Here is a 57,671-nt window from a genome sequence, read left to right on the forward strand (position 1 = left end):
TCAAATCCAACCTATCTGACGCTCCGCTCGAAACCATCTCAATGCGTTTTCTCATTTATGATGCCTATCATGGGCAGCATAGAAGTAATCAGCAAATAATGGTGTTATGTTATTGATTAACTATGGGTGGCTTATTATCTTTTGTTATTATCTTTTGTATTAGTATCAAGTCTATTTCTTGCTTCGTGCGCAACTGTTGCACCAATTGTAAATTCAAATAGCCCTATCAACATTTATGGTGTTACGACACTCCCTCCACAAAATGGAGACTGGGTAGTTATAGCTGCCTCAGGCTATCAATCATCTCTTGGAAGTAAAGGAATTAATAAAAATGAATCGCATGTTGTAAACGTTTCCATATTTAAATTGCCAAGTTTAGATTCAGATAAAAAACTCTTAGAATATATTGTTAGTTCAAGAGCATCTACTCCTGATACTGGTCGATTTGAGAACAGAGAAAACACTGAAAATCTTTCACCACTTAATGGTGCTGTTTGTGTGAAATATCATTCAAGATCAACAGATACGAATGCTAAAATTCAAGGAGGCAATGCTTCAATGGTATATGAAAGTATTGGATATAATTGCCAACACCCTAAAAGTAACACCGTAGGTGTAAACATTGAGTACTCTAGTCGTTACTTTGAAGATACTGGATATTCAACATTACAATATGATAGCGATGTATTTTTTAATGGTATTGAGTTTACGGAGTTCTAGTCGCATAATAAGCTAATTAATAAGGACAAAAAACAGTTGGCTGTTTCCGTTCCTCAACATTTTAGCCAACAATATTTTGCCCATTAACAGGGCGCAGGGGGATCCCCTCATAATTCAGGTCTCCCGGCAGTGTGAAGCAACTTGATGCATTCATGCATTGCCCCGCGTAAATGCTGCGCTGTTATTCGATAGTTTTCCCTCCGTCGTACTTCTTTCCCTAGCCTGACAACCGACAACACTGACCGATGCCCTTAACGCCATCAAACAAAGTTGTTCTCTCACATCAACCCAATAGACAAGCACGATAGGCATAATTCCTAGTTTAAAAATCGTGCACCGCAAAGATGCATTGCATGCCAGCGATATACCGCCATTCGGTCGTTATTGATGTGGCGATTACCGAGCAAGCGGTCAATGCGTTTGATACAGTGCTTAGGCGCCACATTACCAGAGATATTACGGCCTAGTTGGGTCAAAGAGAGTTGATCACCATCTAGTAATGATTTATTAGCAACCATAAGAGAATTAAGACGTTTTTTGTGGATGGAAGAGCATTGATTGCTAAGAGAGTCATGTAGTATTGTAATGTCGCGCATGGTGCTGTTCTAGTTTGTTTTTGGCGAAATTGATTAGATTAAACAGCACCATGCGTGTCTACTAATTGATTATAAAAGGAATTATCTGGGGAGCCCTAGAAAGGAGCGTTATGTTTTACCCACACATGGAGAGTCGAATGAAAAAAATCAGTTCTATCTTGCTAATCCTAAGCCTAATGGGATGCCATACAACACCGACAAAAGTAGAGCATGTATTCGCTTCCGAAACGATTGAGATCAAGGCGGATGAGTTGGCGAATTATTGGGTTCCCAAGACCACAAAAGTTAAGATGCTAAAGAAACGACCCACTTGGTTGCCAGAAGGTAGAGGTGAGTGGACTGTTTTAACAGTTATAGATTCCAACGGGAGGGTAGTCGAAAAGACTTTAATAAGCTCTATTCCAAAAGGGTTTATGACACAAAGTCAAGTTGATGATATGCCTAAATCAGAATTCAAACCATCAGTTACAAATAAAAATAGAGTACCTGTAAAATTCTATGGAACTGGCAAAGTGGCGCCTAGGCACGAGCTTTAAAATATAAGGCATTAACTGTGGGACAGCTAACAGTTTGCTCGGTTCCGCTTCGCTGCACACTTTAGCCAAACTATTAATCAGCCCCTTATGCGGGCGTTAATATTCCCAAGGATGGAGTCATTGATGGTCTACTTTTTTATAGCTGTTTTATTATTAGCAATCTACTTTTCGGCTAGAACATCTTATATGGCCTATAAAAGTGATTTGCTCGAACAAAGCCAAGTCAATTGGATTATTGCGGTTTCCTGGCTAGTACCATTTTTAGGCGCTCTTCTAATTAGTACACTGCTGAAATCTGAACTCAGTAGCCGAGAGGAAGCAGTAAAATCCACATGGGATTGGATTTTTTGGTTTAATCCGCAAGACCAGCCCAATGTTTTTTCGTCTGAAGATGTTAGCCAAATTGGTTCGTCAGTTGGTGATGGCGACCATTAACAAGCGGCTAAATTCAGATTCAGCAAGGCTGTCATACCATTTGCTGGGCAAATCGTCCGCCAGCACTCGGCACACTTAGTCGCTGGACGTTATGTTTTTAAAAGATAAAAGGGTCGGGTGAATTGGGTTCTTTGATAAAATGGCCTGAGCGAATGAGTCTTCTTAGCGTAATCTACGTTACTTTTACCAATCTAACTTTGGCATGCTAGGGTCAAATCGATGCGAGTGATAACTCATGGAACATACGACAGAAACCTTTCATGCCGTGGATCTGTTTTGGCCATCATTAGTTCAGAAATCACGGTATAAGCAATAAAAAAGTCGCCAAGGGCGACTTTTTTGCGAGTACGGCCAGCTAATTGATTACAGGTTAGGCTCTTCGCTGTAATCGACGCGATGATACTCAAGACAGGCATCGACCTCATTGGCAGAGCCTAAGATAACCGCGACACGTTGATGAATGTCGGTTGGCGCGATATCCATGATGGCCTCATAGCCTGTAGATGCTTTACCGCCAGCTTGCTCAACCAAGAAAGACATTGGGTTGGCTTCATACATCAAACGGAGCTTGTAAGGCTTCTCTGGGTTCTTGTTGTCGGTTGGGTAGGTAAACAAACCACCACGAGACAGCACACGGTGCACATCGCCTACCATGGCTGCAATCCAGCGCATGTTGAATGATTTTTCTCTTGGACCAATTTTACCTAGCAGCAGATCGCTAATGTAGGTTTGCATTGGCGCTTCCCAGAAGCGCTGATTTGACATATTGATGGCAAATTCGCTCGTGTCTTTGCTAATAGACATAGCTTCACAGGTGAGTAAATACTCATTGGTATCAGGGTTTAGGGTGAACAGTTGCACTCCTTTACCAGTGGTTAATGCCAACATGGTTGAAGGGCCATAAAGCACATAGCCTGCTGCAACTTGGTTGCGACCCGCTTGCAGAAAACTTTTTTCGCTTAATTCACCGCTTGGTGCAGGTAGCACTGAGAAGATGGTGCCCACTAACGAGTTGATATCGATATTTGATGAGCCATCAAGTGGATCGAAGCAGACTAAGAAATCCCCGCTCTGGCCCACTTCAACAATATAGTCTTCCTCTTCTGACGCTAGGCCACGAACTGTCGAGTCGGCTTTAAGGGCATCTTTAAGCATGTCATTGGTGATCACATCAAGTTTCTTCTGTGTTTCACCTTGGACATTCTCTTGTTCGGTTGCACCGAGTACACCAGCTAATGCGCCATGACGAACGGCGTGGCTAATGGCTTTTGAGGTGTCAGCTAGGGTGTGAATAAGCTGAGATAAGGGGGCTTCAATCCCTTGTGAACTGAGGTTTTGCGCCAGAGTTTGCATGTTATTTCCTATGACATATGGAGCTAGGCTCACATTTGGAGGTCGGATCTTAAGTTTATTTTGTAATTATGGGGGCGATTCTACCGCAGATTAATCATTTTTTCAGCGGCTATTTGCAAAGCAGCTCATTGTGTTGGGGTATTGCCATAGTGTTTTTGTTTTGTTGTATTTTCAGGCACAATGCTTCGGCCTGATCTTTATGAGGTCAATCAAATTTGTTTTATATCCAGGACATAATAATGACTAAAAAATGGATAAGTTCAGCCCTTATGGCGGTGCCTATGCTTTTATCTCAATCTGCAATTGCTGCAAAATCAGATCTCCAACAACCCACTGGCGGCACAACGCCGTTAACCATTGAACGTCTCTATGCTTCGCCTGCATTGGCGGGTAGTAGCCCTCGCGGCTTAAAGCTGTCGCCTGATGGTCAGCGGGTGACCTATTTGGCTGGGCGTAGTGAAGATCAACATCTTTATGACCTATGGCAGATGAATGTTGCTACGGGTGAGCAAGCTATATTACTTAATGCCGATCAGCTGAAAAGCGATGAGCTGTCAGATGAGGAGAAGGCAAGGCGTGAGCGTCAACGTATCTATGGTCAGGGGATCATGGAATACTTTTGGTCTGACGATAGCCAGGCACTGCTTATTCCTGCATCTGGTGCACTCTATTACTACGCCGTGGCCACTCAAAAAGTGGAGCTTTTACCAACAGGAGAGGGTTTTACGACCGATGCTAAATTGTCACCCAAAGGCAATTTCGTCTCGTTTGTGCGTGAGCAAAACCTCTATGTATTAAATCTAAAAACGAAGACGTTAACGGCCTTAACTCATGACGGCGGCGGAGCCATTAAAAACGGCATGGCCGAGTTTGTGGCGCAAGAAGAGATGGACCGCATGACGGGGTATTGGTGGGCGCCTGATGAGTCGTCCATCGCATTTACTCGTATTGATGAGTCTGGTGTCGAGCAGGTTACTCGCAATGAAATTTACGCCGATGGGATTAAACTTACTGAGCAGCGTTATCCCTATGCAGGCAAAAACAATGTCACCATTGAGCTTGGAGTGGTTAACATTAGCGACCAAGCGGTTAAATGGGTCGATATTGGTCAAGAGAAAGATATCTATCTGCCGCGGGTTAAATGGTTGCCTGACAGTAAGCAGCTCTCATTTCAATGGCAAAGCCGCGACCAGCAAACTTTGGATTTACGCATTGCCGATTTACGAAGTAATGACTCACCACAAATCGTGATTAAAGAGCAAAGCCAAGCATGGGTGAATCTTAATAATGATCTCTATTTCTTAAAAAAGCAGCCGCAACTTATTTGGGCGTCCGAGCGGGACGGTTTCAATCATCTCTACCTATTTGATCTGCAAGGTCGCCTTATTAAGCAACTGACTAAAGGGGATTGGGCGGTCGACGAGGTGGCCTATATCGATGAAAAAGCGGGCTGGGTGTATTTCACTGGTCGCAAAGCTAGCATCATTGAAAAGCACCTTTTTAGAGTACCAATAAAAGGCGGGAAAATTGAGCAGATAAGCCAGCGCAGCGGAATGCATGCGCCTGTTTTTGCTGACAATCAAGCCATCTATCTGGACTATTTCAATAGCCTCGCACAGCCACCACAGATCAGTTTACATTGCAGCGAAGGCAAGCATTTGGCATGGGTAGAGCAAAATAAAGTTGATAAGACTCATCCACTGCATCCCTTTTTTGGTCTTTGGCAACTGCCTGAGTTTGGACAGATAAAAGCTGAAGATGGCCAAGCACTGCAATATCGTCTGTTTAAACCTACAGCATTTGATGCCACTAAAAAGTACCCCGTTGTGGTGCGAGTCTATGGGGGGCCTCACGCCCAACTTGTGGTTAATAGTTGGAGTGAGCATGACTATTTTACCCAGTACCTATTGCAGCAAGGTTTTGTTGTTTTTCAGCTGGATAACCGTGGTTCTGCTCACCGAGGCACAAAGTTTGAGCATGTGATCTATAAGCGTTTAGGCGAGGCGGAGGTCAACGATCAAAAAGCGGGTGTCGATTATCTGCGTAGCCTAGATTATGTCGATGGCGACAATATTGCTATCTACGGTCATAGCTATGGCGGTTACATGGCATTAATGAGTCTATTCAAAGCACCTACTCACTTTAAAGCGGCAATATCAGGGGCACCTGTAAGCGATTGGTCGCTTTATGATACTCATTACACTGAGCGTTATTTGTCACATCCTGAGACGAATGCTAAAGGCTATGAAGCCAGTAGCGTATTGCCTTATGTGAAAGGTTATCAATCGGGTCTGTTAATGTACCACGGTATGGCAGATGACAACGTGTTGTTTGAAAACAGTACTCGTGTGTATAAGGCGCTTCAAGATGAGGGCAAGCTGTTTCAGATGATTGACTATCCTGGCTCTAAGCACTCAATGCGCGGCGAGAAGGTGCGTACTCACTTATATCGTTCATTGGCCGACTTCTTGGAGAAACAGCTAAAACAGTAAGGTTAAGTGCTTAACCTTACCTGTATTAAGTCAGAGGTCCTGTTGCTTGAGATAAGCTGCAGGGCTTTTTTCTTGTTGGGATTGTGGTTAATGACTAAAGTGAAGCGAGAATGCCTTATGGCTCCAATATTGGCATAGAGAATAACCTTTTAAGCTAGGTTTCTAGCGATTTACAAATCAACGTCAAAGGCCCATCCATCATTTGGGGCTTAATTAACTTAGCATCATGGCAACAACTGGCTGATAATGCGAAGCCATGTAAGTAGTCAGCGAGTAAATCTAGACTATCTTTTTCTGTTTTCTCATCGAGTGCTAAAGGCGCAATTATGCATAGATAACGCTCAATAAATATTTGGGCTGGTCCCTGGGATGTCATCCTAAGCATGATTTGTAGTAATCCGTCGTATTCGCACAGTAATTCAATATAGCTGACGCATAAGCGTCTTAACTCGCTTTGCCAATCAGGGTCTTCTTGGGGTTGATAGACTTCGGCTACGAGCGAAGAGGTGAGGGCCTCTAGCAATGCATTCTTGTTTTTGAAATAGTGATAGATTGCCATTGGATCTACGTTTAATTCCGTTGCCAATGAACGGATACTTGGTGTTTTACTATCTCTTTTCATCAAATACTTAGCTGCTTCTAGTATGCTTTGCGCACTTAACTGCGACTGTTTTCTAATAGGTCGTCCACGTTTCTTTTCATTGACAGTCATTTGAGCTCCCGATAAACTCGCCATTAATTCTACGGTGTAGAATTAATTTAAACCATATTTTAGTTTGGATCAATCACCATCAACTTGACGAGGGACTTATGGCAAACATCGTATTTATTGCAACCAGCCTAGACGGATATATCGCTGATAAGCGAGGCCAACTCGACTGGCTACATTCTGTACCTAATCCAAACAATGTTGATACGGGATTCATCGCTTTGATGGAGAGAGTTGACGGCTTAATAATGGGGCGGAATACCTTAGATATGGTACTGAGTTTTGACTGTGACTGGCCTTACACTAAGCCAGTGTTCGTGTTAAGTAACACTATGACCAAAGTACCTAAAGATTATGAAGACAAAGTTTTTTTAGTCAAAGGTAAGCTGATTGATATTATCGCCGATTTGAATGCAAAAGGATTCAATGAGCTATACATTGACGGTGGAGTGACGATTCAAAACTTCCTTAAAGAAGATCTGATCGATGAAATGGTTATTACTCGTTTCCCTATATTACTGGGTGGTGGAGCCCCCTTATTTGGTGAACTTGCAAGCCCTTTGAGTTTTTATGTGATTAAGAATGAAGTGGTATTAGATACCTTGGTTCAAACGACTTATCATCGTCAGAGAGCATAGAGACTTTTTTTGATGGTAAGTGAATGGTTTAAAGGTCTACTCGGTTAATATGCCTCCCGCTGGTTAGGTTTAAGCTGGGCTTCAATCACAAAGCCAATACAACACCGTAATGCAGGTACAAAAACCTAAAACTGCCCATGTTTGGATTTTGTCATAAGTGTGCCATACACAATTAATCTCATACTCCCTTCGGTGGGTACTGGGGATAAGTCTCTATGAGCGTCAGTCTATATCCAAATCCCCTCTCTGGCCTTCCCTGGCCACCGAGGATAAGTATATCCCTATAAAAAAAGCCAGTCGTTAGACTGGCTTTTCAAATCGAATCACATTTGCGCTAGCTGGATGTGATTTATGCTTCTTCTAGGTTACCGCAAAAACGATAGCCTTCACCGTGGATTGTGGCGATGATTTCTGGCGTATCTGGTAAGCTTTCGAAGTGCTTACGGATACGACGAATGGTCACATCTACAGTACGGTCATGCGGCTTGAGCTCACGACCAGTCATCTTCATTAGCAAGTCTGCACGAGTCAGAATCTTACCTGGGTTTTCAACGAAGTGAAGCATTGCACGGAATTCACTGCGTGGTAACTTGTATGACTCACCTTGTGGGCTGACCAATGAACGGCTGTTAATCTCTAAGCTCCAGCCATTAAAGCGGTAGTATTCTACAGCGCTCTTCTCTTCAGCTTCTGTACCTGTGCTGTTAACACGAGTCAGTAGGTTACGAGCACGGATGGTCAATTCACGTGGGTTGAATGGTTTAGTGATGTAGTCATCTGCACCAATTTCAAGTCCAAGAATTTTGTCGACTTCGTTATCACGGCCAGTCAGGAAGATTAGGCCAATGTTATTGATTTCGCGAAGTTCACGGGCTAACAAAAGACCATTTTTGCCAGGAAGATTTATGTCCATAACAACGAGGTTTATCTTGTTTTCCTGCATGGCTTTATGCATTTCTGCGCCATCATTGGCTTCAGTTACCACATATCCTTCAGCCTCGAAAATACTTCTTAGCGTGTTCCGGGTAACGGCTTCATCTTCAACGATCAGAATGTGCGGGTTTTGCATATTTAATTACCTAATATTTGTTTAAATCTGTTCTAACCATGAGCGCGTATGTTGGCTGCGCCCTAACTTGTCGTGCTGACAATTACTGATTCACGTAGGTGCTTTCATAAATCTGGCCTGAAACAGCAACACACTTCATGATTAGTAAAGTATGCGTATCTCTATAAAAGAAAACGCGAACTGTATCCACTTCGATTAACAATAGTAGGAAATAGTTCCTTTAACTATCGATTATTTTCAAGTTTAAATGTCACAGCAGCCATAGCTCACATTATATACAGGAAATTGACTAACTTTTAATTACAGTGTCAGCGACAAGGTGTAACAAAAAGTATTTCATCGTTAGATGAGTGGAAGTGAATCAACAAGCTTATTGTACTCGTTTTAGGCATTTGTTAACAAATGAAATGTTAACAAAATTACTGGGAGATATGACGCAGGTCACGCGTTGCGAGTTAACCTGTTGATTTTTAAGGCATGAATTAAAGTTAATTAAGTGACGTGGCTCACACCTCTAGGAAGAGGGGCTGAGTTTGCTATAATCATTGGAATCTAATTTAGGGATATTTTAGTAATGAGTGATTCAAATCGTGATCTTTGGTACTGCTACCAACAAACCCAGTTTCTTCTTACTCAAGCTTTTTCTCCCACGTTATCCTTTGCGATCATTACAGCCCATAATCCATTGGGACAGATACTGACCTCCTGTCAAAACCGATTACTCGACAAACAACTTCAAATTGAAATTGGCAAGTTGCAGCAGCCCTATCGTGCTGTTGTGGGCACCTCTGTTGCCGGCGATCATATGGAAAAAAGCTGGGCTGTGCCTATTGATAAGGTTGCTGCCATAGAACTTGGCAAGTTGTTCAATCAAAATGCCATCTATTTTGTCGAGGCCGGTCACCTCCAATTAGTGTCCTGTTTACTGGACTATCCTGAACAGGCTTTAGGTGTATTTGAGGCTCGTGTTTGTCTAGTTAGCGAGCTGCCTGATATTTACTCTTGAGATACGCTTAATCGCGTGAAAAGTGTATTTTGAATGAAAGTTAGTCATAACGAGAAATTAGCGTTGACTTAATAGACAGATATTTGTTAATTTTCATCCATCTTGACCTATAGGGACAAGATACAGAAGAGGAGCGTTAACTAGGTAGTAAGCTTGAGGAGTCCAAACTCCAATGATGGCTTGCGAGGGAGATTAACGCCGAGATAGGCAGATGTTTGGTTCATCTTACTATCGGTCGCTTGGGCTGAATCCCAACGATTGTCACCTGTTTTTTGGTGGAGAGCTTCTGGTGGTGATCGCTGTTTCCCTTCTTTGGGGTGCGTAATCTTTGCACCAGGCTCTTCGAACGAAGTTAGTTCGGAGCGTAATCATGTTTATCATTTCTTTCGTTGTTTCTCACTCTTCTTATCAAAGAGAGGTGAGCTAATGTCTACTATTGTTGCTAAGTTTGGTGGAACCTCTGTTGCCGATTATCAGGCAATGAGTCGTTGTGCCGATATCATTTTGGCTAACCCTAATACGCGAGTGGTTGTTGTCAGTGCTTCTAGTGGTGTGACTAATTTGTTGGTCGAGCTTACGCAAGATGGCCTAGATGATGCTCGTCGTCAGCAGTTGCTTAAAGATATCGCCTCTATTCAATATAAGATCCTTGATGAGCTAGGTCGGCCCAATGATGTTGCCGCTCGACTCGATAACCTTCTTAGCCGTATTGCCGTGCTCAGTGAATCCTTGAGCCAAGAGCGCAGTAAAGCCACCATGGATGAGCTACTGGCTCAGGGCGAGCAGTGTTCATCGGCCTTATTTGCTGCAGTATTAAGAGAGAAGGGGGAAGTAGCATCGGCTTTTGATGTTCGCCAAGTGATGCGTACTGACAGCCACTTTGGCCGTGCAGAACCGAAAATTGAGCAGATTGCTACTTTGTGTCGCCTCCATTTAGCGCCGCTGCTTTCGACACAGCGAATTGTAACTCAAGGCTTTATCGGTGCCGATGAACAAGGTGCCACGACAACCTTAGGCCGTGGGGGGAGCGATTATTCAGCTGCACTGCTGGCAGAAGCACTTAAGGCGTCTGCTGTTGAGATCTGGACTGATGTTGCGGGTATCTATACCACTGATCCTCGCCTTGCGCCCAATGCGCAGCCTATTGCAGAAATCAGCTTCAACGAAGCAGCGGAGATGGCGACATTTGGTGCCAAAGTCTTGCACCCAGCCACCATTCTCCCCGCAGTAAGACAGAAGATTCAGGTCTTTGTGGGATCCAGTAAAGAACCTGAACGTGGCGGCACCTGGATTCGTCATCAGGTTAGTGATGAGCCAATCTATAGAGCCGTTGCGGTGCGCCGCGATCAAACTTTGTTAAATCTACATAGTTTGCAGATGCTGCATGCTCAGGGTTTTTTGGCTGAAACCTTTGCGACCCTAGCACGTCACAAGATTAGTGTGGATTTGATCACTACATCTGAGGTAAACGTATCACTCACCTTAGATAAAACCGGCTCAGACTCCGCAGGTAATAGTTTGTTAAGTGAATCCTTGCTGCAAGAGTTGTCTCAACATTGCCGCGTGCGGGTGGAAGATGAGCTGGCTTTGGTTGCCATTGTCGGTAATAAGATTGCGTCGACGCCAGGCGTGTGCCGCCGGGTATTTGAGGTACTCGAACCCCACAATGTTCGAATGATCTGCCAAGGTGCGAGTCCACACAACTTGTGTGTTTTAGTGGCTGAATCCGAAGCGGCACAGGTGGTACGGTCGCTGCATGAAAATCTATTTGAAGGTGCATGATGAAACCGAGTCGAACCTCTCTTAAGATTGGTGAGTTGGCGACAGGGCAAGATCTTGAACTGCCGATTTTTCAGTTCGAGCCCGCACATATAACGGCGCCAAGTGTCTACATTCAGGCGAATGTGCACGGCGCAGAGGTGCAGGGTAATGCCGTTATCTATCAGCTTATGCAACTGCTGGAAAAATGTGAACTGCGGGGCAAGGTGACCTTGGTACCCTTGGCTAATCCTCTTGGTATAAACCAAAAGAGCGGCGAGTTTACTCTTGGTCGGTTTGACCCTATCACTGGGGTCAACTGGAATCGTGAATATTTTGACCATAAAGTCGATGTCGCTGCTTGGTACGCCAAGCACAGTCATTTGGCGGATGGTGAGTTGATTCAAGCTTACCGAGCTATGTTGGTTGAGCGTTGCCAAATTCGTCTTCAGAGTGAGTGGGGAGTGACAACGGGACAACAGCAAGCAGTGATGTTGCAACGAATGGGGCACGAGGCTGATATCGTGCTGGACCTGCATACGGGTCCTAAAGCCTGCAAACATCTGTATTGCCCCGAGTATGATGCTGAAGCTGCAACACTGTTTTCAATCCCCTATACCCTGCTGATCCCCAATGATTTTGGTGGTGCCATGGACGAATCTGTGTTTTGTCCATGGTGGCAGCTGAGTGAATATGTTGGGGAGCAGGGGCGCGAACTGACTGTCCCAGTGTCTGCGTTCACGTTAGAGCTAGGCAGCCAAGAGTGTATTGATCTTGATGATGCGTTGGTCGATGCCAAAGGGATAATGGCTTATCTTAGCCATCGTGGCGTAGTCGCCGATACTGTCCCTGCTGCGCCGATGCAACGCTTTGCCTGTTATTTGAAAGACTACAAGAAGTTTCATTCTCCTATGGGGGGGATGGTGGAGTATTTGGCTAAAGTGGGGCAGCCGTTAGCGGCAGGAGAGCCGTTGGCAAATATCTTGCGACTGGATCAGTATGGGAGTAGCAAGGTTTTGACACCGCTGCATTTATCCCAAGACTGCGTGCCGATTCTGCATTTTGCTTCAGCATCTGTCTATCAAGGCACTGAACTTTATAAAGTGATGACAAATGTGTTTGTAATGACTAACAACGAGTGACATAGTTAACTTTTGCTATTGTTACAAGACATCGCGAAGCAAATAAAAAGGGAGCCAATTGGCTCCCTTTTTTACTTATTGATTAGGTTTACTTGCGGCGACGGAACGCTGCAAATGGAACCATTAGTAGTGCTAACCAACCAAGTGAACCACCACCTGAAGATTTCACTTCTTTAGCACTCACTGCGATGGTTGCAGTACCCGCTTCACTTTCTACGCGTCCATCAGATGCAACAACTGAGAAAGTCAGAGTGTTGTTACCTGTAGGAGCTGTGAACTTAATCTCAGCACCGCCGTTAGTGAATGATACTGGCGTACCACCTGTTTGAGTCCAAGTGTAAGTTAGCTCATCACCGTCAGCATCTTTACCGTTAGCTTTTGCTGTGACAACGAAGCCTTCAGTACTTGTCATGCCTGTAGGAGATACAGTTGGTACCGTGTTGTTGATTTCAACAGTAACCGTTGCAGACTCTGAGCGATTACCCATGGTATCAATGGCTACAACTTCAGCGACTAGTGATTCACTTTGTTGATTGATTACCGCAGTATCGCTTAGCTTAACAGTACCGTCTTTCTCGATAACCAACATGTTGCTGTTGCTGTTAAGAACGATGAACTCAGAGAATGGGCTAGTTAGCATATCTGGGTCGGTAGCCATCAGCTTACCAAGCTCAGTGCCTGCTTCAGCGCCTTTATCGACAGATAGCATAGTATCTTCGATAGTTGGTGCTGAGTTGCCTTCATCTGTGGTGTTTGCAGTGATTGACATAGAACCATTTTCAGATAGGAACATGTAACCCATTGCGTCGCGACCAACTGTGCTGGTTAGGAACGCGCTTTCACCAGGTGCAAGCTCAGTTACTTCTGCGCCATCTTCGTCAACAAGTTGTGCACTGGTACCAGAACCGTCTAGCATCAATGTTGCGACGACTTCATCACCAGTACCGGTTGAAACCGGTGCCCAATCAGCTTCTTCTACACGGTAGCGAACAGTAACATCGTTACCTAAATCAGCTGCGGTGAGATCCATATCTTCAAAACACGCTTTAATCGTTACAAAGTCATTACCAGTAACGTGGAAAGCTGGTTCTAAAGTACCGCTAGCTGTACCGTACGTCTTAACGAAGCCGTAGATAGCGCGTGGATATGCATCATTGAACCACTGCAGGTTTACAGTTGTTGCAGTGTAATCCCAAACACCATCGTTATCGGTGTCAAAATCAACGTTGTAGCTTGCTACAAGTGGGTGAATAATCGGATCGCGCATCTGGAAAGTGTTGTAGATAGCGATACCTTCATCACACGAACCACTTAGCAGTAGCTCACTTGACGCATTCACTAGGTCGTGACGTAGATCCATATCTACTGGGCTAGTTGCAGTCAATGGTGCTGCAAATGGCTCTGAGATGGCAATCGCGCCAGAGTTAGTAAAGGTACGAACGATACCCTCTTCGGTCACTTCAGTCGAAACTGATGCGCCAGCGGTTGCTTTTGGTAGAATGTGGTATACCACATGAAGCGCACTGTCTTCGCCATCCATAAATTTAATTGCACCGTCATACTCTGACAACGTAAGTGCAGTTGATGCGTCTGATGCAGAACCATCTAGCTCATAAGAAGAGGTTAATGTCCACTCAGGTAACTTAGTTGGGTCGATAGTTACCGTGACATCGAAATCAACCGTTTGACCGGCTTGAACCGTTACTGACTCAGGTAGTTCAAAACTAACTGCTTCAGACTTCATATCGTTTTCAAAACGTTGTTTAGCCGCTAGCGTGTAAGTTTTCTCCTCGTTAGAGAAGTTCTTAACGGTTACCGTTTTCGTCATAGAAACAACTTTATCTGTTGCTACTAGACCAAAAGCAAGGGCTGCTTGCTGAGTGTCTTTATTCCAAGCGATAACAGGAAGATTGACTGCTTTTTCTACATCAACAAGGCCCGCACCGATATAACTGATTGGTGCAAGTTCTGCGTCAGGGTTAAGACCTTTTGGATCTAGCGTAACGTCTAGGTTCGCTGAGTTCATCATGGTCGCTTTAATCTCTAGCGCATTACGTTCAGGTAGTGCTTCGCGAACGATGCTCATTGCGCCTGCTGTAATTGGGCTTGAGAAAGAAGTACCGCTAATTGGAGATAGTTGATCGCCACCACCTGGGTATGCAGTTAGAATCGCTGTTCCTGGCGCTGTGATCTCTGGTTTAAGAGTGCCTGCAATAGATGGACCGCGTGAAGTGAAGGTCGCGATAGCACCAGCTGTAGTTACTTCAACAGAGGTTACGCTGTATTCAACTGGACCGTCGACTAGACCCGCTTTAATAGCATCGCCATCTTCTTTAGAAATCATTACTGAAGGGATAGTGACCTTTGGATCTGCACCACCCATATTAAAGGCACCATCATCTGGCTTGTTGTTAGCCACGATAACAAATGAAGCACCCTTAGTTTGCGCATTCAGTACTTTCTGGGTGAATGCACAGCCACCACGGTCGATAATTACGGCTTTACCAGTGAAATCAACATCATCAGCAAATGCAGCACAACCATTTTGGTTTGCTGTTGGGTAGACTAATGGCGCCTTAGTGTGATCGAAAGCAAATTCGTTGCTAGTGTTAAAGCCTGCACCAAATGCTTCGACAGTTTCACCAGCAAATGCTGAGTCAACTTTACCGACTTTAGTCGTGGGATGCGTCATCGCACCGACAGATAGGGCGTTATTAGAGGTACTTGGACCACCAACAACAAATGGTGTTGGGCCATCGTTACCTGCAGAGATTGCAAGGTTAACGCCAAGCTCTACCATTTCATCGATCAGCTCTTGAACTGCTCCGCCCTCAGAATCACCGAAATCTCCACCTAGAGACATGTTGACGGTATCAACGCGATCGCTGATGTCGCCATCGTCGTTTGGATCCATTGCTGCTTCTAAAGCGAGTAGCTGAGCAAGACCTGGACAACCTGAATTACAGACAGAGTAAACAAATAGTTCAACATCAGGTGCGACACCGACTACTGAGTGGCTTACATGAGTACCATGATTAGTGTCTACGTCGATTGGGTTTGGATCGTTGTTGATGAAATCCCAACCGCCTACGATTTTACCTTGTGGCCAATCTGGCATGTCAGCTTTTGCGGCAACTGCTGCATCATAGTCAGCAACATCACCGCTACCGCCAAGTGCTTTATGAGTGTAATCAACACCCGTATCAAGTACTGCTACACGTTGACCTTTACCTGATGCAACGCCAGCTTCGATAACGGCTTTAGCTTTAATGTACTCAGCGCTGTCATCAACGTGCAGTTCATAATCATAAATTGGAAGAATATCGGCAACATCTGGGTTAGCCAGCAGTGCTGCTAATGCATATTTATCAGCTTCAACGACAACTGAGCTAACCAATTTAGAAGTGGTTGCTAAAACTTTAACGTTAGCATCCATTGCGCGCAAACTAGATTGAACACGAGCTTGAGCACTTTCAATGCTGCTTATTGCTGCAGCTTGGTTAAAACCTGCAACACGACTCTGTTGAGATACTGATTGAGTCTTTAGCTTAAGCATCCAAGCTACAGGAGTTTTAGCTTGAGATTCAGCACTCTTTGCAACTTGAAGACCTTGATATTCGTCGTTAGTCTGGTTGGTTGTGTTGTATTTTTCTACGGTACCGGCGTAAGAGGCCGATGAGATCAGCGCAGCTGATATGGCTAGTGATAATTTTGTTTTCACAACTTCTTCCTTGTCAATTAAATGTGCCTCGATGGGTCGAAGCACAATTGGTATCGCTGTAACTTTGGTTATAGAACTATTGTTATTTTGTTACCCCTTTGTTGGGGTGACGTTCTTTTTAACACAAAAGATTGCCAAAGTTAAAGTGGATAGATAAAAAAGTTGTAGATGTAATTCTGTTAGATGATTTATCTGATGGGTTATAGCATATAAAAAATATGACTAAGGTTTGACCGCCCGTACTATCGGGTTTTGCAAACTTATCAGTGTTTCGGTTGATTGTATTTCGTCAATAGATTGAATTCTATTAATCAATACGTGTTGCAATCCGTCGATAGATTGGCACATTACCTTTACAAAAATACTGTAGTTCCCGGTGGTGTAGTAGGCTTCAGTGACCTCTTCGAGCGCGTTCAACTTAGCGATGGCTGCTGGGTAGTCGCCTGCGCTTTTAAGGTTGATGCCGATAAAACAGCAAACGTCATATCCTAGCGCTTTGGGGTTAACGGTGATTTGTGCACCAGTAATAATGCCGGCTTGTTTCATCTTTTCGACACGCACATGAATTGTGCCTGCACTGACGCCAAACCGCTTGGCTAGTTCGGCAAAGGGAGTTCTTGCCTCTTCCATCAATGCAGAAAGAATTTGATTGTCTAGTTGGTCGCGCTGAAATGACGTATCCATTAAGAAATACCGATTTAGATTAATATTATTGAGTAATCTACGGTATTTTTTAGGAAATGGGTAACTTTTAGTGTCAATGATCATGGCGGGGGACACAGTTTCATCGCACATGTTTTAGCTAAAGTCTGGATTGCGTCAAAAGCTACCTATATTGCGTAACCCCACCCTTTGTTTATGTTAATGCCCATCATTGCTGCGGTGTAATATCTGTGAAAGGAATTTCTGTAGAAAAGGTCATCGACTCGCCACTGTAAGGGTGCTTTATTGTTAGCGATTGGGCGTGCAGTAATAGACGTGCTGCTAGGCGTTTAGCGAGCGGGTCCGCATAGAAGTTATCACCAAGGATAGGATGACCAAGTGCCATCATATGAACCCGCAGTTGATGAGAGCGACCTGTGATCGGGGTGAGTTTAACTAAACTGGAACGCTTGGCCCGGCTGATCACTTCAAAATGGGTCGTCGACGATTTACCGATTTTGTGGTCAACTTTTTGTTTCGGACGATTTGGCCAGTCGCAGATAAGAGGTAAGTCAACGGTGCCCATTGTTTGCTTTACGTAGCCAGCAACGCGGGCGTAGTAGGTTTTTTTCGTTTCGCGCTCACGAAACTGTCGTTTTAATTCACGTTCTGCACTGCGACGCAGCGCCACAACGATGATGCCAGAGGTGGCCATATCGAGTCGATGAACAATCTGTGCGTTTGGGTGCTCAGCTAAGACTCTTGCATAGACACTGTCGTGGTAAGCCGCCTTGCGACCTGGAACCGACAATAAGCCTGAGGGTTTATTCACCACCAATATATCTTTGTCTTGATAAACTATATCTAACCAAGGGGTTGTCGGTGGCGCGTATACAAAATCACTCATAATTTACTCAGCATCATAAAAGCGGCTGCAAAGATACTCTTTAGCGGTCTATGTTGGCAAGTATAGTTTGGTTGCGCTGCCTGGTTAGGCTGTCAGAATCCGTTGCCGTTAATATGCATGATGGCGAAGGTCCATACAACAAAGGCTAGCGCTACGTGAATGAAAGCGTAGACACCTTGGTCGAGTCGCTCCATTCCTCTTGCCTGCCAGATTAATTGGCCATGAAGTAGAATGATCAACGGGAACAGCATAAATAGCGGGTAAAAACCGATTGGACTGCCATCGCCAAACAGCGCTCTAGAGAGGAGTGACCACAGTACCATAAAGGCCGTGATCAGAGGCGGGGCCGCCAATCTATACTGTTCAGGGTAGGGGAACATCTCAATATCCTTATTTGCTATGAAGACTAACCTATCTGCGTGGTTTTCTAGCGATCATCTGTGCTTTAAAACAGGGTGCTAATTCACAGCCTACATTACCTTCAAAATAGTGCAATGGTTCAAATTGATTGAACCGATTGAGCAGTTCGTTAGCCGTTAATAGAAAATCGGGGTTTTTAGGGCGGCCAACTGTTGCTTGGGTTGTGGTAAAGGTTTCATAGATTAATAGCCCCCCGGGTTTTATCGCTTGGGCTATTTGGCCAAACAGCGGGCGATGCAAGTAATTAAACACTAAAACCATATCAAACTGCGCTGTGGGTAGATGCTGCTGCCCATCGTTTTCGAGGTTTTGTGATCTTGCGTGACAGTTTTGTGGGAGCGATGGCAGACGGCTAATATCCTGATCGATAAAAGTGACCTTAGCGCCTTGCTCTGCAAACCATAAACCGTTACGGCCACTGCCACAGGCCAGATCTAGAACATCTGCTGTAGGCGAAGTATGCAGTAGCCTTTCATGGTTCAGTAACAGTGCTGATACGTTAGCCTTTAATCTCTTTTTTTCCATCAATGCGCTTTCCGTGAATAACAGAGAAATGTCTTAATCCCGCAGGGCCGTGCGAGACAACCACGGACAAGAGAACAATAGTAATAAGCAGTTCAGGTTTATAGTTGGCTAAAGGAATAAAGAGCGCCAGCAGTCCAATTTTAACTATGGTTAAAACTCCCTTTAATTGAATTAACCAACGCCAATCTCTAACGACCTCCCAAGCCATGAGTAAAGAGCCCGTTGTCATAGCCATGTACCAGTATATACTCCAGTCTGCTTTCGCTACGCCCAGCAATATGCCACCACCCGCGCCTGTTATACCCAGTATATGAAGGGCTCTAAGACTGGTTTTGCTTAGTCGTTGTAGCCAAAATTTGGCTTCTGAAATCTCTTTATTACTCATACTGAAGGGAGGATGTGACGATATTTGTTGTCAGCTTATCAGGATATGTAAAGAAAGCACGTGTCTGTCTAACAAACTTAAGTTTTTCGTGACCTGGATTATGATCTCTACTTTTTAAACGCGTACCATTTCACTGTCTGACTTAACGTATTGATTCATTTATTCGTGTTCATCGCTTAGCTATAATGATGGAAAGCTTTATCAAGACATCATTAATCGAGTCAAGTCGCACATGTTGCGCACGTTCGTCGTGGCGATGAATATATGTGTCATCTTGTGATAATCCGCAGCAGTGGTCTTAAGTGTTGAGGCCAATGCTAAGTAATTAGGAAGAGAAAATGAAAATAGGTTTTTTTAGTGCCAAGCACTACGACATGGAACACTTTAATCGCACTAATCAAGCTTTTGGTGCGCACATTGAGTATTTTGATTATCGCTTATGTATGCAGTCGGTGAAACTGGCTTTTGGCTATAAAGTTATCTGTGCCTTTGTTAATGACTCATTATGCGAAGAGGTGTTGGTTGAGTTGGCGCAAAACGGCACCAAAATAATCGCAATGCGTTGTGCTGGTTTTAACAATGTGGATTTAGTTGCAGCGAAACGCCTTGGACTAAAAGTGGTCAATGTTCCTGCGTATTCGCCAGAGTCTGTGGCAGAGCATACCGTTGCCTTAATGCTAACCCTTAACCGCAAAGTACATAAAGCCTATCAACGTACTCGCGACGCTAACTTCTCTTTAGAAGGTTTGGTCGGTTTTAATATGTTTGGCCGCACCGTGGGGGTTATCGGTACAGGTAAAATCGGGGTCGCAACCATTAAAGTCCTGTTAGGATTTGGTTGTAAAGTGGTGGCCTATGATCCGTATCCTAATCAAGCGGTAATCGATCTTGGTGTCAACTATCTTACGCTCGATGAGCTCTATCCTATATGTGACATTATTAGCTTACACTGCCCGTTGACCCCTGAAAATCATCATCTGTTGAGTCAAGATAGCTTTGCTAAAATGAAGTCTGGTGTGATGGTGATTAACACCAGTCGTGGTGGTTTACTAAATGCTTTTGATGCCATGGAAGCATTGAAAACGGGTCAATTAGGATCGCTAGGCCTTGATGTTTACGAAAACGAAAAAGAACTCTTTTTTGAAGATAAATCTAATGAGATTATTCAAGACGATGTGTTTAGACGTTTATCCGCTTGTCACAATGTGATTTTTACCGGTCATCAAGCGTTTTTAACCGAAGAGGCGTTAGGGGCTATTGCTCACACTAGCTTGAGTAATGTGAAGCAACTGCTCGCGGGTGAAGCTTGCCCTAACGAACTGTTTTAACGCCAAGTAAACTGCCCGTCCTTTTTACCTGACAAATAGGCCCTAGGCTGATAAGTTATCGATAAACTTATTCGCCTGAGGGCCAGCTTATGATGATAAAACAGGACGTTTGTGACATTGATACCCCGACAGGGACGATGAGGTGTTACCTCTACCGCCCTGATGCCGAAGGGCAGTTTTCGACCATCATTTTTTATTCAGAAATTTTCCAGCAAACAGCACCCATTGCTCGCGCCGCAGCGATGCTTGCAGGCCATGGTTTTGTGGTATTGGTGCCTGAGGTGTTTCACGAACTCAATCCCATTGGCACTGTGCTGGCCTACGACGATGCTGGCAAGGATAAAGGTAATGAGGATAAGTTTACTAAGTATTTGGAACATCATGATAGTGATACGCAAGCTTTAGTTGAGTTTGCCCATCGTCAAGCCTTCTGCACCAGCCATGTTGGCGCCATGGGCGTGTGCATTGGCGGACACCTTGCCTATAGAGCAGCACTTAATAGCGATGTTGTCGGTGCATTTTGTCTTTACCCAACCGATATACATTCAAATACCTTGCCTTGTAACGATGGCAACGACTCCCTGAGCCGTACCGCAGATATTCAAGGTGAGTTAATGCTGATCTTTGGTAAGCAAGATCCGCATGTATCTGGTGAGGGACGTAAAGTTATTTACGATAAGCTGAGTGAAACTGGCCGCTTGTTTAGTTGGCAAGAAGTTAATGGGCAGCATGCGTTTATGCGTGATGAGGGTGATAGATATGACCCTGCTCTAGCGTTGCAGATGTACCAGCAGGCGGTGGCGTTTTTTCACCGCGTGTTACGCTAGCAACGATTAACGGCAGATACCAGAACGGCGAACTCAAGGTTCGCCGTTTTATTTGAATTAGCGTAATGATTTGATAGTTTTTTTTACATGTGATGCAGTGCTGACGAGCTTATGCCGAGAGCGAAAAAGCGCTTATCTTCGCCTCTGAAGCGCTCGCAGAGTAGCCTGATCTTTATACTATTAAGTGCTCGTTTTGTTAGAGCCATTTTCGTTTTCTAAACAGCAACAACAGGACGATGGTGATGGTGATCATCACGCCCCAGACGATAAAGTAACCATTATGGTGTTTAAGCTCAGGTATAAACTCAAAGTTCATACCATAGATGCCTGCAATAAATGTCAGTGGCACAAAAATCGCGGTGATAATAGTAAGCACTTTCATGATGTTATTGAGTCGGTGAGCGCTAATCGAGATATAACCGTCGATTAAATCACTGGAGACCTGATAGAAAAGATCAGCTAAGCTCGCGGCCCGGTGTTGATGTTCGCAAACATCGTTAATTTCATGAGCGAGCTGTTCATCGAAGGGAAGAGAGGGCTCGTCTCGCAGGCTATTAAAGAGTTCAACATGATAGTGGAAATTACGCCGTAACCGAGTAAGGTCGGTTTTGTAGAGCACGACTTCTGCTAAAATTTTATCATCTGCGGTGGTCAGCATGATGGATTCAAGTTCCTCCAAGCGACTCTCAAGATCAAATAAAATTTTATGGTAACGCTTCACGACAAAACGGCTTATTTTCAGGCTAAGGGCTCCTGTACCTAGCTTCATCGATAGGTTACCCGCCATGACTTCGTTCATTGTGCGTTCAATACTTAATGAACGCGCGCTGTGACGAGTAATAATAAAGCGTTTGCCAACAAACAGCGCCAATAGAATATTGTCACAATTAATCGATTCAGAACTCGCTGACAAACCACGTAACAATAAGAAGGTATGATCTTCAAAGGCTTCGATTTTTGGTGGATGTCTATCTCGTGAGGCATCTTGCAGTGCCAGCGGGTGTAAGCCAAAATCAGCCTGTAACATCTGCTGCAATGCGGGGGTTAATTCACCATCTATATTTAGCCATAAAATGGCATCATGGCTCTGTTTCCACGCCTTAATATTGGCCTCGTCGCCACTGAGAAGGCTGTCATCATGTGGTTGATAAAGCAGCGTTGTTAGCATGTTTGCCTCTTAGCTATCTATAAACGGTAACTTGGAATAAGCCATATTGCTCAATCCCATGTTTGTTGCGACTAATCTGTAGGCCATTTAGCCTTATTATCAATAGTTTTACTTAATTAACAGCTTAGTCGCTTTGTTGTTGGGTGTGATCTTTTTGATCGGGTAGGCTAAGGGCTTGCGCTGGCTTACCTTTTAACTTTAATACGCCTTTTTGTAGCATCAAATTGTTTGGGTAGGTAATGATGACTTTGTCATCACGCTCGATAAGAATGTGAAACAAACTGATTTCGGTGATCATTCCGCTAATATCTTCATCCTTATCGACCACTTTTATCTTATCGCCGATACGATAAGGGAATACAAAGAAGATAAGGATCCCCGCTGTAATATTACTCAGTATCGACCATTGTGCGACTAAGGCTACACCGAGAACGGCAAATATTGATGAGATAAATAAGGAAACTTGCTGATATTCAACACCTAAAGTCACAATCATTAAGCACGCGACAGAGACAAAAAGCAGATAGGTAATATATTGTGTGACCAGTTTAGAGCGTGTTTCTGACACTTGTTTCAGCCGCGAGAGGCGCTGTACCCAGTTTTTTACCAAGCGTTGCAATACGACAAAAAGCACGATGTAAAACAAGATGGTAAACAGAGTTTGTGTCATAGGAGCATGGTTCTATATTAGAGGTAACAGAGAAATACACCATAACCGTGTGGCATGCAATGGTTTTAACTCTGTTACCTAAGGCGAGTGCGGAGACTTGCCGATATGACTTATCTTAAGGCTAGCTTTCCATCGCTATTTGATACTGTTTAAGTTCATCAATCTTGACCTTTGTGATCAACTGTTGGTCTAAGTAAAACGAGACTTGATCTTGCTGCCTTTTACCCATTAACTGCTGCTGGCTCTTGTCTGCAAAGTTCAAGGTCATCACCATAGTGTCATCATCGATTGCTTCGATAGTTGCTCGAGTAAGTTTGATCTGCGGTAATGGCGCATCTTTTAGATTGTTATCTAGGTGAGGATTAACCTTGAAAATAGCCTCGACGGGCATATCGACGACGGCTGGTGATCTATTGGTTATCGGGTTGGTACCTGTCCAGAATTCAATGCTGTTAAAAATGAATAGGTCGGCGGTGGCGCTCAGGCCATAGACTGGGCTGAGTAGTACAAAAAGCCCAGCGCGGCCATAGCGGTTGTCTACAGCAGATAGATTGCCTTTGGTGACCATTGCGCTTACCCCCATCTGCCCCATACAGCCTGAGAGTTGGCTAGTGATTAGCGTGGTTAATGTCAGCGATATGAGTGATTTTTTCATGGTGAATTCAGTCAGTGATAAAGCGCGCTGATTTTAGTGCCTAATAAGAAAATGGACGGGAGTCAGCTCACAATTTGAGGTCAAAAAATGGTGTGAAGGGTAGCAATCATTCGGTGGTTTGTTGGTCTGTACCTGTTGTAGTTAAAAGAGATGAGAAAAACCCTTGGTGAAGGTTGAGATATTAGACCTGCGTTAGCATTTTAATGACAAGGTTATATAAAGGGCATGATTTTGAACCTGGCCGTTATTTTGCTGTGTTCCTTGGTCACTTGCTTCATAATGGTCGTCATTAAGCAGTGCAGTGAGCAGGGCTTCAGGCCTATTGCGGAGATTTAATGACAGAGTTATATACCTTACATCGAACTGACGATGAGATAGGGCCCCTTATCGTATTAGAGAATAAGGAGATCAGAATGCTCTCTTTTGGTGACAACGATGAGCAGAGCAAGCTATTAAAGGCAACGCCACATATTCCCCAGCATACCTATCTGCAAGCCATGCTATTAGTCTTGCTTTTTATTAAACCTAAACGGGTGATTATTTTGGGGTTAGGTGGCGGAGGTTTGATCCATGCGCTGCGCCAATTTGATACGGGGATTAAGGTCACAGCGGTGGAGCTTAGGGCGAGTGTGATTGAGATTGCAAAACGCTTTTTTCAACTACCGATAGGCAAAAAACTCTCGTTGGTGCACCAAGACGCGGCGCACTTCCTTGAAGAGAAAGATCATAAAAAAGCGGATGTTATCTTTGCTGACATCTATGGTGCCGACGGCGTTGATGAAAGCCAACTGTCTGATAGCTTTATCAGTAATGCATCAATGATGTTGAAATCGGATGGCTACTTGGTGCTCAACTGCTGGAAAGAACACAGTCAAAATCGTGAGTTACTATCGCTATTGCAAGCGCATTTTGCCGAAGTCAGAGCATGTTTGACTGGTGGGGGAAACTGGGTGGTGATAGCGGGTAAGGTGACGCGCGATATTTCTGCGAGCGCATTGAAAACCAATGCACAACAGTTATCGCAAAAACTTGACTTTCAATTGGGGCGCAGCCTAACGCGTTTCGATATCTGGCAATAGCCCATCCAGCCTTTCTCGTTTAATCGGTTTTTTAGTTGGCAGTAACGCTTAATCTTTAAAATCGATTAGCATGATAGTTTTTACCCGTTATATTTGTTTCTCTATCCTCGTTATTATCTCTCCATCGAAAACAAACGGGGTTAATGCAGCAGCGTTAACCCATAAGTTGAAAAGTGAATAACCCACATTGGAGCGACAAATGACACAATCAATTATCAACACTGAAATCAAACCATTCTCTGCAACGGCTTATCACAATGGTGATTTTGTTTCTGTCACTGAACAAGACCTACTCGGAAAGTGGTCTGTAGTTTTCTTTTACCCAGCTGACTTTACCTTTGTATGTCCAACAGAATTGGGTGATATGGCTGATCACTACCAGAAGCTACAAGAGATGGGTGTTGAAGTTTACTCTGTGTCTACCGACACGCACTTTACTCACAAAGCGTGGCACGACAGCTCAGATACCATTGGCAAAATTAACTACCCAATGATTGGCGACCCAACTGGAAAAATTACACGTAACTTTGGCGTGATGATTGAAGAAGATGGCCTAGCACTGCGCGGTACATTTGTAATCAACCCTGAAGGCCAGATTAAAGTGGCTGAGGTTCATGATTTAGGTATTGGCCGTAGCGCGTCTGAGTTAGTGCGTAAAATTCAAGCGGCACAGTATGTAGCCACTCACGATGGCGAAGTATGTCCAGCAGCATGGCAGCCAGGTGAAGAGACGCTAGCACCTTCATTAGATCTAGTTGGTAAAATCTAACGATAGCGACATGGCCTAAATGGGGATTCATCTCCCCCATTTAGCCGCTTAACTAAACATTAAGCACACATTCATCTCCAGCCAGTTCAACGCCCCCCTGCAATGGTTGAGCTGGCTTTTTATTCCCTATTTTTTAGCTATTAATTTCAGAATGTCATCTTAGGAGTGATTATGTTAGATACGAATTTAAAAAATCAGCTGACTACTTATTTGCAAAACCTCAAGCGCCCAGTTGAACTTGTCGTATCTGCAGATAACAGTCCGAAGGCACGTGAACTTACGAGCTTGGCGAGTGAGATAGCGGGTCTATCCACCTTGGTTTCACTACGTGAATCTCAAGGGGAGCGATCGCCGTCGATGACAATCACTAATCACGAGACTCACACGCTGATGACGTTTGCCGGTTTACCTATGGGACATGAGTTTACTTCATTAGTGTTGGCACTCCTGCACACGGGAGGACACCCAATTAAGCTAGATAAGGCGTTGATTGAGCAGATCCGCAATTTGCCGGGTGAATATCATTTTGAAACCTATGTTTCTCTCAGTTGTCAGACGTGTCCAGAGGTTGTCCAGGCACTCAATATGATGGCAGCAATTAATCCTGCGATCACCAATGTGATGATTGATGGCTCATTGTTCCAAGATGAAGTGAGTGAGCGCAATATCATGGCTGTTCCCTCTGTTTATCTCAATGGTGAGCCATTCTCTGTAGGCGGAATAAGTGTTGAGCAGATTTTAAATAAACTTGATGTCAATGCTGCTGGGCGTAAAGCTGAAGCCTTGAATCAGAAACAAGCCTTTGATGTATTAGTGGTTGGCGGTGGCCCTGCTGGCGCATCAGCGGCAATCTATGCGGCGCGTAAAGGGCTGCGAACAGGGATTGTGGCTGACAAATTTGGTGGACAAGTTGCTGAAACCGTAGGGATTGAAAACTTCATCTCTGTTAAAGCGACAGAAGGCCCCAAATTGGTGGCCAATTTAGAAGCTCATGTTCATGAATATGACGTCGACATTATGGATAATCAACGCGCATTGAGTTTAAAGTCGGGAGAGTTATTTGAGTTACAACTTGAAAGTGGTGCCTTGCTGCGCAGTAAAACCATTTTGCTGGCAACTGGGGCGCGCTGGCGCGAGATGAACGTACCCGGTGAGCAGGCTTATCGTGGCAAAGGGGTAGCATATTGCCCACATTGTGATGGCCCATTGTTTAAAGGTAAGCGTGTGGCTGTGATAGGTGGCGGGAACTCTGGTATTGAAGCCGCGATTGACCTGGCGAACATTGTTGAGCATGTTACCGTGCTTGAATTTGATAGCAAGCTAAGAGCGGATGAGGTGTTACAACGTAAAGCCTCATCAATGGGTAATATTGAGATCATCACGCAAGCTATGACCACCGAAGTCACCGGGGATGGCAGCCGAGTCAATGGTCTAAACTACACTGATAGAGCCACAGGCGATAGCCACCATGTTGAGTTAGCGGGTATCTTTGTACAAATTGGCTTAGTGCCCAATGCTGAATGGTTAAAAGGTACACTTGAGCTTACAGACCGAGGCGAAGTGATTGTTGACGGCAAAGGTGAGACATCAATACCGGGCGTATTTGCTGCGGGAGATGTCACTAATTCTGCTTACAAGCAGATCATTATTGCCATGGGCAGTGGTGCGACAGCGTCATTGGGCGCATTTGACTATCTGATCAGGCAAACTGATGCTGTTGTTGATAACGCAGCGTAGAAATATCAAGGAAAGTTCATGTTAAAACAGTCAGCTAAAGCTGGCTGTTTTACTTTCAGACCTTATAATCAATATAAGCTAAATAAGGTTAAACCAATTTGTCCTTGTTCAAAGAGACCATGACGAGAATATAAATTTGCCATGAATATAGAGCTGCCGATTTTTGAACAGCAATTGAAAGTTGAGACCCAAAAATACCTCTTTAACGGGGTACAGTGGGCGAGCTGGCTGTCAATTTTTTTGGCCTGTGTGATCATTGTAAATGATGTGGCAAAAACGGCTCATCTTATTGTGGCTAGCCAAACCATTCTGTTCGTTTTTCCGGTCTTTATCGTCACTATTTTGGGGTTATTAGCCGCTAAAATTATTGGCGAGAAAAAGAGTAATCAAACCATACTTATTACCTTTGCAGGGATATTAACCCTTAGCTGGGTGTATGCGGTTTTGTCGCTATTGCCCTATCTTGACGCGCTTGATTTAGAGACTGGCGGCGCGACGTTATCGGGTGTTGAATCCCTCATCGATATTTTAGTGCTTACTTTTGCTATTGCGCTCTTTCCTCATCGCGGCTTAATGCTAACAACTGTCTCGCTGTTTATTATGATCGGTATGGTCGTAAGAATAGTCGAGCTTCCAGGGCATCTTTTATTCCCTTTGACAAAATATCTGTGTTTGTTGGTGATTGTAATAAGTGCACAAAAGGTTTTATACAGCTGGTTCAAAAAAGCGATTTTACGCGATGTAGAGAAGCAGCAGTTGGTGAAACAGTTTCGGCGAATGGCCTTGATAGATGGTTTAACGGGTTTAAGTAATCGCCGCCATTTTGATGAGATTTTAGCGCAAGAGATCAGAGTGTCTGAGCGTAATAGGCATCCACTTAGCCTTATTTTGCTCGATGTCGATTTTTTTAAACGGCTCAATGATAAGCTCGGTCACCAAGTGGGCGATGACTGCCTCATGGCACTTGGGCGGATTTTATCAGAGATAGCCTCAAGACCTAGAGACTTAGCCGCTAGATATGGTGGCGAGGAGTTTGTACTCATACTGCCTAATACCGATACCGCAGGGGCAGAGACGGTTGCTGCGAAGTTAAAACAGGCGCTACGCGAAGCAAAAATACCGAATCCTGACTCTGACGTGAGTCAATATGTCACCGTGTCTCAAGGGATTTGTCAGTGGCAAGCGTTAGAAAGTTCTGACGATTATCTGGCCCGAGCCGATAGTTATTTATACAAAGCGAAGCATGGGGGAAGAGATACTTATTACTCTGACGCCATGCCGTCCTAAATTGTGGTTTTTATTATCTAAACAATTCTTCTAGTCGATTCAACGTTTGCTGGCCATCCTTTTTCTCTTGTAAACTTTCAAGGCAGTTTCCAACCATCTCAAACACCAATAAAAAGCCCTCCATGAGGAGGGCTTAAGGCTATTCTCGCTTTAAATGCTATGCTGTGGTGTTAATATTATGACCACTATTGCCTACAGGCGTAGCTTTTGGCGTTGCATCGACCGCTTCAATCAGCTGTAGTGCAATTTCTCCCTCTGCTTGCTGCTGCTCTTTGGCTAGCTGCGCCACTTTAACCCCAATGTTGCCATTGCTTAGGTTGGGCTGGAGATTACTGGTTCCAACTGTTACTGCCATGATTACCGCCTTACACTTAGTTCTGTACCATATTAATGCACACCATTAACTATAGTGTTATCGGCTATAAATTGAAAAGCTTTAGGCCAAACTGGGCGCGTTGCTCGGTTTGACCTAGGGCTTAAGCCTTCTTAGCGATTACTTTTCGGGTTAAGGTGATAATAAAGGTTAACCCAATTGAGGCTAAGATAAGCCCGATCGCTAAGACCACATTTTGCAGTGCCGTGGGGTCAATCGCGAGCATACCGCCTAAACCAACCATCATTATTCCCGACATCAGCTTAAGTGTTTGGCCCTCTTTTTCAGTGAGCTTACGCTTACCCAGAGATACACTAAAGGCGATGACGATGATGGCCAGTGGAATGACATAAACCACGTTATACATGATTAAATACATGTAACGTTCGATGGTGGGTAAGTCATGCATGGACAACACGCTCGTATAAATCATCGGAAAGCCTGCTGTGCACAATAGTTCGTAGGCATTGGCTAAAATAGACAATACCACTGTACCGGCAATCATTGCTGTCATACTGCTGGCGCTGGTTAGTTTCCCCATACGTTTAATTAAACCTGTACGGTTTTCTGCCGACATCGATAGGGTGACTTCGCCTTTGGTAAAAAAGTAGTCCTTAATGTTTATCGCGCCGGCAACCAAAGCTAACATGCCCGCTCCAAGGATGATCCACCCTCCATCGCTGCCCGCGCCGAGTAGTTGGAAAATGTTGAGCCAAGCACTCATAAAGATAAAGTAGATAAAGCCTGAGAAGAATACGAAAATCCCCCCCACGATAAGCATGCGGGTACGACTCTTAGCATTCACCATAATAGAGAGTAAAAATAGTAGTACAAAGAAGGCACATGGGTTAAACGCATCTACCCCAGCAAGCACTACCGTTAATAGTGGCAATGACATCTGTTCAGGATGGACGACACCAACAAGGGGTAATTCGACGGGTTGAACATCAGACGCTGTGATATTGCTGGTGGTCTCTTCACCTAAGTCGCACGTGCCTTCGCTAGCACTCTCGCTGCAGGTTTGAAATAAACCTCCTGAAGCTGGCAATTCACTCGTATATTGCCCTTCGGTTTCTGGCGCTAATTGACCGCCTAATGACACATAGTATGCTTTTAACTTTTGGACAAGAAACTCGCCCGTAACTGCATGGCTACTGTAGCCGACTATCGCTTTTTCACCGCTAGCAAAATAGGGGACTGAGCGGGCTTCTGTGCCTGTTTTCTCTGCGATTTTTTGCCACGCTTCCATGGTACCTGGTGCGGTGATCATAAAATCTTCCACTTCTAACCAAGGATATTGCTTGGGCAAACTATCAATAAAGGGGTGAGCTTCAGCACAGTGCGGACAGGTTTTTGACCAGAAAAAATAGAGTTTAACTTTTAGCTGACCTTGGCTGTCAACATAATGCCAAGTTTGACTATCTGTTGTTGACGCATTATCGATTGCGTAAGTTAAGGTTGGAAAAAAGCTAAAGAGTAATAAAAAACTAAAAATAAGGGGTCGTAACATAATCCCTCCTTCAGAGGTGTTTGCCGAGTGCAAAGTAGGCAAGGTGAAAATCCTTTATCAATAGTTTACTGATATAAAAGCAAGAGATTAATTTTATGTGTCAGATTTGCAATGTAAATCGTGAAATCGAATAGAATTGTTAACTGCGGCTCGTTTTGGAGCAAGCCAGTATGCAAATGATATCGGCTTGCTCGTTTGCAGTGTGACGTGGCTACTTAGGGGATGTTATTGAGTCGATGTTTGACTGTTTATCCGCGGTCGACGCCATAATGGTTTGAGGCACTGTTTGTGTACACCAGTGTAGGCTAACGCTACGGGTATCGTTATCACTAGCAGTTAATATGCGGGTCACAATAGGTTGTGAGAAGGCAGATTGGGTTAAATAGTGTTTCACCCTATCAATTCGGCGGTTGGCTAACCACATATTATATTCGCGCAATTTTTTGTCTGTTTGCCCTTTGTAAACTGGAAATTCAAGTAGCAAATAGCCGTCGCCTTGTTGTGTTTCTGTGACGAGTTTCTTCAGTTTTTGCGTATATTTACCCGAGAAATACGAACTGTTTTTCTCGAACGGAATATCACCATAGTTAATATTTTTAGGGCATTTTGCCATTAACGGGGTGGATAATAGAAATGACATCATCACTACTAACAGCTGCTTCATAGTGAACACCTCCAATGTGTTGGTATTGAAACGAGATTAAGAGGGTGGAATCTAGGTGATTATCGTTTGAAAATCAACCTAGATTTGGGCCTGGCGAGCTGATTTTTTCACCACATCAGAGTGATTACACTAGCGTCACAATTTAGTCACTTTGCATCTTGATGGTTTTATTTGAAAAAAGGCTAACTGTTTGGCCGGAAAGACAATAAATTGACAAGTTAAATGAAATTATTTTTCCAAGAGAAATTTTCACTTTCTTGGCAACTTGCAGTAAAATGATTATAAGTTGCGTGCAATTAAATTTATGGTGATGTGGATATGAGCCAAAACGAAGAGCTAAATCCTCTGGCTTTAGAAAATCAGGTATGTTTTTCCTTATACAGTGCGGCGAATGCAATGGTGAGGGCGTATCGCCCGCTACTCGATAAGCTTGACCTAACTTATCCCCAGTATTTAGCGATGCTGGTGCTGTGGCAGCACCAAGGGATTAGCGTGAAGACCCTGGGCGAGCAATTACACCTCGACTCAGGCACGTTAACACCACTCTTGAAGCGACTGGAAGGCAAGGGGTTGGTGACTCGCGGGCGCAGCGAAACCGATGAGCGTGTGCGAGTGTTGCATTTGACCGATGCTGGCAATGCATTGCATGAGTTGGCTAAAGAGATCCCAACCATGATGCGCTGTAAAGTTGGTGGTGAACCACAAGAGTTTATGCAACTTAAGCTATTGTGTGATAAAGCTTATCAATATTTAAATAAGGCATAATCAACTAAGGTGACACATTGGATACGGTAGATCTGGTCGTCATTGGTGGCGGTATTACGGGCGTGGGCATTGCACAGCGTGCTCAGGCCGCAGGTTATAGTGTCGCAGTCTTGGAAAAAGGTGAGATTGGTCAGGCAACATCATCCAACTCCAGTAAATTGATTCACGGTGGGTTACGTTATTTGGAAAGTGGCCAAATAAGCCTAGTGCGTGAATCATTGGCACAACGTAAAGCGCTGCTTTTATTGGCGCCGACACTTGTAAAGCCTGTTCCCTTCTATATCCCTATTTACCAAGGTAGTCAGCGTGGCCCGCTCGCGATCCGTGCTGGACTCAGTATGTATGCGTTATTAAGCGAGTTTGATGCGCTTGGGCAGTTCAAATCAATCGCGCCTAAAGAGTGGGGGAACTTGTTTGGGTTAAAGTTGCAGGGATTGAGAGCTGTGTTTCGTTACTGGGATGCACAAACTGACGATCACGCCCTTACGCTTGCCGTCGCTGATAGCGCAAAACAGATTGGCGCACGCATCCATACTTCTGTGGAGATTAAGACCATTGAGCATCAAAGAGATGCTTGTACTATTCACTATAAGCAAAACAGTTTAGCTAAAAGCCTTAAGGCCCTTTGTGTCATCAACGCTAGCGGACCTTGGGTGAATAAAACCCTCGAGTTGGTGCAACCTAAGGTCACTGGCGTCGATATTGAGTTGGTACAGGGCAGCCATCTGGTACTCGATATTCCACCACCCGATGGTATTCTTTATCTTGAGTCGATTTATGATAAACGGGTTGTATTTGTGATGCCATGGAAAGGAAAAACCATGATTGGCACCACTGAAACCCCAGTGAATGATGCGGATGAAGTGGGTGTCACCCAAGCTGAAACGCAATATTTACTGGGTATTTATCGACACTACTTTCCTTTTTCTGAGGAGGGTAGCCACTTAGCTGATAAAGTTATTGGCAACTATTGTGGAATGAGGGTGTTACCAAAACAGCAAGTAGATGCTTTTGACTTGCCCAGAGAAACCTTGATGAATACTCGGGTTACTCATCCAAGGCTAATGACGATTTATGGTGGCAAGCTTACAACATTTAGGCACACAGCGAAGGACGCTGTTGAATGGGTCGAAAAGCAAATTGGCCAGCGCGCAGCGGTGGCTGATGTCGACCAACTGAAGCTCTGTGCATCGACAAATCACACGAATAACACGCTCGATGGGTGATTTTTATGACTAAACCAGCTAAAGTGTGGCGCCTTTTTTATCCCTTTCAACGAGTCTATTTGTTGTGAATTGTCCATATTTCGACGCAAACCAGTGTCGCTCTTGCCATCATCTAAAAGTGCCTTTAGCCGAGCAGGTTGCGATTAAGTCTGAGGCGTTAGAAGCCTTGCTGGCTGGCCTACCCGTCAAGCAGTGGCTAGCGCCCGTTGGGGGACCTGAATACGGATTTAGAAATAAAGCTAAAATGGTGGTGCTTGGCGCTGCGCATCAACCTATCCTGGGGTTAGTCAGTCCATCGGGTGAGCCTGTTAGTTTATGTGATTGTCAGCTTTATCCCAAGGATATGCAGCAGTTGTTGCATCGACTAGAGCTCTTTGTGCGCCAAGCTGGGATCCCGCCATATCGCGTTGACAAACAAAAAGGTGAACTCAAGTTTATTTTACTGACCCGTAGCCAAGTCCGTGGCGAATATATGCTTAGGTTTGTGTTGCGAACAACAGATGCAATTGTACGCATTGAGCGGGAACTCCAGACATTGCTGGCCGACCACCCTCAAATCAAAGTCGTTTCCGTCAATCTGCAACCTGTACATATGGCTATTTTAGAAGGGGATGAAGAGATATTTCTTAGCGAAGCAACCCGTTTAGAGGAGTGCTTCAATGATGTACCTTTATATATTCGTCCCAAGAGCTTTTTTCAGACCCATCCAGAGGTCGCTGCCAAGCTGTATCAAACAGCCCGTGAATGGACTGCGCAATTGAAGCCCAATGCCATTTGGGATCTGTTTTGCGGTGTGGGTGGTTTTGGCTTGCACTGTGCGTCAAAAGAGATCGCATTAACGGGGATTGAGATTGAATCCGAGGCAATAGCCTGTGCCAAGATGTCGGCTAAAACCATGGGACTTGAAAATGTGCAGTTTACCGCCCTCGATTCCACCGAATTTGCTAGTGGAAGTGACGCTAAAAATAAACCTGATCTGATTATTGTTAATCCTCCTCGACGCGGTATTGGTGAGGCGCTTTGCCATTCTCTTAGTGAATTTGCACCTAAGGCTATTTTGTATTCAAGTTGTAATCCTAAGACCTTGGCAAAAGATCTGCGACACATATCGGGTTATCAAATTTCCAAAGTTCAGTTGTTTGACATGTTCCCTCACACAGACCATTTTGAGGTGTTAGTGCTGCTGGAACGGTTGCCTTAACACGTTCATCATGGCCTTGCCATCACTGTCATCAAGGTGTCATTTAGCTGTCATATTCTATCCGTTGTAACGGGCAAGAGGGGTTAAGTGTGAGCGATGTTTTTATAAAGTTTTTCCTACTTGGATTGGTGAGCTTTGGTGGTCCAGCGGCCCATATTGGCTATTTCAAACGTCGCTTTGTGAATGAGCTTAATTGGCTTGATATGACAGCATTTGGCGGGCTAGTGGCGTTAAGTCAGGTGATCCCCGGACCCGGTTCAAGTCAAATTGGTTTTGCGATTGGCTATCATCGCGCGGGGCTTTTAGGCGGCCTAGCGGCATTTATTGGATTTACTCTTCCCTCCTTTACATTACTGCTGTTATTGGCGCTAGGTAGTGCTAATTGGTTAGGCGAAAGCTGGTTTAATGGCTTGATTCATGGCTTAAAGTTGATGGCGGTGGTGGTGGTATTCGATGCTGTGTTAAGCATGTATAACCAGTTTTGTACTAAATCGATAGCGAAAATACTAATGCTCACTAGTGCGGTAGTTACGCTGCTTGTAGGCAATATTTGGGGCCAGTTATTGATATTAGTTGTTGCCGCGGGTATCGGTATCTTCTGTCTTGCGCCTAAATCGCTAAATGGGGGGAGTGATGGGAGGCGAAACCTATCATTCACTCTGGTGAATGTAAAATGGTTGGCGCTGTTTGGCACGCTGTTTATCACCGCATTGGTGCTGCTTAATAGTCAGCACCCACTTGGGCAAATATTTGCCCAGTTTTATCAGGCTGGGGCATTGGTTTTCGGTGGCGGGCATGTGGTGCTGCCGTTGCTTGAGATGAGCGTTGGTCAACATATAGGCAGTGAACGATTTTTAACAGGCTATGCTTTGGCACAAGCTGTGCCTGGTCCTATGTTCACCTTGGCGGCATTTCTTGGGGCCGAAGTGTTCAGTGCGAAACCTGTTATTGGCGCATTGGTGGCAACTTTGGCCATCTTTTTACCGGGCTTTTTGTTGTTGCTATCAGCCTTAACGGTTTGGCAGGGGTTAATGCATCGTAGTCAATTTCGTGGGGCGATTGCGGGAATTAACGCTGCAGTGGTAGGGCTACTATTGGCTGCATTGGTGTCACCAGTGATCGCCAGTGCTATCTATTCGCTGGTCGATCTGATTTTGGTGCTGCTAGGTTTCTGGCTGTTTAAGCGGTTTCGACTAAATATTTTGTGGCTGGTGCTTGGCTACAGCCTTGTTGGTGTGATGTTCGGGTTGTTTGGCTAAACTTAACCGCTGTTTATGGTTACGCCAGCGGATACAAAGACATGCGCCACCCAGGAGAGTGGATGGCTGTAGTGTCAATGCCCCTTGATGCCAGATGGCGACCTTATGGACGATATACAGTCCTAGGCCATAGCTGGAGCTGTCAGATTGGTCCTTGTCTCTGGCCAAGGCGGCTAACAACTGTTTTCCTTTGCCTTCGAAGCCAGGTCCGTCATCTTCAACCTTAACTTCACAACGCTCGCCATCACAATATAAGCTGACATTGATCTGGGTCCGAGCAAACCTGAGGGCGTTCATGATCAGGTTTTGAGTGGCTATGATTATCGATTGTTTATCCATGTGTGCGGCAATATCGTTGCCTTGAGCCTTGATGGCTACCTTAGGTTTATACAGAAAGAACTTTTCTTGCCGTTGAGTCACAAACTGAAACAACACCTGAAGTTGAAGGTGGTGTGCTTGAGTTTATCGCGCTGATGTTAATCATGTTGGCAGGTATGCATCGTAAGTTTAAGGGATTAGGGTAGCCATACCCAAGAGTGACTTAATTATTAGGTTTATCTATTGCCAGTGTGCCAGGGATGGGATGCTGGCTTTTTATGTCTTAAGCTAAGTTAGTGGGTCTTGGTGATGAAGGGGGATGAAGTACAGAGTATGGAAAATTATTGATCTATTACAATTTTGTTTAAATTAAGTGTTAAGCGGCAGATTTTTTAGCTATATTTCATCTACGAGTGTATCGGTATTTTTGGAGAAAGAAATGTGGCAATTGAAAATGAAGAATAAGCTCTTGGTATTTGCCTTGCTACCTTTGATTTTAAGCTTTCTGTTTTTGGTATCGATTACCTACAACTTAGAATCAAACTCTCTTGAAGAAAATATGACCACGTTCAAGGACAGCCTCTACAAGGAGAGGAAGTCCCAGTTAAAAGAACAGGTTGAAATTGCATTAGAAGTCGTTAATTACCAGCTTAATTTAGGGGCACAAGGTGATGTGAATAACGCCTTACGCAATGTACGTTTTGGTTCGGCAGGTTACTTCTTTATTTACAATTTTAACGGTATCAGTGAGTTTCATGCGGTCAAGCCAGATCAAGAAGGTAAAAATTTAATCGGCATGACAGATCCCAATGGTAAGAAGGTGGTGGTCGGGTTGATTGAAACGGCACGTCGAGGCGATGGTTTTTTTGCTTATGAACATGCAAAGCCTGGCGCAGCCGGATTGATCCCAAAGATTGGTTATGCCGCCACCATACCAGGTAAAGACTGGATCTTGGGGACGGGCGCTTATACCGATGATATTGACATGCAAGTGGACAGTTACCGTGAGGTGATGACTGCGCATATGAATGATAAAACCATGATGATTATCTTTATTGCGTTTATTTTAGTCGCGTTGACAACGGTTGTTATTTTAGTAGCGGCACAACGCATGGTGAATCCAATACATAACATGGTACAAAACCTTGAAGATATTGCGAAAGGCGAGGGGGACTTGACTAAACGTTTAACTGTTAATGGTAGTGATGAAATCGCTATGCTCGGTAGAGCGTTTAATCAATTTGTCGAGAAGCTGCAGAGTATTATCAAAGATGTCGCCAGAGCGACTGTTGAGGTAAAAAGCGGGGCAGACAACATCTCATCACAAACCGCAACCATGACTACTCAGTTAATCAGTCATAACAACGAAACTGACCAAGTCGTGACGGCCATCACCGAAATGTCGGCGACAGCGTCTGAAGTGGCGATGAGCACCACGCAGGTGGCTGAAGCGACCCATGCAGCCACTGATGATGTGACTAATGCACAACAGTGTGTTGATAGTTCTTTGCATGAAGTCTCGGCCTTGATGAGTGAAATTGATACGGCGGCCAAACACATTACTTCGCTTAATGAGCAGTCGCAAAAAATCAACAGTGTGTTGAGTGTCATTGGTGGGATTGCAGAGCAAACCAATTTACTGGCGCTCAATGCAGCCATTGAAGCGGCAAGGGCGGGAGAGCAAGGGCGCGGTTTTGCGGTAGTCGCCGATGAGGTAAGAAGTCTCGCCAGCCGGACGCAAGCCAGTACCTTAGAGATTAACGAGATGCTCTCGGAGCTACATAATCTAGTGACGCTTGCGGTGAATAGTATGGAATCTAGCCAACAAAGCTGCCATCGCTCGGTAACTTCATCACGGGCAATTTCAGATAGTTTGGGGGCGGTGACTTCAGCGGTCACCTCTATTAATGATATGAGTACCCAGATTGCCGCCGCAGCAACGGAGCAGAGCTCGGTGACTGAGGAGATTAATCGTAACGTTTACGCTATCCAAGATATCGTTAATGAGTTGCTGCAATCAAGTAATAGTGCCTCTGATACCAGTCAAGGGCTAGCTGAAGAGGGGCGGACACTGGACAAACTTGTAGGGCAGTTTAAAGTTTAATCATTGATGGATGAAAAAGGCCGCTCGTTAATGAGCGGCCTTTTTTGTGGCACGTAGCCTCGATAATAGCGAGTGGTTACTCATCGCACTTTATGGGCTTTTTGGCGCTTTCGACCTTTACCGCACAGATCTTAAATTCAGGTATTTTAGCCACGGGGTCGAGGACATTATTGGTGAGCTTGTTCGCTGCCGCTTCGGCAAAATGGAAGGGTAAAAACAGCACTCCCGCTTGCGCCCGTTTGGTGACAAACGCTGCGATGCTTATTTTGCCCCGTCGTGTGGATAGGGTGAGCATTTCACCATTATCGATCCCTAGCTTGTCAGCATCGAATGCCGAAATCATTACTCTTGGCGTGGCGAGGTCGTTGAGCCCTGCGGTTTTACGCGACAAGGTGCCAGTGTGGAACTGTTCAAGTAAGCGCCCGGTAGACAGCATATAGGGGTAATCTTTGCAGGGCATTTCTGCTGGCAGTCGATAGCTCACTGGTCGCATCACAGCTTTGCCGCGCGTAAACTGGCTGGTATGCAAAATAGGCGTCCCGGGATGTCCTTCTGCTGGACAGGGCCATTGGATTCCATGTTTGCCGTTTGTGGTGGTGGGATCGATAGTTTTCCAGCTAATACCGCGGTACTGAGGCGTGACTTGGGTGATCTCATGCCAGATGGTTCGCTCATTATCATAGTGCCACTGGGCACCTAAAGCGTTGGCGATATCTGTGATGATTTGCCAATCCTGACGTGCAACGCCAGGTGAGGGGATAGCCACTTGTAATTGCTGCACTCGGCGCTCGGTATTGGTGAAGTGCCCCTGCTTCTCTGCAAAGCTAGCTGCGGGCAATACTACGTCTGCAAGTTCCGCCGTCTCGGTCATAAAAATGTCTTGCACGATGAGCAGTTCACACGCTTTAAGGCCCTGTAATACATGCGCTTGGTCCGGATCGCTCAAGACAGGGTTCTCTCCCATCACATATAAGGCTTTAAGGGTTCCTTTTGCTAAGGCATGCATCATCTCAGTAGCGGCAATACCTATGGTCGATGGTAGTTCACTTTTTTGCCATGCTTGGGTAAAACGCATCTGTACCAATGGGTCATCCACTTTTTGGTAGCCGGTAAAGTAGTTGGGGAGTGCCCCCATATCACAGGCACCTTGAACGTTACTCTGACCCCTAAGTGGGTTAATCCCGGCCCCTTTGACGCCGATATTGCCACACAGCAGCTGTAAATTGGCTATCGCGGTGACATTGTCATGGCCAGAGGTGTGCTGCGTTATACCCATCGCATAGTAGATGGCGGTGATTTTTGCGGTGCCAATCATCTTGGCAAGAAGTTTAATATCGGCTTGCTTCACACCCGTAATGAGCTCGGCATTAGCTAGCTGATAGTCATCCTTCATCACCTCATCATACAACTCACTATAACCGTCGACCCTATTAGTGATGTAGTCGAGATCGTGCCAGTCATTGCTGATGATTTGCTGCATGATGGCGTTAAGCAGCATTACATCTGTCCCTGGGCGCTGACAAATGTAGAGTTCGGCGTCATCGGCAATGGTAACTTTCTTTGGGTCGGCGACAACTAATCTAGCGCCATGCTGATGGACTGCCTGTTTTATCTTTGAGGCAATGATGGGGTGGGCCGCACTGGTATCTGAGCCCAAGATAAAGATCAGATCAGAGGCTTGAATTGATGGAATGTCATTGGTCATTGCGCCGCTGCCCAGAGAGTCTTGCAGTGCGGTAACAGTGGATGCATGACAAAGGCGAGCGCAGTGGTCGATATTATTGGTACCTATTACGCTTCTGAAAAGTTTCTGAAACAGGTAATTGTCTTCATTTGTCGCCTTAGCGGATGCGAGCCCTGCAATAGAATTTGAGCCAAATTGCTGCCTAATTTTGGAGAGTTTTTCGGCGATATAGTTTATTGCCTCACTCCAACTTACGGGGACGAGCGTGCCTTGTTGGCGTATCAGTGGTGTGGTTAGTCGCTGCTCACTATTGACAAAGTCGAAGCCGAATCGACCTTTGACGCACAGCATGCCGTGATTGACGGGGGACTCGGGGTCGCCGCTAACCCGCTTAATCTCATTTGTCTCTGGATCGGTATGCAGTTCGATACGACAGCCTATACCGCAGTATGTGCACACGGTTGAGGTATTAATTAAGGCTTGCTTGCGGCCCTGGGTTTTATCTCGAGCGTCGCTTAAGGCACCAGTGGGACAGACCTGAACACAATTGCCACATTGCACACATTGGCTGTCGGCCATGGTGGCATTAAAGCCAACGCGGGGAGCTTGACGTGCAGAGGGAGACTGAGTCGGCAGGGCCAAGTAACTATCGGCTTCAAAGCATATTGCCTTATGACCCGATTGCTGGTGGCAGGCAGTGACACAAGCTCCACAACTGATACAGCGATTGGGATCAAAATGAATAAAGGGTGAGCTGCTATCTTGAGTAAAGGCACGATGTTCGCTTTTATTAAGCCCTTGTTCCTCAATACGATATTCGGTCGCTAAGTCGCGTAGTTGGCAATCTGTATTGGCCTGACAACCACATTCAAGGCAACGTGCAGCTTCGGCTATGGCCACCGCTTCGTCAAAGCCCTGCTCGATTTCGGCAAAGTTACCTTGCCGCGCGGATATCGGCAGCTCAAGCATCCTGGCCTTAGATTGAGTTAGCGTTTGCGGAAAGTGGCTTTTATCAAGTGGTGTGGATGAGCGCTTCTGCGAGTTAAAAGCTTTGGGGGTCAACTCACATGTCAGCGAGCCATTGAGCTGTTTTTCGATGGCTTGTGCGGCTTTTTTGCCATCGGCGACCGCGGCGACAGCGGTTGCTGGGCCTGTGCGAGAGTCTCCTAATACAAACAGTTTCTCTATGCCTGAAGACATAGTGTGTTCACAGCCTGAGAATGTATTCCAGCGGGTCAGTGCCACTTCACCCGAAGACAACTGGCTCTCAGGATGGATTAAAAATGTCATATCTGGAGTCTGAGACACCGCGGGAATAACGGTGTCAAATGCTTCCGTAAAGGTTTCTCCAGTGGCTTTGGGTGAACGTCTACCAGAGCTATCAGGCTCCCCAAGGAGCATTTTTTCAAACGTGACGGCGTTGACTCGGCCGTTATTATCGCTCAAATTCTCGATGGGATTAGTGAGAAAATAGAAGCGTACACCTTCGTGTTCAGCCTCTTCAATTTCATAATTTTCTGCGGGCATCTCATCACGAGTGCGTCGATAGACTAAGGTGACTTCTGCTCCTTCTCTGAGGGCTGTTCTGGCGCAGTCGATAGCGGTATTTCCCCCGCCGATCACCGCCACTTTTTTCCCTGTGGTGTACTGTTTATCGGTGCAATGGTCTCTTAGGTAGTCAACCCCTAAATAGCAACCGTTAAGTTCAACCCCTGGATAGTTCATCGGCACGGCTTTCTGTGCACCAATTGCTAGGCAAACGGCATCAAAATCGTTCAGTAAACTTTTGAGGTGAATATCTTCACCTAGCCGTGTATTAGTTTGAATTTTCATGCCGTTTTTACACAGTAGCTCAATCTCTTGGTCGAGAATGGCTTTAGGCAAACGGTATTCGGGGATGCCATACCTTAACCAGCCGCCGGCCTTGGGCATCGACTCATAAAGGGTGACATCATGGCCAGCATTGGAGAGGTAGAAACCCGCACTGATTCCAGCGGGGCCGCTGCCTACAATGGCTACTCGCTTGCCGGTTGCGGGGAGTTTTGTGGGGATATAGCTATCGCCCTGAAGATCGATATCGGCTGAATGACGTTTTAGCTGTCTGATGGCAAGGGGTTCATCCAGTTCACCACGACGACAAGCCGATTCACAAAATGCGGGACAGACTCGGCCAATAGAGAGTGGCAGTGGCAAGGTGTCCTTAATGATTTTTACGGCTTCTTTGTGATTGCCTTGTGCAATTTGATACAGATAAGACTGTACATCGACACCTGCAGGGCAGGCGGTCTGGCAAGGCGCTTCACAGTCAGCAAAGTGGTCGCTCAGTAAAGTTTTAAGTGATGCTTGGCGCAGTTCAGATAATGCAGCGGAATGAGTGATGACCGTCAGTGGTTCACTTATGTGTGTTTCACAAGCCTTGATGGTGGTCTTGTTACCTGAACAATCTGTGGTCTCAACATAGCAGAGATCACAGGATTTTCTGCCTTTTGCTTGCTTGCCTTGATGGCATAAATTGGGGATTGCGATGCCTGATTGAGTGGCGCAATGGAGGAGGTTTTCTCCCCGCTTGGCATTGACCGATTGACCATCGATAGTGAGTGTTATCATTGTAGGGACCTTTTTAGAATCGTTGACTATGCTCGGCAGTGCATCACCTTGAGTAAGTAAATTAGAGAAGTAAGGTTGGCTTGAGTATACCCAGAGCCCTTTTGGCAACAGGTCTTAGAAGTGGTTATTTATGCAGCTTTTGGGCGGTACTTCACGCTCAGTGAAGGCATTGAGATCCCAGTCTTGATGCGTACGACTTAAATGTGATCGGGTTATCGTTTTGCTTGGGTATAGCGAATTAGCGAGTCATTTTTTTCACAAATACCACCACGAACAATGCGATGGTGAAACTGCCTGTGAACGCCTCGATAGCTGCAATAGCACGGGAGAAACCTATTGGGGTGAAATCACCATAGCCAAGTGTGGTAAAGGTCACCACAGAATAGTACACACAGTTAAAAAAGAGGGTGAGATTAGCCGATAATCCATTATTGAGATTAAATACATGGATGTTGCCATCGTAACTTAACCCCGTAAATAGGTAGAGCAGGGCACAGATGAAAATGAGCCCCATGGAGAAGCCGATCACTCTGATGGGGGCCTCGCCATAGCCACAGAAAAGATCGACAAACTTTGATACCATGCGGGTATGACTGAACTTGGGCATTTGATGTCTACGCATGGTGAGTTCTTTGCGGAGGTACTCGCCAGCCATGGCAAATAATCCTTCACGTTCAGCGGCTTTACGCAGATCGCGATAGATCTCTTCTGCTTGCTCAAAATAGTCTTCGGCTATCTCTTGCTCGCCAACTCGCTCAGCCTCAAGTGCCATTCGTTCCTGCTTAATGGCTTTACCTGTGTTGATATTTTCAATCTTGGCGCCATTCCATTTTATGCCAAGTAAATTGGTATTGATGAGGTTAGCGCAATGGACATTGGAGTCGCGCAGATCGGCCTTCATTAAACTGGCATTTTGCAGGTTAAGGTTAAACAAGTGAGCACCATTTAAGTTGGCGCGGTATAACTCGGCATGACTCATGTCAAAGCCGGTTTTTTGATGATGACGAACCAGATCGATTCCCGGGAGCTCTGCACGCTTAAGTGCGATACCTCGCATCATGCCTCCGCCTCGGGCGTAGGCTTCTAATCGAGCAATATCTTCTGGTTTATCTTTAAGGATTTTTGGGTCGTGCCAATAGCACAAGCCTGAAGGTTCCGCAGGCTCTGTGCAGGAAAATCCTTCATCTTCGTGGTAGCAACAACGAGTTATCTCTTCATTCATATTGAAAAGTATAGCCAGCAAATGTGAAATAGTAAGTTGGATTGTGCAGGGGGGTTTTTGAGCGAACGTTTGAAAACACTGCATTTTATATTCTATGCCTTTATTGCATGAAATAAGGCCGATTCTGCGAGTCTCGCCTCTAGGCTAAAGCGGGTGATTGAGTTAAAATACCGCGTTTGCACTCCTGCCCATCGATATTTAAGTAGAAAGAGTCATGTTTGAAGTAAATCCGGTTAAATTTAAAATCAAGGAGCTGGCCGACCGTACCCACCTTCTTCGGGGGTATCTTTGACTACGATGCTAAGTGTGAGCGTCTAGAAGAAGTGAGCCGAGAGCTTGAAAGCTCTGAAGTATGGAATAATCCTGAGAATGCACAAGCGCTTGGAAAAGAGCGTGCTTCGCTCGAAGCGGTCGTCAAAACTATCGATGATATGGACAGTGGCCTCGAAGATATCGAAGGGCTGTTGGAGCTGGCCGTTGAAGAGGATGATCAAGAAACCTTCAATGATGCCGAAGCTGAACTTGCTGCGCTGGAAAAACGTTTAGAGGAACTTGAGTTCCGTCGCATGTTTTCTGGTCCACATGATGCCGCCGATTGTTATTTAGATATTCAGTCTGGGTCGGGCGGTACTGAAGCGCAAGATTGGGCCAATATGGTACTGCGTATGTATCTGCGTTGGGGCGAAGCTCATGATTACAAGCCTGAGTTGATTGAGGTGACCGGTGGTGATGTAGCCGGCATTAAAGGTGCAACCATTAAGTTTTCTGGCGAGTATGCCTTTGGATCGCTGAGAACTGAAACCGGTGTTCATCGTTTAGTGCGTAAATCGCCATTTGATTCGTCTGGTAAGCGTCATACCTCTTTCTGCTCGGTATTTGTTTACCCTGAGATTGATGACTCGATCGAAATTGATATTAATCCAGCGGATCTGCGTATCGACACCTATCGTGCATCAGGCGCGGGTGGTCAGCACGTTAACAAAACAGAGTCGGCAATTCGTATTACTCATTTGCCAACTAACACGGTAGTGCAGTGCCAGAATGACCGTTCGCAGCATAAGAACCGTGATGCGGCGATGAAACAGCTAAAAGCTAAATTGTACGAGCTAGAGATGCTCAAGCAGAATGCCGACAAACAGGCTGCAGAAGATGCCAAGTCAGATATTGGTTGGGGCAGCCAGATCCGCTCATATGTGCTCGATGATGCGCGTATTAAAGATCTACGTACCGGTGTTGAAAATCGAAATACCCAGAGCGTCTTAGATGGCGACCTGGACAAGTTTATAGAAGCTAGCCTGAAATCTGGCCTTTAACGAGAGAAGAAGATGACTGAACAAACCCAAGACGAGAACAAGTTAATTGCAGAACGTCGTGCTAAATTAGAGCACATCCGTACGAACTGCCCAGCAAACGGTCACCCAAATAACTTCGATCGAAAACATAAAGCGGCAGACATCCAAGCAGAATTTGGCCAAAACACCAAAGAAGAGCTTGAAGGCATGGGCATTGTGCGTTCAATTGCTGGCCGAGTCATGGCTAAACGTGGTCCTTTCTTAGTGATTCAAGACGTTTCTGGCCGCATTCAAGCTTACGCGGGTAAAGACGTTCAAAAAGATCTTAAAGCGACTTTCCAAGGTTTAGACATTGGTGACATCATAGGTGTTACTGGTCAGCTACACCTTTCAGGTAAAGGCGATCTGTATGTGAACATGGAAGAGTACCAGTTGCTGACTAAAGCACTGCGTCCACTCCCTGAAAAGTTCCATGGTTTAACAGACCAAGAAACCCGTTACCGTCAGCGTTATGTTGATTTGATTGTGAATGAAGAGTCTCGTAACGCCTTCATTATGCGCTCTAAAGTGGTTTCAGCAATCCGTAATTTCATGGTGAAAAAAGAGTTTATGGAAGTTGAAACCCCAATGATGCACAGCATTCCTGGTGGTGCTTCAGCACGTCCATTTGAGACGCATCATAATGCGCTTGATATCGCTATGTATCTGCGTATTGCGCCAGAGCTTTATCTGAAGCGTTTAGTGGTTGGCGGTTTTGAGCGTGTTTTTGAGATTAACCGTAACTTCCGTAACGAAGGTCTATCGCCTCGTCATAACCCTGAATTCACTATGATGGAATTCTACATGGCGTACGCAGATTATAAAGATCTGATGGATTTGACTGAAGAGATGTTGAGCTCTATCGCTATCGAGCTTTGTGGTTCTCCACAACTTCCTTATGGCGAGCACACCGTTGATTTTGGTGGTCCATACGCTCGTCTAAGCATGTTAGATGCCATTAAACAGTATAACCCAGACAACGCAACGATTCAGTCGATGACTTATGAAGAAGTGAAAGACCTTGAGTTTATGCGTGACTTGGCTAAGAGCCTAGGCATGACCATCGAGAAGTTCTGGACTTGCGGTCAGTTACTTGAAGAGATCTTTGGTGAGACGGCTGAGCCACAGTTAATGCAACCAACGTTCATTACTGGCTACCCTGCTGATATCTCACCACTTGCACGTCGTAACGATGAAAACCATTTCATCACTGACCGTTTCGAGTTCTTCATTGGCGGCCGTGAAGTCGCTAACGGTTTCTCTGAGCTTAACGATGCAGAAGATCAAGACAACCGCTTTAAAGCGCAAGTTGATGCAAAAGATGCAGGTGATGACGAAGCGATGTTCTACGACGCTGACTACATTACTGCACTCGAGCACGGCCTGCCACCAACTGCGGGTCAAGGTATTGGTATCGACCGTTTGGTGATGCTGTTTACCAACACGCACACGATTCGTGACGTGATTCTGTTCCCAGCGATGCGCCCACAAGCGTAATTGTTGATTAAGCCGTTGGCTTAATAATCACGATTAAAAAACCAGCCACTTTTCCAAGTAGGCTGGTTTTTTGTTTTTATTACTGATATTTACTAACCTTGAGAGTCTTCTACCAACGATTTTGCTTGGGTAATAACATCTAGATTGAATCTTGCGTTCAACCTTTCTCCGGATGGGCAAGCTATTTTTTTCTTGTTATCTCGAAGGCTAATATTTTCGCACCATGTGACTATGTCAAACTCTTTTTTATTTGTTAAAACTATTTCTTTTTTATCAAACCATTGTCTAACGGTCATGATAAATTCATTATCGGAACCTTGCTGTTCAAGTTTTTCAATACGTTCTTGGGCACTGTTTATATCCCCCCTAACATAGCTTACTTCTTGCTCTAACCTATCTTGCCGAATAATTGTATCTGCCAGTACCCTTGAGTTTTGAGCTACAATTTCAGCCATTTGTGAAAGTGCTGAACCTTGAGGTGTAAGAGGAGGTGGATAAGAGCCAAATTTTGTCAGAGAAGGTACAACATCGTGATATAACCAACGTTGGAATTTTCTTCCTGCAGCAGAGTCATCATTCCCCATTACTCTGTTTAAGCCAGGCTGCGTAACGAAAGTTTCAGTTTCTAACCCTGGTGTTGGTTTTGAATGAGGAAACTGGGTATATTCATCTTTATCTAAAGCTATTATGAGTGTTTTTATTAGATTTGGGATGTTTCTTGTTGGGTTTCGTTCACCCATACTTTTATTTTCTTTGTTCAAAACGACAAAAAAATCCGTTAATGAAAAGTGAAGAATATCGTCGATATACATTGTTCTTATATCTGTTTGCCCAGAGGTTCCTTCATAACAGACATTTACTAAATTATTTACAGGCTCAATTACATCTTTCATTCAATTTATACAGTTAATTTATTAAGTTACTTTACTTTCTGGATTGATGCTATTGAGTTTTTAGGTTGAATTATCATCCCTTAAAATTGATTCAGTGTGTGGTTTTAAAGTCGTGGCGCTTCGCCCACACCCGACGAAAGGGAAACTACAGCATTTCCCTTTTCGATATCCCTGTGCCGCTCCGGCGAAGTGTTGATCCTCATGCTAAATGAGCGAATTTGCTATCGCCTCAGATTCGCCATCCATGGCTCAACTGAGGCTATGTCGGCGTCCTGCCTCGATCACGCAAATTAGCTCACCGCATTCGGACACTTCCAACGGAGTCTATTGTGCCCGCAGGTTCATATGACATCGCTTGATATAACAACTTCTAAAGACCTAGATGTTCGATTTGAATTGAGGAGAGCAAAAAAATAACGTGAGTTTGGCTATGGCCTTTCTCGCACATCCATGTGCTTCAAGGCATTTAGTACATCCTGCAATTAAGATTTCAGCTAGCTTTCGAGGGGAAGGGACGTATGGTCGGAAGCGTTAGTGATTTTGTCGCTTCCTGAAGCGGGTTATATTTGCAGGTTAAAGCTAGATAATTCTCCGTTGGAAATTTTGCTGTTTAAATTTCGCCGGAGCGCTGCGGGATTGCTAAGGGGGACAAGCGGTTTCCCCCTTGGCTCTGGTGTGGGCGAAGCGCCACGACGTTAATCCAAACGAAGTTTGGAAAGTCAAAAATGAACTATTCCGTTTCTGAATAGCTAATTCGATAAACCGCATTAGCCGCATCATCAGAGATTAATAAAGAGCCATCATTGAGCGTTAATACGGCGGCTGGACGACCCCAGCTTTTTTCTCCTTGTAGCCAACCCGATGCAAAAACCTCTGAGTTGACCACCTTGTTGCCTTCAAGCTCAACACGCACGATGCGGTAGCCGACCTTACTGCTGCGATTCCATGAACCATGTTCGGCAATAAAGATATTACCTCGGTAGCTTGAGGGGAATTGCTCTCCTTGATAAAACTCCATTCCCAATGCCGCCACATGAGCGCCTAAGTTCAGGACGGGCACCGTGTTATTAATGCTACTGGCTTTATGACCAAACTCTGGGTCAATGACATCTGCATTGTGAATGTAGGGGAAGCCAAAATGCTGGCCTTCTTTGGTTACGTGGTTAAGTTCATCATCTGGCAGGTCATCTCCCATCATGTCGCGGCCATTGTCGGTAAACCATAACTGCCCTGTGGTTGGGTGAAAGTCAAAGCCAACACTGTTGCGAACCCCAATAGCAACTGTCGCGACTTGTTTGGTATCGATATTGAGCTTAATGATGCTAGCAAAAGGTGTTTCACTTTCACACACGTTGCACGGCGCACCAATGGGGATATAGAGCAGACCATCAGGGCCAAAGCGGATGAACTTCCAGCCATGGTGTGATTTGTTGGGCAGCTTGTCATAAACCAATTCTGGGGGAGGAGTATCGGGCAGTGTTGCCTCTATATTCGGGTAGCGCCAAATTTTATCGACTTCTGCTACATAAAGGTCAGTATTATGAAAAGTGATCCCCGATGGAAGGAAGAGATTGCGCGCGAGTTCAATCATTTGGTCGGGCTTACCATCGTTGTTGGTATCTCGTAGTGCGTGTAGTTTGCCTGCTTTTCGACTGCCTACGAATACAGTTCCTTGATTGCCTAGCGCCATTTGGCGGGCGTTATCGACACCTTCGGCATAGATTTCTATTTCGAACCCTGGCGGTAATACGATTGTCTCCAGTGGCAGCGCAGCGCATATCGCCGGCAAAAATAGAAAGGCTGCAACCAATAATTGCTGCTTTTTCATTACGCTAATTCCTTGTCGGTATGTTTGATAACTTATTAGTGGTAAGTTTGATTTCAGTTAGAAACTAACCAACAATACCTCCTTTAGCTAGCATTTTTGATGTCGAGCGTTGTAAGCTAATGAGATGAATATGTTTGTTTTGAGTGGCGTGTTGGTCGATACCGCTTTAAAATTGCCATTAACTGAATATTTGACTGCAATAATTAGTGTGATGAGTAAGTAAATACTTGCTGATGCGTTAATTAATCGTTTATATCATGCTGTTTCGTTTTTGATAGGTAGGGCTCTATATTGATAAACATTGAAGTATCACCGAACCAACGCAACGAATGGCAACGCTCCTTCGAGATGATAGGGCGCTTTTCTGGTGTTGGTGTGGCGCTGTTAATGGTTGATCAAAATGAGCTATTTGTGCCTGATATTAGCGTTAATTTGTCTGATGAAGTACTGATTAAAGCGGTTGCATGTTGTGCTGAAAAACACTTATGCCGTGATTCGGTACAAGTCTCTCATTACCCTCACTATGCCAATTCTCAAGCGACAGATGCTAAGTTAACTCAGGATGGTTATTGCTTGTTACCGATTAACTGGCCGTCGCAAGCACTATTTGGTTACCTTTATTTGGAAGTGGTGGCCTGTGTTCTGGATGAAGATGGGGTAACAGATGCCCTCCATCTATTAGCATTATGTCAAGCTAGTATAGAACGAGACCTCTCTGCCATCTATCGACAGTATCGGTTAGAAAATAGATCCAATGATATCTCTGTATCCCAAAGTCGTGATATCAGTTTGCAACTGTTTATCGATAGCTTGAAAGAACATGTATGGATAAAAGATCCTAGCGGTCGCTATATTGTTGTGAATAAAAGTGTAGAAGCTGCATGGAGTCGGCCGAAAGCGGAGATCATTAACCATACGGATGAAGAACTGTTTGACTCAAAGTTGGCAAAGGAGTTTATTCAGAGCGATCAAGAGTCGATCATTCGCGGTGTGCAAGTGACAGCGGGTGAATGTGAAGGTTTAGATATTGATGATGTTAGCTCCTGGTTAGAAACGACGAAAGTGCCTGTGGTTAGTGATGATGGTGAACTAACGGGTATTATCGGCATAACTCGGAATATCTCTTCTCATAAGGCAGCGCAAGAACAGTTAGAGATGGCGGCCAATGTGTTTGAAAACTCGGTTGAAGGCGTTCTTATTACCGATGCAAAGGGTGATATCGTAGAGGTTCATGGGGCTTTTACTGATATCACAGGTTATAGCAGGGAAGAAGTACTGGGAAAAAACCCCCGAATTTTCAGTTCAGGGCGTCATAATAAGGCGTTCTTTCGTTCTCTGTGGCAGTCGCTGTTATCCACGGGGAAATGGTATGGTGAGATCTGGAATCGTAGGAAGAGCGGGGCGATATTTCCTGAACAGCTGACGATTAGCTCCATGTATGATGATGAAGATCAGGTGCGTTATTTTGTTGCAGTATTTGCCGATATTTCTGCTCAAAAACAGAGTGAAGAGGAGTTAGAACGGCTTGTCTACCACGACCCGTTAACCCAATTACCCAATCGTATGACGTTATCGGCTCAGCTTGCACAAGAGTTACACCATGCTCAACGTGAGCAAACAGAATTGGCGCTGATCTTTATTGATGTCGACCTATTTAAGCATATTAATGATAGTTATGGTCATGTAGCCGGTGATACCATTTTGGTTGACCTGGCGAAGCGATTATCTAAACAGCTAAAAGGACAGGGCAGTTTGGCCCGCTTGGGCAGCGATGAGTTTGTTGCTTTGCTACCGCATATTGAAAGCCGTGATCGTGTTTCACTGATGGTGAGTTTGTTGCGTGAAGTATTTGAAGCTCCGTTTGTGTTGGACGATGATGTAATTGTGCGTTTGACGGCCAGTATGGGCGTTGCACTCTATCCTGGTGATGGCGACAGTGCCGATACCTTGCTGAGAAATGCCGATGCGGCGATGCACAGAGCTAAGCTCAATGGGCGTAATAATTACGCTTTTTATACTCAGTCATTAACCCTTGAGTCAGTTGAGCATTTAAAGCTGCAAAGTGCATTACACAGTGCGATTACCAATAATGCTTTTCATCTGGTTTATCAGCCAAAGCTAGACTTCTCGACCGGCGAAACAGTGGGTTTTGAAGCCTTACTGCGCTGGGTTGATCCCTTGATAGGGAATATATCACCTGCGATTTTTATTCCGGTGGCAGAGAAGATTGGTGTGATCTGTAATATCGGGCTGTGGGTATTAAATAGTGCCGCACGTCAAGGTATTGAATGGCTGAAACAGGGCAAGCGCTTTGGCCGTATTTCAGTAAATGTTGCTGGACCACAACTGCAAGATGCGGGTTTTTTTGATGAAGTGAAAACGGTGCTAGAGCAGACGGGCTTGCCACCTGAATGCCTTGAGTTAGAGGTAACAGAGAGTTGTATGATGTCAGATCCCAAAGCTGTGATTAAACTGCTTAAAAAGCTTGGCGATCTGGGGGTTGAGCTTTCTGTTGATGATTTTGGTACAGGTTACTCATCACTTAACTACTTAAAACGGTTACCGATCGATAAGCTAAAAATCGATCAATCTTTTGTGCGGGATATTCCTCATGATGCCAATAACACGGCTATCTCAAAAGCGATTATCGCCTTGGGGCATGCATTAAACCTCACAGTCATTGCTGAAGGAGTTGAAACATTAGAGCAGGCCGAGTTTTTGCGCCAAAGTGGTTGTGATGAAGCACAAGGCTACTTATACAGTAAACCATTGTTACCCAGCGAGTTGAACAAGTTTTTAGGTTGATCTTACCCAAGCTTGGCTAAAAGTTGCTGCGCTTCTAAGGGGATGACTTGGCCAGAGGTCATCCCTTCAATGCCAATGCTACCGATACGCACGCGCACCAAGCGTAAGGTTGGAAACCCTACCGCTGCGGTCATTTTACGTATTTGCCTGTTTTTTCCTTCAGTTAAGGTTATCGAAATCCAGCTTGTGGGACCATGGCGTTCATCGCGAATTTTCCTGCCTCGCTCTGGAAAATTGGGTGCAGATTCGAGCCTATAAACACGGCAGGCTAAGGTTGAATATTTTTCGCCCTTGATGCCAATCTCGACCCCATGACTTAACGTATCCAGTGATGTTACATCAATCTCACCATCTACTTGAACGTAGTATTCCTTCTCCACTTTTTTGCTGCGTACCTTGTGGCTCATCATGCCATCGGTGGTTAATAACAATAGACCTTCCGAGTCATGATCTAAACGACCAATGGCCATCATTCCTGCAGGAAAGTCTGCCAGTTCCCCCAAGAGTTTTTTAGACTTACGGCGCTCAGGAACAAATTGACTTAGGTAACCAAATGGCTTGAATATTTTGTAATGTTTGGCCGTTTGTGGGCTGTTGGGTGTCGTCATTTTTTCTTTCATCGCAAAGGTGAGGCTGAGTTGCCCGCTATCTGATTTTGGGAGTATATCACGAGCATAATTGCTAAGGCATAGGATGCCTTTTGTTATAAGATGGCTATTATTTAACTAATGACAACGCTGTCATTAGTCGTTATAGTTATGTTATCAGATGAGTGAACCTCGCGGATAACGCCTTATTAAAGACTCTGACTTTGGGTGACTAAAAGCGGAGGTTCATCTTAGTCGTTCCATTTTGTGTGTCTGGCGAGTGGCAAATTATGCAAATAGTAATTTTAAAAAATAGCGTTGAAGTCGCCGCGTATGGCGCCAATATCTTTATTAAGCAGTTACAAAAAAAGGCAGATTCGGTGTTAGGTTTGGCGACGGGCTCAACCCCGGTTTCGCTGTATCAGCAATTGATTGCAGCGAATAAGGCCGGTGAGGTCTCTTTCGCCAAGGTGACCAGTTTTAATCTCGATGAATACCTAGGTCTTGAAGGCGCTCATCCTCAAAGCTATCGCTACTTCATGAATCAACAGCTGTTTGATCATCTAGATATCGATACAGCCAACACCTTTGTCCCCCCAGGAGATGCAGATGACCCTATCGAAGCATGTGAACGCTATGAAATGAAAATAGCGGCGGCGGGAGGTATCGACATTCAACTGTTGGGTATTGGCCGTAATGGCCATATCGGATTTAATGAACCTTCATCTGGCTTAATGTCTCGCACCCGAGTGAAGACATTAACCAAAGCGACAATTGAAGATAACGCGCGTTTTTTTGCCGCAGATGAATATCAGCCACACTTATCGATAACCATGGGTATTGGAACAATTTTAGATGCCAAAAAGGTTGTGCTACTCGCCACCGGCGAAGCGAAAGCCGAAGCGATACGGGCAACGGTTGAAGGAGCATTGAGTGCGTCTTGCCCTGCATCGGCATTACAATTACATCGCGATGCGGTATTAGTTCTCGACGAAGCCGCGGCCTCGCAACTTTCCGATTGTGAATTTTATAAGCATATTGAGACCGAAAATCAAAAGCTGCAGGCGAAGCTCGCTAGATAAAGATGTAGACAGTATTTATCGATAAAAAGGCACCTATGGTGCCTTTTTATCTTTAGGGGTGATAGTGACCCCCTGATTACACTCACTGTTTTATTGATAGTGGATGAATATCAACACTTTGCATTTGACCCTAGTTTGTCTATGTTAAGACGGTGGCGTGAGTTCTTGGCTGTACTAACAGAACGGATCATTAAAGCGTTGCTATGATGATATAGGCGTACAATAAAGCTTACCAACTTAAAGTAAGGGTATGAGATGCTTAAAAAAATACTGTTTATCGCACTGTTATTATTGGCTACTCCATTTATTGCTGCACTGTTTATTAAGCAAGACTATGTCGTCGATGCGCAAATCACCATTGAACGTCCGGTGGATGAGGTTTTTGCTTACTTGAGATTATTAAAGCATCAAGATGATTTTAGTGTCTGGGCTCAAATGGACCCAACGATGAGCAAGCAGTATAAGGGGGAAGATGGTACGGTGGGCTTTGTATCAAGCTGGCAAAGTGCCAATCCAGATGTTGGCGCTGGTGAGCAGGAAATTTTAGCCATTTACCCTCAGAAGCGTATCGAGTATGAGCTGCGTTTTCTGACGCCATTTGAGGCGGTATCACCTGCTTACATGACTACCAGCGCGGTGAGTGAAAGTGCTACGCAGGTGAACTGGGGATTTAGTGGTCACATGGACTACCCGATGAATTTCCTTCTACCAATTATGGATATAGAGGGAATGGTTACTCGAGACTTAAATCAAGGTTTACAGAACTTAAAGGTGTTATTAGAAGAGTAGGTTTGGGGCGTTAAAAGCTGTTTTCTGTGGGGGCTTATCGATGATTTTACAAGGCTAACAACGTATCTGATTGCGACCTTCATGTTTTGCTTGGTAAAGCTTATTATCTGCCTTATCAATAAGTTGACCAGGTGTGTGGCATTCGCTGCACCCCTCTGCTAATCCGATGCTAGCAGTGATTGTAAATCTTTGCTCCCCCTTAGCAAACGGGTAGGAGGCTATTTGCTTGGCAAGTTCGCTGGCGAGTATTTCTGCCTGGCTAAGCGTGGCATGGTGATACACGATGAGAAACTCTTCTCCACCCCACCTGACAGCAATGTCTTCTTCTCTTAAATTCTGCATCAGTATCGACCCAACCTTATTCAACACTTGATCACCGCATACATGTCCATAGGTGTCATTTATTTGTTTGAAGTAGTCTAGGTCGATAAGAGCCAGCGTCAGGTTACGTTTGTTGGTTGTACTTTGCCAAATGGCTGGCATTAATTCATAGAAAGCCCGCCGATTATTGAGTCCGGTTAGCGGGTCAATTTTCGCCATATATTGTGCATGTTGCTTCTCGCTTTCTATTGTTCTAAATTTCCGAGCTAATGCTAACGCCAACAGGGTGATGTCGATGACCATTCCCACTTCACCTGCTCTAAATGTCAAATTTGTATAGGGAATAATTCCCCAGACTGCCAAACCCGTTGTAGCGGTACCTAGCATGGAGGAGATAGATGCTAGTAAAAATAGCTTACCGTTAGCATTGCTTGCGGCAACAGCAATTCCCCCTAAAAACAGCATAATAAGCGAAAACAGTAACATGAAGCCAAAAGCAGCCAGCAGGCTGATACCCTGCTGGTCAAGTATTAGCGCGCCTAGAACGGTCAACAATAGGCAAATACACAGAGCGATGACGCAGCGATAAATAGATAAATTCAGGCGTCTTATTTCCAAGAATCGCAATGCAAAAAGTAACCCACAGATATTAAAAATAACCATTAACAGCGGGTTCGCCCATTGTTGCCATTGAGGCGAGTGAGGCCATAACCATTGGAATCCGTGACCGCTATAAGAGATGTTCAAAATTAAAAAACTAAGTAAGAACAATGAGTAATAGAAGTACGTTATGCTTCTCAACCCAACGGCCAGCATAAAGTTATAGGCTAATAAGCAGAAGATGGCACCATATAAAAAACCATAGCTGTAACTATCAAATAGCAGTTGGGAGTTAAAGTCACTCTGTTCGGCCAGATAGATCGGCAAGACCATAGGGTCCACCGACTCGACCCTAATCAATAGGTAACTGATGCCTGGTTGAAAGGCGAAATCGACAGTAAAAAACCTTTGGTTGTTATTACGTTGGTAAAAAGCGAAATGATCGCCTCTGGAAAAGTGTCGCATATCGCCTTGTTGATGATGGACAGATATCTCAAGCTTATCCAGCCATGAGTTCGCGATGATCAGCTGTTTGTTGATTGCCATCTTGGTAGGATTTCTGAGTGTTATTGCTAACCACATTGGCGGGGAATCAATACCGAAGTTAACAACGTTGTCGCTCAATAATTGAAACTGTCCATTTTTGTATGCGTGCAGTGCATCATTGATGCTTATATTGGAGGGCAGATGAGCCGCGGCAAAGTGTTCAGTGATAGTTGATTGATGATCTATTGACAGATTAAGGCTAAAGCTGGAAGTGGAAGCAATCATCAAGATTGTTCCTAGTAGCCAATACCAAACACACGAGTCGCGCAGTCTCATTCAGTCACTTATTTTTTGTTATTGTAGAATGTGAGCAGGGACTAGAAAGTAGACTCTCTCTGTCACCTACAGATATCATTCGGCGTTGTACAGTCGTGGAAAAGCCAATTCAAAAATCATAACTTGAATTAAATATAGCCTTTTATTGACCATTTGGTCGTTGCAAATAAATAACTTAGCTTGTGCTCCAAGCGTTCTTGGTTTGTCACTAATTACTTGGGTGATCCTTAACCGATTTTTTGTTAGCTTAGATTAGCTACTTTAGCCGACTGATATTTGTCACCTTGCCATGTAGCGCTAATGGTTAAGCATCACTTGGATAATGTAGGGAGAGGGACAATACTGTTTATTAGCAGTGACTTGCCCATGACGCATCATCGCCAACTCTCTTTAGGTGGCCCTTGGTGCGAATAGCATAGAAATACTCATGTTTTTATCAATAAATGAAGTAAAAACGATTGTCTAGATATCGTTAAGCCAAGGAAGCCACATGTCCCAAGTTCATCATCCGTTAAGTGATTTTATTGAATACAGTGAAGCTGAGATGCTTAATCGCGCACAGCATAATTACCAGCAGATAAGGCGTCGTCACTCTATACGAAAATTTTCTAATCGATCAGTGCCTAAAGCGATTATTGAGCAATGCATTCTTGCTGCGGGTACAGCCCCCAACGGTGCAAATCACCAGCCTTGGCACTTTGTCGCCATTAATAGTCCACAAGTTAAGGCGCAGATCCGCCATGAAGCAGAAGCGTTAGAGCAAGCATTTTATGCTGGGCGGGCTGGAGAAGAGTGGCTCGATGCATTAAAGCCGCTTGGGACGAATGCTGATAAACCTTACCTTGAACATGCGCCATGGTTGATTGCCATTTTTAGCAAAAAGCGTAATGAGGAAGAGGGTGAGCAGAAGACCAATTATTACGTCCATGAATCGGTTGGTATCGCAACCGGTTTTTTGATTCAAGCATTGCATCATGCAGGTTTGGCAACGCTTACTCATACCCCTAAGCCGATGTCATTTTTAAGCAAAGTCTGCGGCAGAGACAAGAGTAATGAACGACCCTATATGCTGATTATTGCAGGGTACCCAAGCGATGATGCCACAGTGCCAGAGCATGCATTACAGAAGAAACCGCTGGATGAGATCGCGAGTTTTCTGTGAACCATAATCAAAGGCTGCCATCTGGTGGTCTTTTTAATAGGGATGAGTAAATGAAACCACAGAATGTGTTTGAAGGTATTCCAACCGACTTGAGTAACGAAGTTTTTGAACCCTTGGAAGATAATGGCAAAGTATTGATAGAACGCATTATCTCCAAGGGTCATGTGACGCCAGAAGGTCAGTGGTATGATCAAGATCGTAGCGAATGGGTGATGGTTCTGCAGGGTGAAGCTAAGTTGGTTTTTGAACACGCTAAGGTGGTTCATCTTAAAAAAGGCGACTACATTACTATCCCTGCTCATTGTAAACATCGTGTTAGCTGGACTGCCGATCACCCAGAGACTCTCTGGATAGCGGTGCATTATTAGACGAAATGGTGCAAAAATGGCTAAAATCTATCAATCAGGGCCGTGATATGTGAGCTAGGTCTGTTATAATCGCGCCCCT

General features: G+C 44.8%; 48 protein-coding genes, 1 pseudogene and 1 riboswitch. Of the genes and pseudogenes, 26 read left to right on the plus strand and 23 right to left on the minus strand.

Annotated features, from left to right (window positions below):
• The first annotated feature begins 126 nt into the window (after positions 1-126).
• Positions 127-720: a hypothetical protein gene (locus BEL05_RS15465; RefSeq protein ID WP_245687012.1), complete on the plus strand. Its 594-nt coding sequence runs from the start codon at positions 127-129 to the stop codon at positions 718-720.
• A gap of 228 nt (positions 721-948) precedes the next feature.
• Here the strand turns inward: BEL05_RS15465 and BEL05_RS15470 are convergent.
• A pseudogene (locus BEL05_RS15470) lies at positions 949-1,316 on the minus strand (IS4 family transposase); the annotation flags it as partial.
• 137 nt (positions 1,317-1,453) lie between these two features.
• Between BEL05_RS15470 and BEL05_RS15475 the strand changes: the two are divergent.
• A complete protein-coding gene (locus tag BEL05_RS15475) occupies positions 1,454-1,852 on the plus strand; it encodes a hypothetical protein (RefSeq protein WP_028762486.1) in 399 nt (132 codons plus the stop codon).
• Positions 1,853-1,975: 123 nt separating this feature from the next.
• Positions 1,976-2,287: a hypothetical protein gene (locus BEL05_RS15480; RefSeq protein WP_028762485.1), complete on the plus strand. Its 312-nt coding sequence runs from the start codon at positions 1,976-1,978 to the stop codon at positions 2,285-2,287.
• Between the two features lie 363 nt (positions 2,288-2,650).
• Here BEL05_RS15480 and BEL05_RS15485 read toward each other — a convergent pair whose 3' ends face one another.
• The gene (locus BEL05_RS15485; RefSeq protein ID WP_028762484.1) at positions 2,651-3,640 is read right to left on the minus strand and encodes a class 1 fructose-bisphosphatase; all 990 of its coding nucleotides are present in this window, start codon (positions 3,638-3,640) and stop codon (positions 2,651-2,653) included.
• A 239-nt stretch (positions 3,641-3,879) separates the two neighbouring features.
• On the opposite strand from BEL05_RS15485, the gene BEL05_RS15490 reads away from it, so the two are divergent.
• The gene (locus BEL05_RS15490; RefSeq protein ID WP_069671727.1) at positions 3,880-6,132 is read left to right on the plus strand and encodes a S9 family peptidase; all 2,253 of its coding nucleotides are present in this window, start codon (positions 3,880-3,882) and stop codon (positions 6,130-6,132) included.
• 154 nt (positions 6,133-6,286) lie between these two features.
• Here the strand turns inward: BEL05_RS15490 and BEL05_RS15495 are convergent, their stop codons facing one another.
• Positions 6,287-6,844, minus strand: coding sequence for a TetR/AcrR family transcriptional regulator (locus BEL05_RS15495; RefSeq protein WP_069671728.1), 558 nt, complete (start codon positions 6,842-6,844; stop codon positions 6,287-6,289).
• Positions 6,845-6,942: 98 nt separating this feature from the next.
• Here BEL05_RS15495 and BEL05_RS15500 point away from each other — a divergent pair, with 98 nt between their 5' ends.
• The gene (locus tag BEL05_RS15500) at positions 6,943-7,479 is read left to right on the plus strand and encodes a dihydrofolate reductase family protein (RefSeq protein WP_028762481.1); all 537 of its coding nucleotides are present in this window, start codon (positions 6,943-6,945) and stop codon (positions 7,477-7,479) included.
• Between the two features lie 349 nt (positions 7,480-7,828).
• Here the strand turns inward: BEL05_RS15500 and arcA are convergent, their stop codons facing one another.
• Entirely contained in the window at positions 7,829-8,548 is a 720-nt protein-coding gene (gene arcA / locus BEL05_RS15505) for a two-component system response regulator ArcA (protein WP_069671729.1), read from the minus strand.
• Positions 8,549-9,122: 574 nt separating this feature from the next.
• Between arcA and BEL05_RS15510 the strand changes: the two genes are divergently transcribed.
• The 3 genes from BEL05_RS15510 (at position 9,123) to BEL05_RS15520 (ending at position 12,454) form a co-directional block, all read left to right on the plus strand.
• Positions 9,123-9,554, plus strand: coding sequence for a DUF3293 domain-containing protein (locus BEL05_RS15510; RefSeq protein ID WP_069671730.1), 432 nt, complete (start codon positions 9,123-9,125; stop codon positions 9,552-9,554).
• Between the two features lie 118 nt (positions 9,555-9,672).
• A riboswitch (Lysine riboswitch) is annotated at positions 9,673-9,848 on the plus strand.
• Between the two features lie 132 nt (positions 9,849-9,980).
• Entirely contained in the window at positions 9,981-11,336 is a 1,356-nt protein-coding gene (gene lysC, locus BEL05_RS15515; protein WP_069671731.1) for a lysine-sensitive aspartokinase 3, read from the plus strand.
• Positions 11,336-12,454, plus strand: a complete 1,119-nt coding sequence (locus BEL05_RS15520) for a succinylglutamate desuccinylase/aspartoacylase family protein (RefSeq protein WP_069671732.1) — start codon at positions 11,336-11,338, stop codon at positions 12,452-12,454. Before lysC ends, BEL05_RS15520 begins: the two co-directional genes overlap by 1 nt.
• An 88-nt stretch (positions 12,455-12,542) precedes the next feature.
• On the opposite strand, the gene BEL05_RS15525 is transcribed toward BEL05_RS15520, so the two are convergent.
• From BEL05_RS15525 to BEL05_RS15550, 6 genes are all read right to left on the minus strand, one after another.
• A complete protein-coding gene (locus BEL05_RS15525; protein ID WP_069671733.1) occupies positions 12,543-16,175 on the minus strand; it encodes a S8 family serine peptidase in 3,633 nt (1,210 codons plus the stop codon).
• Between the two features lie 222 nt (positions 16,176-16,397).
• Positions 16,398-16,859, minus strand: coding sequence for a transcriptional regulator AsnC (gene asnC / locus BEL05_RS15530; RefSeq protein WP_028762476.1), 462 nt, complete (start codon positions 16,857-16,859; stop codon positions 16,398-16,400).
• 187 nt (positions 16,860-17,046) lie between these two features.
• On the minus strand, positions 17,047-17,724 hold the full coding sequence (gene rluA / locus BEL05_RS15535; protein ID WP_069671734.1) for a bifunctional tRNA pseudouridine(32) synthase/23S rRNA pseudouridine(746) synthase RluA: 678 nt from the start codon (positions 17,722-17,724) through the stop codon (positions 17,047-17,049).
• Between the two features lie 92 nt (positions 17,725-17,816).
• Positions 17,817-18,104 carry a hypothetical protein gene (locus BEL05_RS15540; protein WP_028762474.1) on the minus strand — a complete coding sequence of 96 codons (288 nt, stop codon included), beginning with the start codon at positions 18,102-18,104 and terminating at the stop codon, positions 17,817-17,819.
• A 31-nt stretch (positions 18,105-18,135) separates the two neighbouring features.
• The gene (locus BEL05_RS15545; protein WP_069671735.1) at positions 18,136-18,669 is read right to left on the minus strand and encodes a class I SAM-dependent methyltransferase; all 534 of its coding nucleotides are present in this window, start codon (positions 18,667-18,669) and stop codon (positions 18,136-18,138) included.
• On the minus strand, positions 18,644-19,054 hold the full coding sequence (locus BEL05_RS15550; protein WP_069671736.1) for a hypothetical protein: 411 nt from the start codon (positions 19,052-19,054) through the stop codon (positions 18,644-18,646). The genes BEL05_RS15545 and BEL05_RS15550 overlap by 26 nt, the downstream gene beginning before the upstream one ends.
• Before the next feature lie 338 nt (positions 19,055-19,392).
• Here BEL05_RS15550 and BEL05_RS15555 point away from each other — a divergent pair, with 338 nt between their 5' ends.
• Positions 19,393-20,382, plus strand: a complete 990-nt coding sequence (locus BEL05_RS15555) for a 2-hydroxyacid dehydrogenase (protein ID WP_069671737.1) — start codon at positions 19,393-19,395, stop codon at positions 20,380-20,382.
• Positions 20,383-20,471: 89 nt separating this feature from the next.
• Positions 20,472-21,209: a dienelactone hydrolase family protein gene (locus tag BEL05_RS15560; protein ID WP_028762470.1), complete on the plus strand. Its 738-nt coding sequence runs from the start codon at positions 20,472-20,474 to the stop codon at positions 21,207-21,209.
• Positions 21,210-21,405: 196 nt separating this feature from the next.
• On the opposite strand, the gene BEL05_RS15565 is transcribed toward BEL05_RS15560, so the two are convergent.
• From BEL05_RS15565 to BEL05_RS15575, 3 genes are all read right to left on the minus strand, one after another.
• Complete coding sequence (locus BEL05_RS15565; protein WP_069671738.1) at positions 21,406-22,377, minus strand: magnesium transporter CorA family protein; 972 nt, start codon at positions 22,375-22,377, stop codon at positions 21,406-21,408.
• A gap of 124 nt (positions 22,378-22,501) precedes the next feature.
• Positions 22,502-23,047 carry a mechanosensitive ion channel family protein gene (locus BEL05_RS15570; RefSeq protein WP_069671739.1) on the minus strand — a complete coding sequence of 182 codons (546 nt, stop codon included), beginning with the start codon at positions 23,045-23,047 and terminating at the stop codon, positions 22,502-22,504.
• 121 nt (positions 23,048-23,168) lie between these two features.
• On the minus strand, positions 23,169-23,702 hold the full coding sequence (locus BEL05_RS15575; protein ID WP_069671740.1) for a DUF3332 domain-containing protein: 534 nt from the start codon (positions 23,700-23,702) through the stop codon (positions 23,169-23,171).
• 335 nt (positions 23,703-24,037) lie between these two features.
• On the opposite strand from BEL05_RS15575, the gene BEL05_RS15580 reads away from it, so the two are divergent.
• The 4 genes from BEL05_RS15580 to BEL05_RS15595 all read left to right on the plus strand — a co-directional run bounded on the left by BEL05_RS15580 (position 24,038) and on the right by BEL05_RS15595 (position 28,574).
• Positions 24,038-24,781, plus strand: coding sequence for a spermidine synthase (locus BEL05_RS15580; RefSeq protein WP_069671741.1), 744 nt, complete (start codon positions 24,038-24,040; stop codon positions 24,779-24,781).
• Between the two features lie 199 nt (positions 24,782-24,980).
• Positions 24,981-25,550: an alkyl hydroperoxide reductase subunit C gene (gene ahpC, locus BEL05_RS15585; protein ID WP_028762466.1), complete on the plus strand. Its 570-nt coding sequence runs from the start codon at positions 24,981-24,983 to the stop codon at positions 25,548-25,550.
• Positions 25,551-25,721: 171 nt separating this feature from the next.
• Complete coding sequence (gene ahpF / locus BEL05_RS15590) at positions 25,722-27,287, plus strand: alkyl hydroperoxide reductase subunit F (RefSeq protein WP_028762465.1); 1,566 nt, start codon at positions 25,722-25,724, stop codon at positions 27,285-27,287.
• A gap of 141 nt (positions 27,288-27,428) precedes the next feature.
• A complete protein-coding gene (locus tag BEL05_RS15595) occupies positions 27,429-28,574 on the plus strand; it encodes a GGDEF domain-containing protein (protein WP_069671742.1) in 1,146 nt (381 codons plus the stop codon).
• Positions 28,575-28,731: 157 nt separating this feature from the next.
• Here BEL05_RS15595 and BEL05_RS15600 read toward each other — a convergent pair whose 3' ends face one another.
• From BEL05_RS15600 to BEL05_RS15610, 3 genes are all read right to left on the minus strand, one after another.
• Positions 28,732-28,929, minus strand: a complete 198-nt coding sequence (locus BEL05_RS15600) for a cytoplasmic protein (protein ID WP_069671743.1) — start codon at positions 28,927-28,929, stop codon at positions 28,732-28,734.
• A gap of 121 nt (positions 28,930-29,050) precedes the next feature.
• Positions 29,051-30,457, minus strand: a complete 1,407-nt coding sequence (locus BEL05_RS15605; protein WP_069671744.1) for a thioredoxin/cytochrome c biogenesis CcdA family protein — start codon at positions 30,455-30,457, stop codon at positions 29,051-29,053.
• A 211-nt stretch (positions 30,458-30,668) separates the two neighbouring features.
• Complete coding sequence (locus tag BEL05_RS15610) at positions 30,669-31,121, minus strand: OmpA family protein (protein ID WP_069671745.1); 453 nt, start codon at positions 31,119-31,121, stop codon at positions 30,669-30,671.
• 318 nt (positions 31,122-31,439) lie between these two features.
• Here BEL05_RS15610 and ohrR point away from each other — a divergent pair, with 318 nt between their 5' ends.
• The 4 genes from ohrR (at position 31,440) to chrA (ending at position 35,572) form a co-directional block, all read left to right on the plus strand.
• On the plus strand, positions 31,440-31,886 hold the full coding sequence (gene ohrR, locus BEL05_RS15615; protein ID WP_051412886.1) for a transcriptional regulator OhrR: 447 nt from the start codon (positions 31,440-31,442) through the stop codon (positions 31,884-31,886).
• A 17-nt stretch (positions 31,887-31,903) separates the two neighbouring features.
• The gene (locus BEL05_RS15620; RefSeq protein ID WP_069671746.1) at positions 31,904-33,112 is read left to right on the plus strand and encodes a glycerol-3-phosphate dehydrogenase/oxidase; all 1,209 of its coding nucleotides are present in this window, start codon (positions 31,904-31,906) and stop codon (positions 33,110-33,112) included.
• A 25-nt stretch (positions 33,113-33,137) separates the two neighbouring features.
• Complete coding sequence (gene rlmC, locus BEL05_RS15625; RefSeq protein ID WP_439332370.1) at positions 33,138-34,313, plus strand: 23S rRNA (uracil(747)-C(5))-methyltransferase RlmC; 1,176 nt, start codon at positions 33,138-33,140, stop codon at positions 34,311-34,313.
• 89 nt (positions 34,314-34,402) lie between these two features.
• The gene (gene chrA / locus BEL05_RS15630; RefSeq protein ID WP_069671748.1) at positions 34,403-35,572 is read left to right on the plus strand and encodes a chromate efflux transporter; all 1,170 of its coding nucleotides are present in this window, start codon (positions 34,403-34,405) and stop codon (positions 35,570-35,572) included.
• Here the strand turns inward: chrA and BEL05_RS20800 are convergent.
• Complete coding sequence (locus BEL05_RS20800; RefSeq protein WP_083250374.1) at positions 35,507-35,992, minus strand: ATP-binding protein; 486 nt, start codon at positions 35,990-35,992, stop codon at positions 35,507-35,509. The genes chrA and BEL05_RS20800 overlap by 66 nt on opposite strands.
• A gap of 337 nt (positions 35,993-36,329) precedes the next feature.
• Here BEL05_RS20800 and BEL05_RS15635 point away from each other — a divergent pair, with 337 nt between their 5' ends.
• Complete coding sequence (locus BEL05_RS15635) at positions 36,330-37,994, plus strand: methyl-accepting chemotaxis protein (RefSeq protein ID WP_069671749.1); 1,665 nt, start codon at positions 36,330-36,332, stop codon at positions 37,992-37,994.
• A 76-nt stretch (positions 37,995-38,070) separates the two neighbouring features.
• Here BEL05_RS15635 and fdhF read toward each other — a convergent pair whose 3' ends face one another.
• Positions 38,071-42,285, minus strand: a complete 4,215-nt coding sequence (gene fdhF / locus BEL05_RS15640) for a formate dehydrogenase subunit alpha (protein WP_069671750.1) — start codon at positions 42,283-42,285, stop codon at positions 38,071-38,073.
• 238 nt (positions 42,286-42,523) lie between these two features.
• Positions 42,524-43,507, minus strand: coding sequence for an ion channel (locus tag BEL05_RS15645; RefSeq protein ID WP_028762449.1), 984 nt, complete (start codon positions 43,505-43,507; stop codon positions 42,524-42,526).
• Positions 43,508-43,721: 214 nt separating this feature from the next.
• Here BEL05_RS15645 and prfB point away from each other — a divergent pair.
• A protein-coding gene (gene prfB / locus BEL05_RS15650) for a peptide chain release factor 2 (RefSeq protein ID WP_162148991.1) occupies positions 43,722-44,820 on the plus strand; the annotation gives its coding sequence in 2 pieces (ribosomal slippage) (positions 43,722-43,796 and positions 43,798-44,820; 1,098 coding nt in all).
• 12 nt (positions 44,821-44,832) lie between these two features.
• Positions 44,833-46,335 (plus strand): lysine--tRNA ligase, encoded by a 1,503-nt coding sequence (gene lysS, locus BEL05_RS15655; protein WP_028762447.1) that lies wholly within the window; start codon positions 44,833-44,835, stop codon positions 46,333-46,335.
• 92 nt (positions 46,336-46,427) lie between these two features.
• Here the strand turns inward: lysS and BEL05_RS15660 are convergent, their stop codons facing one another.
• Positions 46,428-47,228: a BRO-N domain-containing protein gene (locus BEL05_RS15660; RefSeq protein ID WP_069671751.1), complete on the minus strand. Its 801-nt coding sequence runs from the start codon at positions 47,226-47,228 to the stop codon at positions 46,428-46,430.
• 730 nt (positions 47,229-47,958) lie between these two features.
• Positions 47,959-49,056, minus strand: coding sequence for a PQQ-dependent sugar dehydrogenase (locus BEL05_RS15665; RefSeq protein WP_069671752.1), 1,098 nt, complete (start codon positions 49,054-49,056; stop codon positions 47,959-47,961).
• 291 nt (positions 49,057-49,347) lie between these two features.
• Between BEL05_RS15665 and BEL05_RS15670 the strand changes: the two genes are divergently transcribed.
• Positions 49,348-51,861, plus strand: coding sequence for a sensor domain-containing protein (locus BEL05_RS15670; RefSeq protein WP_069671753.1), 2,514 nt, complete (start codon positions 49,348-49,350; stop codon positions 51,859-51,861).
• 2 nt (positions 51,862-51,863) lie between these two features.
• Here the strand turns inward: BEL05_RS15670 and BEL05_RS15675 are convergent, their stop codons facing one another.
• A complete protein-coding gene (locus BEL05_RS15675; protein ID WP_245687013.1) occupies positions 51,864-52,469 on the minus strand; it encodes a pseudouridine synthase in 606 nt (201 codons plus the stop codon).
• A 269-nt stretch (positions 52,470-52,738) separates the two neighbouring features.
• On the opposite strand from BEL05_RS15675, the gene nagB reads away from it, so the two are divergent.
• Together nagB and BEL05_RS15685 are read left to right on the plus strand one after the other, a co-directional pair.
• Entirely contained in the window at positions 52,739-53,530 is a 792-nt protein-coding gene (nagB, locus tag BEL05_RS15680; protein ID WP_028762442.1) for a glucosamine-6-phosphate deaminase, read from the plus strand.
• Positions 53,531-53,785: 255 nt separating this feature from the next.
• Complete coding sequence (locus tag BEL05_RS15685; RefSeq protein WP_069671755.1) at positions 53,786-54,319, plus strand: SRPBCC family protein; 534 nt, start codon at positions 53,786-53,788, stop codon at positions 54,317-54,319.
• Between the two features lie 54 nt (positions 54,320-54,373).
• Here BEL05_RS15685 and BEL05_RS15690 read toward each other — a convergent pair whose 3' ends face one another.
• The gene (locus tag BEL05_RS15690) at positions 54,374-56,011 is read right to left on the minus strand and encodes a sensor domain-containing diguanylate cyclase (protein ID WP_069671756.1); all 1,638 of its coding nucleotides are present in this window, start codon (positions 56,009-56,011) and stop codon (positions 54,374-54,376) included.
• A 541-nt stretch (positions 56,012-56,552) separates the two neighbouring features.
• On the opposite strand from BEL05_RS15690, the gene BEL05_RS15695 reads away from it, so the two are divergent.
• Positions 56,553-57,224: a nitroreductase family protein gene (locus tag BEL05_RS15695; protein ID WP_069671757.1), complete on the plus strand. Its 672-nt coding sequence runs from the start codon at positions 56,553-56,555 to the stop codon at positions 57,222-57,224.
• 50 nt (positions 57,225-57,274) lie between these two features.
• Positions 57,275-57,592: a cupin domain-containing protein gene (locus BEL05_RS15700; protein ID WP_028762439.1), complete on the plus strand. Its 318-nt coding sequence runs from the start codon at positions 57,275-57,277 to the stop codon at positions 57,590-57,592.
• Positions 57,593-57,671: the final 79 nt, after the last annotated feature.

The sequence above is a fragment of the Shewanella colwelliana genome, assembly GCF_001735525.1.
GTDB lineage: Bacteria > Pseudomonadota > Gammaproteobacteria > Enterobacterales > Shewanellaceae > Shewanella > Shewanella colwelliana.

Coding starts and splice junctions, on each gene's coding strand:
- BEL05_RS15475 (WP_028762486.1), top strand. CDS start 1,454: ATGAAAAAAATCAGTTCTATCTTGCTAATCCTAAGCCTAATGGGATGC.
- BEL05_RS15480 (WP_028762485.1), top strand. CDS start 1,976: ATGGTCTACTTTTTTATAGCTGTTTTATTATTAGCAATCTACTTTTCG.
- BEL05_RS15485 (WP_028762484.1), bottom strand. CDS start 3,640: ATGCAAACTCTGGCGCAAAACCTCAGTTCACAAGGGATTGAAGCCCCC.
- BEL05_RS15490 (WP_069671727.1), top strand. CDS start 3,880: ATGACTAAAAAATGGATAAGTTCAGCCCTTATGGCGGTGCCTATGCTT.
- BEL05_RS15495 (WP_069671728.1), bottom strand. CDS start 6,844: ATGACTGTCAATGAAAAGAAACGTGGACGACCTATTAGAAAACAGTCG.
- BEL05_RS15500 (WP_028762481.1), top strand. CDS start 6,943: ATGGCAAACATCGTATTTATTGCAACCAGCCTAGACGGATATATCGCT.
- arcA (WP_069671729.1), bottom strand. CDS start 8,548: ATGCAAAACCCGCACATTCTGATCGTTGAAGATGAAGCCGTTACCCGG.
- BEL05_RS15510 (WP_069671730.1), top strand. CDS start 9,123: ATGAGTGATTCAAATCGTGATCTTTGGTACTGCTACCAACAAACCCAG.
- lysC (WP_069671731.1), top strand. CDS start 9,981: ATGTCTACTATTGTTGCTAAGTTTGGTGGAACCTCTGTTGCCGATTAT.
- BEL05_RS15520 (WP_069671732.1), top strand. CDS start 11,336: ATGAAACCGAGTCGAACCTCTCTTAAGATTGGTGAGTTGGCGACAGGG.
- asnC (WP_028762476.1), bottom strand. CDS start 16,859: ATGGATACGTCATTTCAGCGCGACCAACTAGACAATCAAATTCTTTCT.
- rluA (WP_069671734.1), bottom strand. CDS start 17,724: ATGAGTGATTTTGTATACGCGCCACCGACAACCCCTTGGTTAGATATA.
- BEL05_RS15540 (WP_028762474.1), bottom strand. CDS start 18,104: ATGTTCCCCTACCCTGAACAGTATAGATTGGCGGCCCCGCCTCTGATC.
- BEL05_RS15545 (WP_069671735.1), bottom strand. CDS start 18,669: ATGGAAAAAAAGAGATTAAAGGCTAACGTATCAGCACTGTTACTGAAC.
- BEL05_RS15550 (WP_069671736.1), bottom strand. CDS start 19,054: ATGAGTAATAAAGAGATTTCAGAAGCCAAATTTTGGCTACAACGACTA.
- BEL05_RS15555 (WP_069671737.1), top strand. CDS start 19,393: ATGAAAATAGGTTTTTTTAGTGCCAAGCACTACGACATGGAACACTTT.
- BEL05_RS15560 (WP_028762470.1), top strand. CDS start 20,472: ATGATGATAAAACAGGACGTTTGTGACATTGATACCCCGACAGGGACG.
- BEL05_RS15565 (WP_069671738.1), bottom strand. CDS start 22,377: ATGCTAACAACGCTGCTTTATCAACCACATGATGACAGCCTTCTCAGT.
- BEL05_RS15570 (WP_069671739.1), bottom strand. CDS start 23,047: ATGACACAAACTCTGTTTACCATCTTGTTTTACATCGTGCTTTTTGTC.
- BEL05_RS15575 (WP_069671740.1), bottom strand. CDS start 23,702: ATGAAAAAATCACTCATATCGCTGACATTAACCACGCTAATCACTAGC.
- BEL05_RS15580 (WP_069671741.1), top strand. CDS start 24,038: ATGACAGAGTTATATACCTTACATCGAACTGACGATGAGATAGGGCCC.
- ahpC (WP_028762466.1), top strand. CDS start 24,981: ATGACACAATCAATTATCAACACTGAAATCAAACCATTCTCTGCAACG.
- ahpF (WP_028762465.1), top strand. CDS start 25,722: ATGTTAGATACGAATTTAAAAAATCAGCTGACTACTTATTTGCAAAAC.
- BEL05_RS15595 (WP_069671742.1), top strand. CDS start 27,429: ATGAATATAGAGCTGCCGATTTTTGAACAGCAATTGAAAGTTGAGACC.
- BEL05_RS15600 (WP_069671743.1), bottom strand. CDS start 28,929: ATGGCAGTAACAGTTGGAACCAGTAATCTCCAGCCCAACCTAAGCAAT.
- BEL05_RS15605 (WP_069671744.1), bottom strand. CDS start 30,457: ATGTTACGACCCCTTATTTTTAGTTTTTTATTACTCTTTAGCTTTTTT.
- BEL05_RS15610 (WP_069671745.1), bottom strand. CDS start 31,121: ATGAAGCAGCTGTTAGTAGTGATGATGTCATTTCTATTATCCACCCCG.
- ohrR (WP_051412886.1), top strand. CDS start 31,440: ATGAGCCAAAACGAAGAGCTAAATCCTCTGGCTTTAGAAAATCAGGTA.
- BEL05_RS15635 (WP_069671749.1), top strand. CDS start 36,330: ATGTGGCAATTGAAAATGAAGAATAAGCTCTTGGTATTTGCCTTGCTA.
- fdhF (WP_069671750.1), bottom strand. CDS start 42,285: ATGATAACACTCACTATCGATGGTCAATCGGTCAATGCCAAGCGGGGA.
- BEL05_RS15645 (WP_028762449.1), bottom strand. CDS start 43,507: ATGAATGAAGAGATAACTCGTTGTTGCTACCACGAAGATGAAGGATTT.
- lysS (WP_028762447.1), top strand. CDS start 44,833: ATGACTGAACAAACCCAAGACGAGAACAAGTTAATTGCAGAACGTCGT.
- BEL05_RS15660 (WP_069671751.1), bottom strand. CDS start 47,228: ATGAAAGATGTAATTGAGCCTGTAAATAATTTAGTAAATGTCTGTTAT.
- BEL05_RS15665 (WP_069671752.1), bottom strand. CDS start 49,056: ATGAAAAAGCAGCAATTATTGGTTGCAGCCTTTCTATTTTTGCCGGCG.
- BEL05_RS15675 (WP_245687013.1), bottom strand. CDS start 52,469: ATGACGACACCCAACAGCCCACAAACGGCCAAACATTACAAAATATTC.
- nagB (WP_028762442.1), top strand. CDS start 52,739: ATGCAAATAGTAATTTTAAAAAATAGCGTTGAAGTCGCCGCGTATGGC.
- BEL05_RS15685 (WP_069671755.1), top strand. CDS start 53,786: ATGCTTAAAAAAATACTGTTTATCGCACTGTTATTATTGGCTACTCCA.
- BEL05_RS15690 (WP_069671756.1), bottom strand. CDS start 56,011: ATGATTGCTTCCACTTCCAGCTTTAGCCTTAATCTGTCAATAGATCAT.
- BEL05_RS15695 (WP_069671757.1), top strand. CDS start 56,553: ATGTCCCAAGTTCATCATCCGTTAAGTGATTTTATTGAATACAGTGAA.
- BEL05_RS15700 (WP_028762439.1), top strand. CDS start 57,275: ATGAAACCACAGAATGTGTTTGAAGGTATTCCAACCGACTTGAGTAAC.